The sequence below is a fragment of the Tahibacter aquaticus genome (assembly GCF_004363655.1).
Taxonomy (GTDB): domain Bacteria; phylum Pseudomonadota; class Gammaproteobacteria; order Xanthomonadales; family Rhodanobacteraceae; genus Tahibacter; species Tahibacter aquaticus.
In genome coordinates, this window is the sequence record NZ_SNZH01000018.1 from 1 (window position 1) to 55,640 (window position 55,640).

Annotated in this window: 54 protein-coding genes and 1 pseudogene (1 of these 55 running past the window's edge); 34 read left to right on the forward strand and 21 right to left on the reverse strand. The window is 65.8% G+C overall.

The features are described 5' to 3' along the window. The first annotated feature begins 219 nt into the window (after positions 1–219). Complete coding sequence (gene cyoE / locus DFR29_RS23490; RefSeq protein ID WP_279571535.1) at positions 220–1,146, forward strand: heme o synthase; 927 nt, start codon at positions 220–222, stop codon at positions 1,144–1,146. 93 nt (positions 1,147–1,239) lie between these two features. On the opposite strand, the gene DFR29_RS23495 is transcribed toward cyoE, so the two are convergent. The 4 genes from DFR29_RS23495 to DFR29_RS23510 all read right to left on the reverse strand — a co-directional run bounded on the left by DFR29_RS23495 (position 1,240) and on the right by DFR29_RS23510 (position 4,373). After that, positions 1,240–2,175, reverse strand: coding sequence for a carbohydrate kinase family protein (locus tag DFR29_RS23495; RefSeq protein WP_133821085.1), 936 nt, complete (start codon positions 2,173–2,175; stop codon positions 1,240–1,242). 246 nt (positions 2,176–2,421) lie between these two features. After that, a complete protein-coding gene (locus DFR29_RS23500) occupies positions 2,422–3,090 on the reverse strand; it encodes a DUF924 family protein (protein WP_243746160.1) in 669 nt (222 codons plus the stop codon). 50 nt (positions 3,091–3,140) lie between these two features. Beyond that, entirely contained in the window at positions 3,141–3,485 is a 345-nt protein-coding gene (locus DFR29_RS23505; protein ID WP_133821086.1) for a BON domain-containing protein, read from the reverse strand. Positions 3,486–3,662: 177 nt separating this feature from the next. Continuing rightward, positions 3,663–4,373, reverse strand: a complete 711-nt coding sequence (locus DFR29_RS23510; RefSeq protein ID WP_133821209.1) for a pseudouridine synthase — start codon at positions 4,371–4,373, stop codon at positions 3,663–3,665. Between the two features lie 184 nt (positions 4,374–4,557). On the opposite strand from DFR29_RS23510, the gene DFR29_RS23515 reads away from it, so the two are divergent. The 4 genes from DFR29_RS23515 (at position 4,558) to DFR29_RS23530 (ending at position 7,250) form a co-directional block, all read left to right on the forward strand. Further along, on the forward strand, positions 4,558–4,791 hold the full coding sequence (locus tag DFR29_RS23515; protein WP_133821087.1) for a hypothetical protein: 234 nt from the start codon (positions 4,558–4,560) through the stop codon (positions 4,789–4,791). Positions 4,792–4,795: 4 nt separating this feature from the next. Next, the gene (locus DFR29_RS23520; RefSeq protein ID WP_425598885.1) at positions 4,796–5,356 is read left to right on the forward strand and encodes a DNA-deoxyinosine glycosylase; all 561 of its coding nucleotides are present in this window, start codon (positions 4,796–4,798) and stop codon (positions 5,354–5,356) included. Between the two features lie 68 nt (positions 5,357–5,424). Beyond that, positions 5,425–6,153 (forward strand): hypothetical protein, encoded by a 729-nt coding sequence (locus DFR29_RS23525; RefSeq protein WP_133821089.1) that lies wholly within the window; start codon positions 5,425–5,427, stop codon positions 6,151–6,153. Next, positions 6,150–7,250 (forward strand): DegT/DnrJ/EryC1/StrS family aminotransferase, encoded by a 1,101-nt coding sequence (locus tag DFR29_RS23530; protein ID WP_243746162.1) that lies wholly within the window; start codon positions 6,150–6,152, stop codon positions 7,248–7,250. Before DFR29_RS23525 ends, DFR29_RS23530 begins: the two co-directional genes overlap by 4 nt. 19 nt (positions 7,251–7,269) lie before the next feature. Here DFR29_RS23530 and DFR29_RS23535 read toward each other — a convergent pair whose 3' ends face one another. Further along, positions 7,270–7,623 carry a glutaredoxin family protein gene (locus tag DFR29_RS23535; RefSeq protein WP_133821091.1) on the reverse strand — a complete coding sequence of 118 codons (354 nt, stop codon included), beginning with the start codon at positions 7,621–7,623 and terminating at the stop codon, positions 7,270–7,272. Positions 7,624–7,749: 126 nt separating this feature from the next. Next, positions 7,750–8,310, reverse strand: a complete 561-nt coding sequence (locus DFR29_RS23540; protein ID WP_279571536.1) for a glycine zipper 2TM domain-containing protein — start codon at positions 8,308–8,310, stop codon at positions 7,750–7,752. A gap of 374 nt (positions 8,311–8,684) precedes the next feature. Between DFR29_RS23540 and DFR29_RS23545 the strand changes: the two genes are divergently transcribed. Continuing rightward, positions 8,685–8,879 (forward strand): uS10 family ribosomal protein, encoded by a 195-nt coding sequence (locus DFR29_RS23545; protein ID WP_133821092.1) that lies wholly within the window; start codon positions 8,685–8,687, stop codon positions 8,877–8,879. A 16-nt stretch (positions 8,880–8,895) separates the two neighbouring features. Here the strand turns inward: DFR29_RS23545 and DFR29_RS23550 are convergent, their stop codons facing one another. Genes DFR29_RS23550 through DFR29_RS23560 form a run of 3 tightly spaced genes read right to left on the reverse strand, consistent with a single transcriptional unit; the run spans position 8,896 to position 10,650 of the window. Further along, positions 8,896–9,354 carry an OsmC family protein gene (locus DFR29_RS23550; protein WP_133821093.1) on the reverse strand — a complete coding sequence of 153 codons (459 nt, stop codon included), beginning with the start codon at positions 9,352–9,354 and terminating at the stop codon, positions 8,896–8,898. Next, complete coding sequence (locus DFR29_RS23555; protein ID WP_133821094.1) at positions 9,351–9,812, reverse strand: DUF2721 domain-containing protein; 462 nt, start codon at positions 9,810–9,812, stop codon at positions 9,351–9,353. Before DFR29_RS23555 ends, DFR29_RS23550 begins: the two co-directional genes overlap by 4 nt. A gap of 13 nt (positions 9,813–9,825) precedes the next feature. Continuing rightward, a complete protein-coding gene (locus tag DFR29_RS23560; RefSeq protein ID WP_133821095.1) occupies positions 9,826–10,650 on the reverse strand; it encodes a universal stress protein in 825 nt (274 codons plus the stop codon). A gap of 126 nt (positions 10,651–10,776) precedes the next feature. On the opposite strand from DFR29_RS23560, the gene DFR29_RS23565 reads away from it, so the two are divergent. The 4 genes from DFR29_RS23565 (at position 10,777) to DFR29_RS23580 (ending at position 14,945) form a co-directional block, all read left to right on the forward strand. Then, entirely contained in the window at positions 10,777–11,211 is a 435-nt protein-coding gene (locus tag DFR29_RS23565; protein ID WP_133821096.1) for a hypothetical protein, read from the forward strand. 137 nt (positions 11,212–11,348) lie between these two features. Further along, positions 11,349–12,683: a sensor histidine kinase gene (locus tag DFR29_RS23570; RefSeq protein WP_133821097.1), complete on the forward strand. Its 1,335-nt coding sequence runs from the start codon at positions 11,349–11,351 to the stop codon at positions 12,681–12,683. Further along, complete coding sequence (locus DFR29_RS23575; RefSeq protein WP_133821098.1) at positions 12,680–13,603, forward strand: response regulator; 924 nt, start codon at positions 12,680–12,682, stop codon at positions 13,601–13,603. The genes DFR29_RS23570 and DFR29_RS23575 overlap by 4 nt, the downstream gene beginning before the upstream one ends. 355 nt (positions 13,604–13,958) lie before the next feature. Continuing rightward, positions 13,959–14,945 (forward strand): zinc-dependent alcohol dehydrogenase family protein, encoded by a 987-nt coding sequence (locus DFR29_RS23580; RefSeq protein WP_133821099.1) that lies wholly within the window; start codon positions 13,959–13,961, stop codon positions 14,943–14,945. A gap of 50 nt (positions 14,946–14,995) precedes the next feature. On the opposite strand, the gene DFR29_RS23585 is transcribed toward DFR29_RS23580, so the two are convergent. Beyond that, on the reverse strand, positions 14,996–16,744 hold the full coding sequence (locus DFR29_RS23585; protein ID WP_133821100.1) for a DUF885 domain-containing protein: 1,749 nt from the start codon (positions 16,742–16,744) through the stop codon (positions 14,996–14,998). Between the two features lie 163 nt (positions 16,745–16,907). Here DFR29_RS23585 and DFR29_RS23590 point away from each other — a divergent pair, with 163 nt between their 5' ends. Then, positions 16,908–19,142 (forward strand): VIT domain-containing protein, encoded by a 2,235-nt coding sequence (locus tag DFR29_RS23590; RefSeq protein ID WP_133821101.1) that lies wholly within the window; start codon positions 16,908–16,910, stop codon positions 19,140–19,142. After that, the gene (locus DFR29_RS23595; protein WP_133821102.1) at positions 19,139–20,056 is read left to right on the forward strand and encodes a hypothetical protein; all 918 of its coding nucleotides are present in this window, start codon (positions 19,139–19,141) and stop codon (positions 20,054–20,056) included. The genes DFR29_RS23590 and DFR29_RS23595 overlap by 4 nt, the downstream gene beginning before the upstream one ends. Before the next feature lie 7 nt (positions 20,057–20,063). Here the strand turns inward: DFR29_RS23595 and DFR29_RS23600 are convergent, their stop codons facing one another. Next, positions 20,064–20,558 (reverse strand): DUF456 domain-containing protein, encoded by a 495-nt coding sequence (locus tag DFR29_RS23600; RefSeq protein WP_133821103.1) that lies wholly within the window; start codon positions 20,556–20,558, stop codon positions 20,064–20,066. Between the two features lie 50 nt (positions 20,559–20,608). On the opposite strand from DFR29_RS23600, the gene DFR29_RS23605 reads away from it, so the two are divergent. Continuing rightward, positions 20,609–21,283 (forward strand): protein kinase family protein, encoded by a 675-nt coding sequence (locus tag DFR29_RS23605; protein ID WP_133821104.1) that lies wholly within the window; start codon positions 20,609–20,611, stop codon positions 21,281–21,283. Positions 21,284–21,288: 5 nt separating this feature from the next. Here DFR29_RS23605 and DFR29_RS23610 read toward each other — a convergent pair whose 3' ends face one another. Beyond that, entirely contained in the window at positions 21,289–22,530 is a 1,242-nt protein-coding gene (locus tag DFR29_RS23610; RefSeq protein ID WP_133821105.1) for a CSLREA domain-containing protein, read from the reverse strand. Positions 22,531–22,657: 127 nt separating this feature from the next. Further along, positions 22,658–23,308, reverse strand: coding sequence for an energy transducer TonB (locus tag DFR29_RS23615; RefSeq protein ID WP_133821106.1), 651 nt, complete (start codon positions 23,306–23,308; stop codon positions 22,658–22,660). Positions 23,309–23,498: 190 nt separating this feature from the next. On the opposite strand from DFR29_RS23615, the gene DFR29_RS23620 reads away from it, so the two are divergent. From DFR29_RS23620 to DFR29_RS23635, 4 genes are read left to right on the forward strand one after another with little or no spacing between them, the layout of a single operon-like run. Further along, on the forward strand, positions 23,499–24,503 hold the full coding sequence (locus DFR29_RS23620) for a sulfate ABC transporter substrate-binding protein (protein WP_133821107.1): 1,005 nt from the start codon (positions 23,499–23,501) through the stop codon (positions 24,501–24,503). A gap of 6 nt (positions 24,504–24,509) precedes the next feature. Then, the gene (gene cysT, locus DFR29_RS23625; protein WP_133821108.1) at positions 24,510–25,328 is read left to right on the forward strand and encodes a sulfate ABC transporter permease subunit CysT; all 819 of its coding nucleotides are present in this window, start codon (positions 24,510–24,512) and stop codon (positions 25,326–25,328) included. A gap of 1 nt (position 25,329) precedes the next feature. Then, positions 25,330–26,196 carry a sulfate ABC transporter permease subunit CysW gene (gene cysW, locus DFR29_RS23630; protein WP_133821109.1) on the forward strand — a complete coding sequence of 289 codons (867 nt, stop codon included), beginning with the start codon at positions 25,330–25,332 and terminating at the stop codon, positions 26,194–26,196. Between the two features lies 1 nt (position 26,197). Then, entirely contained in the window at positions 26,198–27,337 is a 1,140-nt protein-coding gene (locus DFR29_RS23635; protein ID WP_133821110.1) for a sulfate/molybdate ABC transporter ATP-binding protein, read from the forward strand. Positions 27,338–28,055: 718 nt separating this feature from the next. Here DFR29_RS23635 and DFR29_RS23640 read toward each other — a convergent pair. Continuing rightward, positions 28,056–28,496 (reverse strand): hypothetical protein, encoded by a 441-nt coding sequence (locus tag DFR29_RS23640; protein WP_166654292.1) that lies wholly within the window; start codon positions 28,494–28,496, stop codon positions 28,056–28,058. A gap of 212 nt (positions 28,497–28,708) precedes the next feature. On the opposite strand from DFR29_RS23640, the gene DFR29_RS23645 reads away from it, so the two are divergent. The 6 genes from DFR29_RS23645 to DFR29_RS23665 all read left to right on the forward strand — a co-directional run bounded on the left by DFR29_RS23645 (position 28,709) and on the right by DFR29_RS23665 (position 33,501). Beyond that, positions 28,709–29,044: a hypothetical protein gene (locus tag DFR29_RS23645; RefSeq protein WP_133821112.1), complete on the forward strand. Its 336-nt coding sequence runs from the start codon at positions 28,709–28,711 to the stop codon at positions 29,042–29,044. A gap of 61 nt (positions 29,045–29,105) precedes the next feature. Further along, the gene (locus DFR29_RS29380) at positions 29,106–29,969 is read left to right on the forward strand and encodes a hypothetical protein (protein ID WP_166654293.1); all 864 of its coding nucleotides are present in this window, start codon (positions 29,106–29,108) and stop codon (positions 29,967–29,969) included. Next, positions 29,962–31,026 (forward strand): Fic family protein, encoded by a 1,065-nt coding sequence (locus tag DFR29_RS23650; protein WP_166654294.1) that lies wholly within the window; start codon positions 29,962–29,964, stop codon positions 31,024–31,026. Before DFR29_RS29380 ends, DFR29_RS23650 begins: the two co-directional genes overlap by 8 nt. Positions 31,027–31,039: 13 nt before the next feature. Then, complete coding sequence (locus tag DFR29_RS23655; protein WP_133821114.1) at positions 31,040–31,846, forward strand: hypothetical protein; 807 nt, start codon at positions 31,040–31,042, stop codon at positions 31,844–31,846. Between the two features lie 245 nt (positions 31,847–32,091). After that, complete coding sequence (locus DFR29_RS23660) at positions 32,092–33,051, forward strand: TolB-like translocation protein (protein WP_133821115.1); 960 nt, start codon at positions 32,092–32,094, stop codon at positions 33,049–33,051. Positions 33,052–33,069: 18 nt separating this feature from the next. After that, positions 33,070–33,501 carry an IPTL-CTERM sorting domain-containing protein gene (locus DFR29_RS23665; RefSeq protein WP_133821116.1) on the forward strand — a complete coding sequence of 144 codons (432 nt, stop codon included), beginning with the start codon at positions 33,070–33,072 and terminating at the stop codon, positions 33,499–33,501. A gap of 108 nt (positions 33,502–33,609) precedes the next feature. Here DFR29_RS23665 and DFR29_RS23670 read toward each other — a convergent pair whose 3' ends face one another. After that, positions 33,610–33,900 carry a hypothetical protein gene (locus DFR29_RS23670; protein ID WP_133821117.1) on the reverse strand — a complete coding sequence of 97 codons (291 nt, stop codon included), beginning with the start codon at positions 33,898–33,900 and terminating at the stop codon, positions 33,610–33,612. Here DFR29_RS23670 and DFR29_RS23675 point away from each other — a divergent pair. Then, a complete protein-coding gene (locus tag DFR29_RS23675) occupies positions 33,899–35,113 on the forward strand; it encodes a hypothetical protein (RefSeq protein WP_133821118.1) in 1,215 nt (404 codons plus the stop codon). The two genes, DFR29_RS23670 and DFR29_RS23675, sit on opposite strands and share 2 nt — an antisense overlap. Before the next feature lie 25 nt (positions 35,114–35,138). Here DFR29_RS23675 and DFR29_RS23680 read toward each other — a convergent pair whose 3' ends face one another. Next, the gene (locus DFR29_RS23680; RefSeq protein ID WP_133821119.1) at positions 35,139–35,543 is read right to left on the reverse strand and encodes a GFA family protein; all 405 of its coding nucleotides are present in this window, start codon (positions 35,541–35,543) and stop codon (positions 35,139–35,141) included. 235 nt (positions 35,544–35,778) lie between these two features. Between DFR29_RS23680 and DFR29_RS23685 the strand changes: the two genes are divergently transcribed. Both DFR29_RS23685 and DFR29_RS23690 read left to right on the forward strand, forming a co-directional pair. Next, positions 35,779–36,096, forward strand: a complete 318-nt coding sequence (locus DFR29_RS23685; RefSeq protein ID WP_133821120.1) for a hypothetical protein — start codon at positions 35,779–35,781, stop codon at positions 36,094–36,096. Beyond that, positions 36,096–37,016, forward strand: a complete 921-nt coding sequence (locus tag DFR29_RS23690; protein WP_133821121.1) for a hypothetical protein — start codon at positions 36,096–36,098, stop codon at positions 37,014–37,016. Before DFR29_RS23685 ends, DFR29_RS23690 begins: the two co-directional genes overlap by 1 nt. Positions 37,017–37,190: 174 nt before the next feature. On the opposite strand, the gene DFR29_RS30365 is transcribed toward DFR29_RS23690, so the two are convergent. Then, entirely contained in the window at positions 37,191–39,290 is a 2,100-nt protein-coding gene (locus DFR29_RS30365) for a choice-of-anchor Q domain-containing protein (RefSeq protein WP_166654295.1), read from the reverse strand. Between the two features lie 353 nt (positions 39,291–39,643). On the opposite strand from DFR29_RS30365, the gene DFR29_RS29385 reads away from it, so the two are divergent. Continuing rightward, positions 39,644–40,168 (forward strand): ECF-type sigma factor, encoded by a 525-nt coding sequence (locus DFR29_RS29385; protein WP_166654296.1) that lies wholly within the window; start codon positions 39,644–39,646, stop codon positions 40,166–40,168. Then, on the forward strand, positions 40,168–42,966 hold the full coding sequence (locus DFR29_RS23705; protein WP_133821124.1) for a serine/threonine-protein kinase: 2,799 nt from the start codon (positions 40,168–40,170) through the stop codon (positions 42,964–42,966). Before DFR29_RS29385 ends, DFR29_RS23705 begins: the two co-directional genes overlap by 1 nt. Positions 42,967–43,064: 98 nt before the next feature. Here the strand turns inward: DFR29_RS23705 and DFR29_RS23710 are convergent, their stop codons facing one another. Next, positions 43,065–44,000 carry an NUDIX hydrolase gene (locus DFR29_RS23710; RefSeq protein WP_133821125.1) on the reverse strand — a complete coding sequence of 312 codons (936 nt, stop codon included), beginning with the start codon at positions 43,998–44,000 and terminating at the stop codon, positions 43,065–43,067. Positions 44,001–44,037: 37 nt separating this feature from the next. Then, positions 44,038–44,625 (reverse strand): LolA family protein, encoded by a 588-nt coding sequence (locus DFR29_RS23715; protein ID WP_133821126.1) that lies wholly within the window; start codon positions 44,623–44,625, stop codon positions 44,038–44,040. A gap of 235 nt (positions 44,626–44,860) precedes the next feature. On the opposite strand from DFR29_RS23715, the gene DFR29_RS23720 reads away from it, so the two are divergent. Both DFR29_RS23720 and DFR29_RS23725 read left to right on the forward strand, forming a co-directional pair. Then, complete coding sequence (locus DFR29_RS23720) at positions 44,861–45,835, forward strand: helix-turn-helix transcriptional regulator (protein WP_133821127.1); 975 nt, start codon at positions 44,861–44,863, stop codon at positions 45,833–45,835. A gap of 1 nt (position 45,836) precedes the next feature. Continuing rightward, the gene (locus DFR29_RS23725; protein ID WP_133821128.1) at positions 45,837–46,799 is read left to right on the forward strand and encodes a patatin-like phospholipase family protein; all 963 of its coding nucleotides are present in this window, start codon (positions 45,837–45,839) and stop codon (positions 46,797–46,799) included. 231 nt (positions 46,800–47,030) lie between these two features. Here the strand turns inward: DFR29_RS23725 and rho are convergent, their stop codons facing one another. Then, positions 47,031–48,695, reverse strand: coding sequence for a transcription termination factor Rho (rho, locus tag DFR29_RS23730; protein WP_425598886.1), 1,665 nt, complete (start codon positions 48,693–48,695; stop codon positions 47,031–47,033). 571 nt (positions 48,696–49,266) lie between these two features. Next, on the reverse strand, positions 49,267–49,593 hold the full coding sequence (trxA, locus tag DFR29_RS23735; protein ID WP_133821129.1) for a thioredoxin TrxA: 327 nt from the start codon (positions 49,591–49,593) through the stop codon (positions 49,267–49,269). 219 nt (positions 49,594–49,812) lie between these two features. Here trxA and rhlB point away from each other — a divergent pair. The 4 genes and pseudogenes from rhlB to gspE all read left to right on the forward strand — a co-directional run. After that, positions 49,813–51,213 (forward strand): annotated as a pseudogene (rhlB, locus tag DFR29_RS30180) (ATP-dependent RNA helicase RhlB); the annotation flags it as partial. 67 nt (positions 51,214–51,280) lie between these two features. Further along, positions 51,281–52,231 (forward strand): type II secretion system protein GspC, encoded by a 951-nt coding sequence (gene gspC, locus DFR29_RS30185; RefSeq protein WP_166654297.1) that lies wholly within the window; start codon positions 51,281–51,283, stop codon positions 52,229–52,231. Further along, positions 52,228–54,330 carry a type II secretion system secretin GspD gene (gene gspD / locus DFR29_RS23750; protein ID WP_133821132.1) on the forward strand — a complete coding sequence of 701 codons (2,103 nt, stop codon included), beginning with the start codon at positions 52,228–52,230 and terminating at the stop codon, positions 54,328–54,330. Before gspC ends, gspD begins: the two co-directional genes overlap by 4 nt. Before the next feature lie 20 nt (positions 54,331–54,350). Beyond that, positions 54,351–55,640 carry the 5' portion of a type II secretion system ATPase GspE gene (gene gspE, locus DFR29_RS23755; RefSeq protein WP_133821211.1) on the forward strand. Its footprint extends 216 nt past the window's final position, so 1,290 of the gene's 1,506 nt are visible here — the first part of the coding sequence; its start codon is at positions 54,351–54,353; its stop codon lies beyond the right edge, outside the window.

The window sequence follows — 55,640 nt, forward strand, 5'->3', positions numbered from 1 at the left end:
GCGCCGATGGTAGTGTGCATCCGCATGCGAGAGTAGGTCACTGCCAGGGCCTTACACCTCAAAACGCCATCCCGATAGGGATGGCGTTTTGTTTTTCCGCGTTTGTTTTTCTTCAACTAGTTCGGTAGGGCAATTTGGCTGCGCCGACGCCGTCTGCGTCGTGTACTGATCGCCTATGCTTGCACCGCCAGGCCGGTGCACACGGCCGAATCCCAGCCTGTGTGTCGTAGCGAGCCCACGATGCAAACATCGATTTTCCGCCAGTATCTGGAACTGACCAAACCGCGAGTTGTTGCACTGATCGTATTCACAGCGGTGATCGGCATGTTTCTCGCTGTACCGGGTTGGCCGCCCTTGGTGCCGGCTTTGCTGGGCAGCGTTGGTATTTGGCTGGCAGCCGGATCTGCTGCCGCCATCAACCATTTGATCGACCAGCGCATCGACAGGCTGATGGCACGAACAGCGCATCGCCCCCTGGCCACAGGCGCGCTGACGCCGAACCAAGTACTGATTTTCGCGCTGGTGCTCGGCGCGGTATCGATGCTGATTTTGCTGGTCTGGGTGAACTGGCTTACCGCAGTGCTGACATTTGCGTCGTTGATCGGTTATGCGGTCGTCTATACGGCTTATCTGAAGCGAGCGACGCCGCAAAATATTGTAATCGGCGGTGCGGCCGGCGCTGCGCCACCGGTACTGGGCTGGGCCGCGGTGACGGGTGATGTGCACCCTTACGCATTGCTGCTATTCCTGATCATTTTCGTCTGGACGCCGCCGCATTTCTGGGCGTTGGCGATTTTTCGCCGCGACGACTACTCACGCGCTCAAGTACCCATGCTGCCGGTAACACACGGCGTGGAGTACACACGCTGGCACGTGCTGTACTACACCGTGCTTTTGCTAGTGGTGACGGTGCTGCCCTGGCTCACGGGCATGAGCGGCCTGTTCTATCTGGGCGGAGCATTGGTGCTGGGGGGCGTGTTCTTGTATTACGCCTTCGTACTGCTCAATCCACCGGACGAGTTCTTCGCAATGAAGGTGTTCAACTATTCCATCATCTATCTGATGGCGTTGTTCGCTTTTCTGCTCGCTGACCACTACCTGGCTGTGCCCACGCTGCCCCAGGGGATGCCTTTCGTTCCCGCGTAAGCGCAGGGAAAAAAATCGGGCGCCGAACAACGCCCGGGAATTTCAATAGCGAAGTACAGGAGGACAGGCTATGGCCTGTCCTCCGCCACGCAATCAATCCAGCGCGTAGCCGAACTGCTGGCGGAACTGGTCGGCGAATTCTTCGTAGGTGAAGCGCTGGTTCTGCGTACCTGGGTGCTCGACCTTGAGCGCGCCCATCAGCGAAGCCATGCGGCCTACTGTGGCGTAGTCCATGTCGCGCATCAGCCCGTAGATCAGGCCGGCGCGATACGCGTCGCCGCAGCCAGTCGGATCGGACACGCGGCGTTCGTGGGCCGGCGGGATCTCGATGGTTTCCTTGCCCGTGTGAATAAGCGAACCCTTGGGACCGCGCGTCACGATATAGGCTTTCACCCGATCGGCGATCTGCGCCTCGCTCCAGCCGGTATTGCGCTGCAGCAGCTGCGACTCGTAGTCGTTCACGGTTACATATTGGGCTTTGTCGATAAAAGCGCGGAACTCGTCGCCGCTGAACAGCGGCATGGCTTGGCCCGGATCGAAGATGAAAGGCGTCCCGCGTTCGGCAAATTCGTCCGCGTTCTGCAGCATTGCCTCGCGGCCGTCGGGACCGACGATACCGAAGGTAACGCCTTCCACGTCACGCACATGGTTTTCGTAGGACCGCATCATGGCCCCGGGATGGAATGCCGTGATCTGGTTGTCGTCCAGGTCGGTGGTGATGAACGCCTGCGCCGTATACAGGTCATCGATCACCTTGACCTGGTCCAGGCGGATACCACAACGCACGAAGTGCTCGTGGTAAGGGGCGAAATCCTGGCCTACCGTCGCCATCGGCACCGGATCTTCGCCGAGCAGCTTGAGGTTATAGGCGATGTTGCCGGCGACGCCGCCGAATTCCTTGCGCATACGCGGCACCAGGAAAGCCACATTCAGGATATGAACCTTGTCCGGCAGGATGTGGTTCTTGAACTGGTCCTGGAACACCATGATGGTGTCGTACGCGAGCGAGCCGCAGATCAATGCAGACATTGGAGCCGGAATCCTGGTTGGTCTTGGGAGAGTGCCGTTCGCGAACGCGAGCGGACGCCCATTGTCGCAGATTCCCGTGCTGATGCGGGCTGCGCCAAAAACTCTGCGGAGTCTGCGACGAATATCCGCAGACGGCACGGTGGCTGACGGCTGTCAGCTATGCCCCCGGTCCCGCGTTCAGTACCAACCTTTGGTTTCTAGCGGACTTAACGGTAAAACCTGCACCGAGAACGAGCTGCGTATGTCTCAGAAACCGCCGCCCTGATCCAGATAGACCTGCTCTTCCGCGGTGACTGCTCGTCCCAATACCGCATTGCGATGAGGAAAGCGGCCAAAGCGCGCGATCACGTCATGATGGGCTTTAGCGTATTCGACATACATCAGGAATTGCTCGGCCGGCTGCGCCTCTGGATCGGCAGCCAGACGCCGGAACAGATCAACGCTATGCCGCTGCAGAACAATCTCTTCGGCATGTTCCAGCGGCAGGTATGCAAACGCCCGGTAACGTGCAGGTAGTGCGAGATCGTCGCCACGGGCAATGCCGGCCAGCGCTGTAGCCTGGGCACGATGGTCGCCGGCAAAGGCCTGGGCCGAACCGCGGTACAGATTGCGCGGAAACTGGTCCAGCAGCAGCAGCAACGCCAGCCAGCTGCGAGGTTGCGCGCTCCAGGCAGACAGTTCGCCGGCCAATGCGGCGTCAACCAAGCTACCGAAGCGTCGGCGTATCTCGGCGTCGAATTGCGCATCGCCGCTGAACCAGCGTTGCGCAAGGCGTGCCTGTTCCTCCGATTCCAGGTTATCGGCCCCAAACCAGAATTCAAGAATGGTTTCAGTCATACGGGCACTCGTATCGGCCATATAAAAACGCCCGGACGCGCAAGCGTCCGGGCGTAGTAAAAGGCGATCCTGTGCCAAGCCAGCGTCCGTGGCAACAAGCCGTCCCGGCTTGCACGGGATAAGACGTTTTACTTGCGCAGCTTCAGCGCGCGGGTATCGACGCTCGTGACGCCCTTGATGCCCTTGGCAATCGTGATGGCCTTGTCGATCGCAGCCTGGTTGTCGAGCACGCCGGCCAGGGTGACCACGCCGTTCTCCGTCGAGACATTGATGTCCGTGCCCTTGACGGCGCTATCGGCCAGCAGCTCCGACTTCACCTTGGTGGTAATCCAGGTGTCGCCGACCGGCTGCTCGGACTCGTGCGAATTCGGCTTGTCATTCGCCGCCGCCACTGGCTGGGCCGCCCATGCAAAGCTCGCAGTCGCGCTCAGCAGCAGAACAGCGGCGGTTTTCTGGATAGTAGGAAAGCGCATGGTCAATCTCCTTATTGAGTGAATTCGGCCGGCAGCGGAAGCGTCCGGCGCTGAAGACACTGCTTCATGCTCCGTGCCAAGCAAAAAATCCAAAGAAAACAAGGGTTTCTATCGTCGCGTCGGCCGCAACTTGCACGGTCCTGCAAGGGCGTCATGCAAGCCGCAAGGTTTCGCGCTTCACCACTGCGTGCGGTTGGGGAGCAGTCCCTTCAGTTCCGCCGGAGTGAGGTTGCGCCACTGGCCCAGCTTCAGATTGCCGAGCTTGATGTTGACAATGCGCACACGGCACAACTGCTTCACGCGATAGCCGAACGCCGTGGCCATCAGACGGATCTGCCGGTTGAGGCCCTGTGTCAATATGATGCGGAATCCAAATTTCCCCAATTTATAAACCTTGCAGGGCTTGGTCATCTGCCCATGGATGCGCACGCCTCGGGCCATGCCGAGCAGGAACTCGTCGGTTATCGGCTTGTTCACCGCGACGAGGTATTCCTTCTCGTGGCGGTTCTCCGCCCGCAAGATCTCGTTGACGATATCGCCGTTGTTGGTCAGCAGGATCAGCCCTTCCGAATCCTTGTCCAGGCGGCCGATAGGAAAGATGCGTTCCTTGTGGTCGACGAAGTCGATCACGTTGTCCTTGACGTCCGTTTCAGTCGTGCAGGTAATGCCGACTGGCTTGTTCAAGGCGATATAGACAGATTTCGCACCACCGCGCTCGTTCCTCAGGCGCAGCCGGTTGCCGTCGACCAGTACTTCGGCACCGGCTTCGGTCACGCCGCCGACCTGGGCTTTCACGCCGTCGACGACGACCCGGCCCGCTTCGATCAGTTCGTCCGCTTCGCGTCGCGAACACAGGCCTGTATCGCTGATGTATTTGTTGAGACGCATGTACTTGCCGGCAGATTTCCAGCGCGAATGCTGGCACAGCAGCGCCCGCACGGCCAGTCGGGCTGGCGGCGGCTGCGGCGCAGCAAGCGCGAACCAGCGCATGAAACAGCCTGTTCGCTATTGCGGCCGCCTGCTCAGGTGATGATAGTCTTGGATCACTTTCCGCAGATTGCGCGAGCCGTTCATGGCGAATACCAACGTGGTCAATTCCGTCATTGCGCCCAGCCCGTCGCAGATCGCGCTTGAGCTGGCGGCGGCCATCATTGCGTCAGGACGCTACCCCATCGAGGGGGCCAGGCCCGACATGGCAGCGCAGGATGCGCTGACCCTCTACGAGATCATTCTCGGCCGTCTCAAGGACCGCGTTGCGCGCCGCCACGAAGCCGATGCCGCGCCCACGGAAATTCCCGTCGCCTGAGACTGTGGTCCCGGCCCCGCGCTCTGACTATGTCGAGAGTTTTTCGCCCAGTGTCGGCGGCAATTGCCGCGTGCTGATTCTGGGGTCGATGCCGGGCGTGCGCTCGCTTGCCGCCGAGCAGTACTACGCGCATCCGCAAAACCTGTTCTGGCCGCTGATGCAGGATGTTTTCGGTGTCGCGCGCGGTCTGCCCTATGCGCAGCGCCTGGCCGAACTGAATGCTGCCGGCGTCGGCCTGTGGGATGTTCTGCAGGGCTGCGAACGCCGCGGCAGTCTCGACAGCGATATCGCCAAGGCCAGCGAAATACCGAATGCGATTCCTGCGCTGTTGGCCCAGCAGCCTGAAATTCACGCGCTGGCTTTCAACGGCGCCAAGGCCTTGCAGGTGTTCCAGCGCCATGCGCTGAGGCATATTCCCAGCCTGCGATTGCAGCAGTTGCAACTCCTGCCGCTGCCTTCGACCAGCCCGGCCCATGCCAGCATGAGCCGGGCCGACAAGCTCGCGCAGTGGTCCGTACTGAAGGCGTTGACGAGTTCGCCGCGATCCCAGGCCCGTTCGCGCTGAACCGCTGCGTTCTGCGCCGCCGCTGCTTTGCGCTATCGTAGGCAGTCTTCTCTTGTGCGAGTTCTGCCATGTTTGGCCAGCGTTGGTCCGTCCTGTTGCTATCCACCGTCTTGCTCAGCGCCTGCGGCAGCCCGGCGCCACCGCCGCCGCCCGCACCGACGCCGGCCCAGCAGCAAGCAGGGCAGGCGGCCGAAAAGCTGCAGATGTACGAGCAGCTGCGTGCTGCCGGCAAAGGCGATCTCGCAGCGGAGATTGGCGCCGATATCGTGGCCAGGTTCCCCGGCACGCCGGCTGCCGTCGAAGTAGGCAAGACCTTGCCGGAGCTGCAGCAGCAGGCCAGGCAAGGTGCCGAGACGCGGCGCCTGGAGCGGCTGTGGACCTATCAGGAATCGCCCGTCGAGAAAGGCAAGCCGGCCAGGCAATTCCACGTATCGATCTATGCCAAGGGCTCGCCCACCAGCGAGGGTCCGCAGCGGGTGACTTTGTTCATCCGCCAGCATCCGGAGTGGGGTCAGAGCACCTACCTCATGCGCGACGAATCCGGCTTCCTGTGCGCCCGCGACTGCGCCCTCACCTTGCGTTTCGACGATGGCAAACCCGAACGCTGGGCCGCGACCATTCCGCCGACGGGCGAGCCGGCGATCTTCATCGACAAGAACGAGGCCCTGGTCGCGCGCCTGCTGAAGGCCAAGACCCTGAGCATAGACACCGAATGGAAAGACCAGGGCAAGAAGACGCTGGAATTCGAGCTGGCCGGGCTCAACCCGGCCAAGCTGCCGCCGGCGAAGAAAAAGTGAACAGCGTTACTATTCCCTTTCTGGATCTCAAGGCCGCCTACGTCGAACTCAAGGGCGAGATCGACGCAGCCGTAGCCCGCGTGCTCGACAGCGGCTGGTACATCCTGGGCACCGAAGTCGAGGCATTCGAGCAGGAGTTCGCCGGCTATTGCGCCGCCGGTCATTGCGTCGGCCTGGCCAATGGCCTGGATGCCCTGCACCTGGGCTTGCGTGCGCTGGATATCGGCGCTGGCGACGAAGTCATCGTGCCTTCCAACACCTATATTGCCAGCTGGCTTGCGATAAGCCAGTGCGGCGCCACGCCGGTGCCGGTCGAGCCCGATCCGCAGACCTACAACATCGATCCGGCGCGCATCGAAGCGGCGATCACCCACCGCACGCGCGCCATCATGCCGGTGCATCTGTACGGCCAGCCGGCAGACCTCGACGCCATTGTCGCTATTGCGCGACGCCACGGCTTGCGTGTGATCGAAGATGCGGCACAGGCGCACGGTGCGCGCTATCGTGGTCAACGCATCGGCGCGCACGGCGACCTGGTCGCCTGGAGCTTCTACCCGGGCAAGAACCTTGGCGCATTCGGCGATGCCGGCGCGGTAACGACGAACGACGCGGCGCTCGCCGCGCGTGTGCGGGTGCTGCGCAATTACGGTTCGCGGGTGAAATACATCAACGACGAAGCCGGCTGGAACAGCCGGCTCGATCCGCTGCAGGCAGCAGCGCTGCGCGTCAAGCTGATGCATCTGGACGACTGGAACGCGCGCCGCCGCACGCTGGCCAACGCCTATGCACAGCAGCTGGCCGGCCTGGATCTGCAGCTGCCGCAAGTGCCCGACTGGGCCGAACCCGCCTGGCATCTTTACGTCGTCCAAGCCACCGACCGAGAGTCGCTGCAGAAACGCCTGGCCGAGCACGGCATAGGCAGCCTGATCCACTATCCGATTCCGCCGCACCGGCAACAGGCTTATGCAGCTGCCGGCATTGCCGCCGGCACCCTGCCGATTGCCGAAGCGATGGCAGACCGTGTACTCAGCCTGCCGCTGGGGCCGCACTTGCCGACGGCCGCCATAGCGCAGATCGCCGCCGCCTTGCGCAGCTGAGGCAAGGCGCCGGTCTCGATCAGTTCTTTACCAGTCCATGGCTGCGCAGCAAGGCGTCCAGGCGTGCCGGATCGACGCCTTGCATCACCTCACCGCCGATCACCAGCAGCGGCGTGCCGCGGCCGCCATGTTTGTCGAACTCCTGCTTGGCCTGGGGCGAAGCGACAATATCCAGTTCGCTCCATGGCACGCCGCGCTGGGTCAGCAGGTCGCGAGCTTTTTCGCAATATCCACACTGGGGCATAACGTACATGGTGACCGCTTCGGCCTTTGTCGCAGCAGGCGCTGCCGGCGTTACCGGCGCCGCGCTGCCGTTGAAAGAAAAACCCAGGCCCAGCACCAGTATCGCCGCCGCTATCGACTTCGCCCGCATGACCGACTCTCCCTCACCGCTCCGACAGCCGGAGCGTCGCGACGGTCTCCGACTGCGGCGCACTGAGCGAGTTCCTCGGCTGCGCCTGGCTGCGGTTTTTCAGCGCCGAGTTGTTACGCGGCGGCTTCAGTAGGCATTGCGAACCGGCTGAACCGTGTTTTCCACCCGGATGCGGTCGCCCGGGTCCTGATCCATGCGGGTGGTGTAGTCGCGGCCCTTGTGGCTGTAGGTCACGTCGTAGCCGACGACCTTGTCGCTCACATCGGTGACGTCGCGGCAGCGGGTTTCGGTGCTGGTGGTAACGCGGCCGCCCTGGTGATTCTTGTCGATCTCGTGACCGACAACGCCACCGGCCACCGCACCGGCCACGGTCGCGGCCTTGCGGCCATTGCCGCGTCCTACCTGGTTGCCCAGGGCACCACCGACGATGGCACCGACGACGGTGCCGCCGACATTGCCGTCACGCTCGCGCTGGCGCTTGGTCACGCTGACCTGCTCGCAGTCCTTGCGCGGCGTGCTGACCTGTTCGATGACCGGACGCACGCGCGTCACCGTGGCGAACTCGTCTACCGGTGGAGCCGGCGCCTCCACAGTGGCACTGCCGCCCGCATAGCGTTGTGCTACCGCCATGCCGCCTATGGCGAGAATGACGCCGGCGGCCGCACCCAACATCAGCTTGCTGTCCATCGTTCTACCCCAGGAGTCGGATACGGGGCCGATTGGAATCCAAATCCGCTGAACCGCGGCTACTCCTCGCGCCGGAGTGGGACAGCCGTCACTGCCGCGGTTCAGTCGCCGGCGGGTGTGACTGCACGATCCCTGTCAAACCGGGGATGTGGCACTGACTGCGAACGCGCCCGGTCGCGAGCGCCTGTGCCGGCACGCTTCCGGCGTGGGCGCGCCGGCCGATGCCGGCACCGCATCGCGGCAGCTGCAGACGAGGAAAGACGCGGCGCCGGGCTCGGCTCACGGAGAAGTGGTCCCCATGAAGTACCTGGCCATCCTGTTCGGCCTGTTGCTCGGCATGCCCGTCGGGGCGCAAAGCGCACTTCGGTTCGCGCATGGTGTCGGTTGGCGATACGGTGGAACGCGTGCGCGCAGTCGCTGGCGCGCCGGAAAGCGTAGACAGCGAGGCCGGCGAGAGCGGTACGCGCGAACAATGGACTTACCGCCGCCGCGGCCGCCTGATCCAGCTGTGGCTGGCCGACGGCAAGGTCGTGCACGTGTCGGACCGCAAGGACGAAAAGGATAACTAGGTCGGCCGGCTGCGGCTCAGGCAGGTGTTTCGATGCGAATTGCGCAGCGCACCGAGTGGGCGATGAAACAGCGGTCGTGCGCCGCCTCGTGCAGCTCGTGCAGCCGCTCGCTGTCTGCCGCCCCGCCGCTGCAGACGATGCGCGGCCGCAACACCACCTCGGCAATGGCCATGCGGCCATCGACCTTGCGCATATGGCCTACGGCCTCGTCGACATAGCTGTCGATGCAGATACCGGCCGCCGCGGCCAGCGACAGGAACCACAGCATGTGGCAGCTGGAAATCGCTGCAACGAAGGCCTCTTCCGGATCGACCGCGCTCGCATCGGTCAGTGCCGCGGGCACCACGCCGGGCGATGCCGCCGCCGCGATGTCGGCACCGCCGTCGAACTGCCAGCGATGGGCGCGCGAGTACCGCTGATCGGTGAAGACCGCGCCATTGCGCTGCCAGTGGACGCGCGCTAGGTGTTCGCTCATCGGCGCGACTCCGGACTTTGCAGCGGCCCCAGGCGCAAATGGATGGTGGCCAGATAGATCTCGCGCAGGAATACCACCAGTCCGGCGATCAGGCAGATCAGGCCGAGTACGAACAAGGCCGCTGCCAGCAGCGAGACATCGATGCCGTACAGCGCGCCGGCAAACAGCACCACGATGACGCTGGCCACCAGCAGCGCACAGAAAGTGACCAGGCTGATGGACCAGTTCATCAGGCGCGCACGCCGCGACAGCTTGCGCAGCTCGTCCAGCAGTTCCGGATGACGTTCCAGCGACAGGTGTTCCAGCCGGTCTTCCTGGCGCCGGGCGCGGTCGACTACGCGGGCCAGGCGGCTGGTCAGCACGCCAAGCAGCGCGCCGACGCCGGTCAGCAGGAATACCGGCGCCACCGACAGCTGGATGACGTGTGAAATCTGGTCTATGGGTACCGGCTGGGCCATGGTCGTCGTATCGTCAGTGCGCCACGAACAGGGCGCGGTCGGCATGCTGGAACAGATGGCGGGTAACGCCGCCGACAATCAGCTCGGCCAGGCGCGAATGACCCCAGGCGCCCATCACGACCAGGTCGGCACCGGTCGCCCGCGCGGCGGCGAGCAGGCCCGCGCCGCGATCGGCCGGCGCGCTGTAACTCTGGAATTGTGCGGCGATGCCGTGCGTGGCCAAGTGCCGGCGCAGATCGAAGCCGGGCAGCTGCAACAGGCCGCCGCCGTTGCCGCGGGTTTCGCCGTCCAGCACCGTCACGCTGTCGGCCTTGTGCAATATCGGCAGCGCGCCATGCACGGCGCGTATCGCCTCGCGGCTGCCGTTCCACAGAATGACGACGTTCTTGCCCAGCTCGCCCACGTCGGCGCTCTCGGGCACGACCAGCAGCGGCACGCCGGCGGCGAACGCGCTGCGCGAAACCAGGCCCCAGCCCAGCGGCGCATCCGGCTGCTGCTGTGGGCGCTCGATCACGATCAGGTCGCACCAGCGTGCGGCATAGGCGATCGCGTCGAGCGCATCGGACTGGGCCACCAGCCAGTCGCCGCGCGCACCGGCCGCGTCCAGCTGTTGCTGCCACCAGGGCTCGGCCACGCTGGCTTCGCGATAGTGGCGGTCGGATTCGTGCACCAGCACCGCGACGGTCTCCGGCGACGTAAAAGCAGCGGGTGGAATCGGCGCCACGTAGAGGCCGTGCAGGCAGGCATCGATGCGGCGGTGCAGTGCCAGTGCCGCACGCAAGGCCGGCGGGTTGCCCTGGTAGTGGCGCATATGTACAAGAATGTCGAGGCAGCGCATCGGGATCACCTCTCCTGGACGTAGTGCGGAATAGCTTACAGCGCCGGGCGAGTTGGCCGCATGGCAGCGCGCTGCGGGCGGAATCGTTGCATGATAGTGGGACAGGGCCTAATCGGGAGTTCAGCCATGAAGAAATCGATCGGTGTACTGGGTCTGGGACTGTTGCTGGGCTTCATTGCGAATGGTGCCTCGGCTGCATCCATCGACTGCGAGCTCAGATTCAACATGTCCGGCTGGTCGGCCTTCTACAAGACCGCCAGCGGCAGCGGCACCATCAGCTGCAACAACGGCCACAGTCTGAAAGTCAACATCCGCGCCAAGGGCGGCGGCCTCACCTTCGGCAAGCAGCGCATCAACGACGGCCGCGGAAAATTTTCCGAAGTGCACAATATCAAGGATCTGCTCGGCACCTATGCCAGCGGCGGCGCGCATGCAGGTGCCATCAAGTCTTCCGCGGCGAGCGTGGTGACCAAGGGCGATGTATCGCTGGCCCTGGCAGGAACCGGCGAAGGCATCGACATCGGCATCGATTTCGGCAAGTTCGTCATCAGCCGGCGCTGACGTTTCCCGGCGTGCAGCGCGCGTTGCGGCGCTGCACGCCTTTGCTTATGCCGACCGGTCGGGTTTTGCGTCATCTGTGTGAAGCATGCACGGATTAGCCTCGCGGCGTTTCCCCGGCGTGTCGAGTAACGCAAGTCATGAGTACCGCAACGCCCGGCCTTACCCGCGTGCCCAGCGGCACGTCGCGCAGTGCACTGGCAGCGTTGTTGCTGCCCGTGAAGCCGCTGACGCCACACTGCAGCGTCACCCAGGCCGGCGAGCACTTTCTCGATCCGGCCAATACCGCACTACTGTCCCTGCCCATCGTCGACGCCGGCCGCGTGCTGGGCTGCATCACGCGCCACGAGCTGATGCTGCGCGTCTATATGCAGCCCTATGGGCGCGAACTGCACGGCCGCCGCGCGGTGACCACCATCATGGACGCGCGCCCGCTGACCTTGAGCCTGAACACGACCATCGAAGCCGCCGGCCAGCTGATCGGACAGAACCTGCGCCGGCCGATCACCGAAGATTTCGTCCTGCTCGACGACACCGGACGCTATGCCGGCATGGGCATCGTGCTGGACGTATTGAACGCGCTGGAGACCAAGGTCAGCCACAACACGCAGGAGCTGGAGCAAGCCTATCGCCGGCTCAAGGCGTCGCAGCATCGCCTGGTTCAATCGGAAAAGCTCGCCACGCTGGGCCAGCTGGTGGCCGGGCTGGCGCACGAAATCAACACGCCGCTGGGCTATGTGCAGAACAACCTCGGCATGACGCGCGACTTGCTCACGCCGGCGCTGAGCATGCTGCAGGCCGGTGCCCAGGTACTCGACGCGGCCCTGGCCGGTGATGCGGAAGAACTCGACCAGGGCCTGCAGCGCCTGGCCGACGCGCGCAACGACTGTGATCCCGACCAGTTTGCCGACCTGATTGCGCTGCTCGACGACAGCCTGCACGGCGTCGCCCAGATCGGCGACCTGGTCGGCAATCTGAAAGACTTCTCCCGTGTCGATTCGGCGCATAGCGAAGGCGTCGACCTGCACGGCCTGATCGATTCGGCCCTGCGCATCGGCGGACATTTGTTGAAAAAGCGCAATGTGCAAGTGCAGTGCCGCTATGGCGAAGTGCCGTCGCTGCGCTGCGCGCCAGCGCAGATCAACCAGGTACTGCTGAACCTGATCGGCAATGCCGCCCAGGCCATAGAACACGACCAGGGACTGCTCAGCATCCGCACGCAGAGCCTGGGCGGCTACGCCATGGTCGCAGTGCAGGACAACGGCCGCGGTATCGCGGCGGAAGTGCTGCCGCGCATCTTCGAGCCGTTCTTCACCACCAAGCCGGTAGGCCAGGGCACCGGACTGGGGCTGTCCATCTGCCAGCAGATCGTGCAGGCCCACGGCGGCCGCATTGCCGCCACGTCGACACCCGGCGTCGGCACGCGCTTTGTCGTTGCCTTGCCGATTGCGCGCGATACGGCGGTGGCGCGATGACGCCGGCCAAGCCCTGCGTCGTGCTGATCGACGACGAAGAACGCATCCTGCGCTCCCTGTCCATGCTGCTGCGCGGCCGCTACGACGTACTGGCCACGACCAATCCGGTCCAGGTACTGGACTGGGTGCGGCAGCGGCCGGTGCATGTCGTCGTCAGCGACCAGCGCATGCCGACCATCAGCGGTGTCGACCTGCTGCGCCAGATCCGCGAACACTCGCCGCGCAGCATGCGCCTGCTGCTGACGGGTTACGCCGACCTGGCCGCGGTCGAAGCAGCGGTGAACGACGGCGAGATTTTCCGCTTCCTGGAAAAGCCCTGGGATGCGGCCAAGCTGCAGGAAATCGTCGCGCTGGCGGCCCAGATCGCCCAGGCCGATTTCGAGCGCGCCGATGCGGCGCCGGCCGTGCCCATTGCCGCCGCGACGACGCATTTCGGCGGCGTGCTGGTACTCGACGAAGACCCCGGCAGTGCCGCGCTGGTGCGCAGCCTGCTGCCGGCAAGCTGTCCGGTGGCGACAGCCACCACCGTGGAAGCGGCAATGGCCCTGCTCGAAGCGCAGGAATACGCCGTGCTGGTGGCCGAATTGCGGCATAGCAGCGACGACGTGATCGCCGCGCTGAAACTGCTCAAGCAGGCCAGTCCGCGCACCCTGGCGGTGGCCTGTTCCAGCCTGCGCGACGGGCGCCTGCTGATCGACCTGATCAACCAGGGCCAGGTATTCCGCTTCCTGCCCAAGCCGCTGGGCAAGGAGCTGCTGCGCCGCGCCCTGCTGGCGGCGCTGGAACGGCATGGCGAGTTGCGCCACGAGCCGCATCGCCTGCGCCGGCACGTGGTCGAGGCGCCGCGCCAGGTCAGCCTGTCGGGCCGCGTGATGGACTATCTGCGGCGCATTCGCGACCAGGCCAAACTGCGCGCCTGAAAGCAGGCGTCCGCGCCGTTTTGCCGCTCCGCTTTGCGGTGCCATTCGCGGGCGCTCATCGCACCCTGCGGCGCCGCCAAGTGTCGGTAGGGCGCCACGAACGCAGTGAATTTCGCCGCGGCAACCGACAATAGCGGGCGCCGGGCCCCGTTTCGCCGCACTCAAACGAGCGTTGGGATTTTTGCCACGGCCTGCGCTAAGGTGGCCGGCGACGCGCGAGCCGGTGTGCAGACCGCCGCCCTGGCGAATTCCGCCCTGGCCGGCCTCGCGCCAATCGGTTTGTATGCCGCGTCCACCGCAGTCGTTCGGCTGGCCGCTGCCAAGGCCGACACCGTCCCCTTTCCGAGGAATCGCCATGAAGAAAGCCGAATACGCCGAGCGCGGCCCGGTGCCGCAGGACGTCATCGCCGCGGTCGCGATGGAATTGCCGCCGCTGGCCGCCGGCCAGGTATTACTGGAAGTGCTGGCCGCGCCGATCAATCCCTCTGACGTGCTGACCCTGACTGGCCTGTACGGCCTGTTGCCGCCGCTGCCCGCCATCGGCGGCAACGAAGGCGTGGGGCGCGTGGCGGAAACCGGCGAAGGCGTCGACGCGGGCTGGGTCGGCAAGACCGTGCTGCTGCCGCTGGGCTCCGGTACCTGGCGCACGCACCTGATTGCCGAGGCCAAGGGCCTGGTCGCGCTGCCCGATGGCGTGGACGTACAGCAGCTGGCCATGCTGTCGGTGAATCCGCCGACCGCGCTGCTGATGCTCAGCGAATTCGTCGATCTGCAGCCCGGCGACTGGGTGATCCAGAACGCGGCGAATTCCGCCGTCGGCAGTTACCTGATCGGCATTGCCAAGGCGCGCGGGCTCAACCTGGTGAATATCGTGCGGCGCGAGTCGGCGGTGGAATCGGTACGCAAGGCCGGTGGCGAGAACGTGCTGGTCGACGGCGAAAAACTCGCCAAGCGTGTGGCCGAGGCCAGCGGCGGTGCAGCGATCAAGCTCGGCATCGATTCGGTCGGCGGCCCCGCCACCGACAACCTGGCGCGCTGCCTGGCGCAGGGCGCCACCCTGGTCAACTACGGCGCGATGAGCGGCGAGCCCTGCCATATTTCGCCGGCGTCGTTCGTATTCCGCGACATCACCTTGCGCGGCTTCTGGCTATCGCCGTGGTACCGCAACGCCACGCCGCAGCGGCGCGCGGAAGTGTTCGGCGAAATCGGCCGGCTGATCGCCACGGGCCAGCTGCGTGCACCCGTGCAGGCGACCTATCGGCTGGAAGACATCAAACAGGCCGTTGCCGCCGCGGCCGCGGGCGAACGCGACGGCAAGATCCTTGTGCTGCCGAATGAATAAGGCAAAAAAGCCATGTCCCCAGCGCGCGGGGACATGGCGCCTGACAAGCGTTACTTACGCGACGGAATGAATTCCTTCTCCACCGCCTGGTCGAGCAGATCCGGCGGCAGCAGGCCCTGGCCGATGACAAAATCGTTGAAGGCCATGCGGTCGAACTTCGGCCCCAGCGTGATCTCGGTCTTGGCGCGCAATTCCATCAGGCGCGTATAGCCGTAGAAATAGCTGGTGGCCTGGCCTGGCGCGCGGAAGGTGTAGCGGTCGACTTCCTGCGAGGCCATGCCCTGAGACAGGCCAACCTCGTCGGTCAGCACCTGGTGCGCGCGCTGCTTGTCGATCAGGCCGAGGTTGAGCATGGGGTCGAGAATCGCCCGTGCCGCCCGCTGCAGGCGTGCCTGCAGCGCGAACAGCTGGCCTTCCAGCGGTTCGTACGGCTTGGTTTCGGCTTCTGCATACAACGCCCAGCCTTCCACATTCACACTATTGAACGCGAAGATGCTGCGCGCGACCGACACGCCGCGCTCCACCATGGCGGTGAACTGCAGTTCATGCCCCGGGCGGCCTTCGTGCGCGGTCAGGGTCCAGGTCGAGCCTTTGTGGCTGAAGTCGTCGTAGGCCTCGGCCTTGCCGCCGGCGCCGGGATTGCCGGCCGTCAGCACGAAGGTACCGCGCTCGCCCTTGTTGCCGATCAGCGGCGGCGGGTCCATGTGCGGCGCCGGCTGTGCTGCGGTTTCCGCCGGCGAGGCCACGCGCATCAGCATGGCGCGCTCGGGCAGGGTGATGATGCGTTCGCGGCGGATGATCTCCTCGATCTTGCCGATCACCTCGTGATAGGTCGCCTCGACCTGCTCCGGCGCGATCTGTTCCTGCTTCAGCACCTTCATCACGGCGCGGTAGTCGCTGTCGGGCAGTTTGCGCTGCGCGGCAATCAGGCTGGCGATGGCCTGCATCTCGTTGCGGATTTCCGCATACGACAGGCGCGCCTTCTGCATCAGCTGTTCCGGCGGAATATCCAGGCCGACGTTCTTCAGATTGTCGGCGTACAGGTCGCGCGGCAGGCGGAAGTCTTCGCGCGCGCGCGGCAGCACCGTGGCCTTGAGCCAGTCGTTGTAGTCGTTGAGCTGCGCTTCCAGCTTGTCCAGCGCCTTGTCCGCGTCCTTGATCTTGTACTTCGCATACAGGTCGCGCAGGCCCTTCACATATTGCGGTGTACTGGTAATGCCTTTTTCCACTTGTGCCTTGACCGGGCCGAGCAGGCCCGGCTTGTCGGCGACCTCGGCGAAGCGCGCCTTGGCCAGTTCGGTCACCGGCGTGTAGCCCGCTTCCAGGCCGACGTAGCGCTTGAGGCGGACCAGTGCGGCAGCGCGGCGCTTGGCCGGTACCTCGTCGTCGAGCAGGCCGAATTCACCCTGGAAAATGGCCTGGCCGACGTCGATGTACGGCAGCAGGTATTTTTCGTTGATCTGGCTGGAATCGATCTGCTGCTGCGCGGCTTCGATCATGATGTCCAGGTCTTGCAGTACACGCGCGTCCTGTTCGCCGCTGCGCTTGCCCTGCAATTGGCTTTTGGCAGCGGCGGCGGCGGCGCGGAAACGCTCGTTGGTGCCGGGTTTCAGGTCGAACACGCCCTCGTCGTAGCCGGGCACGCCCAGGCTGCTGGCAGATTCGGGACTGAAATCGGCCAGCACTTTCAGCAGCGGCTGGGCATTGGCATTGCTGCGCGCCACCCAATCCTCGGCGGCGACAGCGGGCAGGGCGAGCGCGAACAGGCAAGCGGCGGCGATTCGGCGCAGACGTGACATGGACTTCCTCCGGTAAGAGCACGCAGTGTCGCGCGCTGCTGCCTTGGATAAATGTGCCGGAGGTCGCGACGATGTTGAGCGCTGCCCACGTCTACTAGCCCGATAGTCATGCCGGCGCATTCGCAGCCGGCCATTGCTGAGCCAAACCGATGGGGGAAAGGTCATGCACGTCAACGCGTGGGGTCGGGTCGTGGGCGGTTTCTGGATGCTGGCGCTGCTGCTGGTGGGATTGCCGCCGTCGCTGCAGGCGAGCGAAACGCCGTATTTCCAGGTGATTTCCGCCGACGCCGGCAAGGTCGAGCGGTTGCCATTGCTACAGACGCAGGCGGATGTACAGATCGCCGGCACGATTGCCGCCGTGCAGCTGCGCCAGCGCTTCGAGAACCGCGGCCAGGTGCCGATCGAAGCGGTCTATGTCTTTCCCGCCTCCATCCATGCGGCCGTCACCGGGCTATCCCTGCGCATCGGCGAGCGGGAAGTACGCGGCGTGATCCGCGAAAAGCAGAAAGCCGCGGCGGAATACACCGCAGCCAAGGAATCCGGCCGCAATACCGCGCTGCTGGAACAGCAGTCCGAAGGCATTTTCCGCATGCGCCTGGCGAACATCCTGCCGGGTGACCGCATCGACGTGGTGCTCAGCTACAGCGAGCTGCTGCTGCCGCGGGAAGGCGTATACGAATTCTTTTTGCCGACTACTTTCGCCAGCGAAGGCGGTCACTACGACGTACGCGCCCAGGGCCAGCGCAGTTCGGCCGAGGCCGAAGTCACCGACTACAGCTTCGCCCTCCGTGCTGCGCTGAGCGGCCCGCTGCCGTTCGCACGCATCGACAGTCCGTCGCACAGGCTGGCCGTACAGCGCAGCGATGCACAGCACGCACACCTGCAGTTTGCCGACGAAGAGGTCAAGGCCTCGACGCGCGATTTCGTGCTGCGTTTCTCCTATGCGGGCAACGAGGTCGCCAGCGGCCTGCTGCTGTATCCCGGTGCCGACGAGAATTTCTTCCTGCTCACGCTGCAGCCGCCGGCGACGGTAGTGCCCGACCAGGTGCCACCGCGGGAATACCTGTTCGTCGTCGACGTTTCCGGTTCCATGCACGGCGCGCCGCTGGACCTGGCCAAAGTGGTGATGCGCGAACTGCTCGCCGGCCTGCGCGCGCAGGACCGCTTCAACGTCGTGCTGTTCGCCGGCGGCAGCACCGTGCTCGACGAGCGCGGTTCGCTGCCAGGTACGGCGGACAACCGGCAGCGCGCCTTCGGCATGATCGACCGCAGCGAAGGCGGTGGCTCCACCGATCTGCAGCAGGCCTTGCTCAAGGCTTACGCCGTGCCACGCCCGGCCGGCATGGCGCGTTCGGTAGTCGTAGTCACCGACGGCGGCATCATGGCTTCCGACGACGTCTCGCGCCTGATCCGCGCCAACCTCGGCCAGGCCAGCGTGTTTGCCTTCGGCGTCGGCGCTTCGGTGGACAAAGGCGTGATCCAGCGCCTGGCCCGTGCCGGCACCGGCGAAGCGGTGATGATCGAGAACATGGACGAAGGCCGCGCCCAGGCCCAGGCCTTCCGCCGCTATATCGAACAGCCGCTGCTGACCCAGGTCGAGGCCAGCTTCGAAGGCTTCGATGCTTACGACGTCACGCCGACACCGATCCCCGACCTGTTTGCCCAGCGGCCGGTGGTGCTGATCGGCAAGTACCGCGGCGCGGCGCAAGGGCAGATCCGCCTGCGCGGCATCGGTGGCCGTGGACCGTATGCGGCCAGCATCGCCGTCGCCGGCGGCAATGCGACAGCCGCCAATGCGCCGCTGCGCGCGCTATGGGCGCGCCAGGCGCTGGCCGACCGGCTCGATTTCGCCGCCACCTCGGCTGCGGCCGAACCTGCCGCGGCGGAGGAACAAAAGGCATTCGTCACAAAGATAGGTCTGGATTATTCCCTGCTGACGCCGTTCACCGCCTTCGTCGCCGTCGACACGGCCGTGCGCACCGACCAGCCAGCCGTCGGCGTGAACCAGCCCACGCCACAGCGCGCCTCGGCCGTCGCCAGCTACGGTGCCGGCAGCGGCAATGCGCTGCTGCTGGCGGCGCAGGCACAGCCGCTGCTCGCCCAGGCCGTCGCCGGTGTGGCACAGCCGGTGCGTGATGTATCTGGCCGGCGGTTTGCCGAGCAGGGCGGGGCGCTGGTCGACCTGAGCTATCGCAGCGGCCAGCCGCTGCTGCGCATTCGCCGCGACAGCGCAGCCTATCGGCGCCTGCTGGAACTGCGGCCGGACCTGCGCCAGTGGCTGGAGCTGGGCGAGCGCGTGCTGCTCAATCTCGGCCGCTATGCGGTGCTGATCGACGCGCGCGGCTTCAGCGACTATCCCGAGCGCAGCCTGCGCCAGGCACTGGCGCCGACGCCATGAACCCGTCCGCGCCGCTGCGCTGGTTGCTGCTGCTGGCACTGGCGCTGTTTTCCCATCTCGCCCGGCCGGCACGCCAGGATGTGACCTTCATCCTGGCCAGCGACAATCCCGGCCATCAGTTCTTCGCCGCCGCACGCGACTACTACGCCACGCGGCCGGCACTGGCCGGCACCCTGGTCACCTCGGCGCGTTCGCTGGCCGAGGTGCGCGAATTCCTGCTGCGTTCGCCCTTGCGCGGCAACGCACCCTGGGGCCGCGTGCGCCTTGTCGCCCATGGTTCGCAATGGCAGGGACTGCGCGTGCCGGTGTTCGCCGAAGGCGCGCTGGCCACCGCCGAGACACTGGATACCGCGCTGGTCCGGCAGGAGTTTCCGCCGCTGCCGGCGGAGCTGCTCGACCGCGACAGCGTGCTGCGGGTGGAAAGCTGCGGGCTGGGGCGCCGCCCTGCCTTTTTGCGCCAGCTCGGCCGCCTGTTCAGTGCCGGCGGCAGGCTGCGGGTCGAGGCCAACGAAGGCTATGTCTGGTTTCGCCAGGTGCAGCGCGACGACGGCCATAGCGACAGCGTGCGCGAAGAATTGCCCTACCGCGCCCAGGTGGTCGCTGGCGCGGCCGAGCTGGACGACGGCCTGCGCGAGCGGCTGCGCCGGCAATGGCAGGGCGAGCTGTCCGCACCGCTAGCGTTCGTTGCCGTGCCCCTGCGCATCGACGTGCCGCTGCCCCTGCACGGCGAGGCCGGCTGGCGCCAGCTGCCCCAGCCGCCCGAGGCGCTGGCGGCGCTGCGCAACTACGGCCTGCGCTGGTCGCAACTGCGCTGGCAGGTGCACGACGGCCGCCTGCAGGGCCTGGCCCTGATCGTGGTGGCCGCCGCCGATGCGGCGGCACTGGACCGGCAGCAGCTCGGCCTGTCGCTGTGAACCGGCTTCAGCTCACGCTGGCTGGCACCAGCAAGGCCAGCGCAAACACGCCGATCATGGCAAAGGCCAGCGCCACCTTGACCAGGGTGCCGACCAGCAGGCCGACCCAGGTGCCGACGCCGACATGCGCTGCGCGCTTGAGTGTGCTGCCGGCAATCAGCTCGCCGGCCAGCGCACCGAGGAAGGGGCCGAGAATGAGCCCGGGCAGGCTGAAGAAGAAACCGACCAGGGTGCCCACGGCGGCGCCGAACAAGGCCCAGGCACTGGCCCCGACGCGTTTTGCCCCGAGCAGGCTGGCGGCGATGTCGGCGGCGATGGCCAGTGCGCAGAGAATGCCGAGTACGCCCAGCGTCCACGGGCCGACATGCACGAAATTGTCGTTCCAGGCGGCGAGGAACATGCCGGCAAACATCAGCGGAATGCCGGGCAGCGCCGGCAGCACCGTGCCGAACAGGCCGACGACGATCATGACGGCAGCCAGCAGATAAAGCGCGATGGTCATCAGGTTCCCTGTAGGCAGGAGGCCGCGGCAGCGCATGCTACGCTGCCGCGATGGAGCATAGTCCCGCAGAAACCCGCGAACTACTCAAGGCCGATACGTTTGGGCATATCGAGCGAGTGCAATGCGGTGAGGAAATTTTCGTCCGCCGCGACACGCGCAGTGCGCACTGGCTGCTGCGCGGCCTGGCGCGCTGGGCCGCAGGGCATGAAGCCCGCGGGCTGGAACGCCTGCACGGCCTCGACGGCGTACCGCAGCTGCGCCGCTGGGACGGCCACGTACTGGAGCGCAGCTATATCGCCGGCGAACCCATGCAGGTGGCACAGCCGCGCGAGCCGAACTGGTATCGCGATGCGCACCGCCTGATCAAGCAGCTGCGTGCCCGCGGACTGGCCCACAACGACACCGCCAAAGAGCCGAACTGGCTGGTGCGCAGCGACGGTTCGCCGGCCTTGCTCGACCTGCAGATCTGCTGGATCAGCCGCCGCCGCGGCGCCTGGTTCCGCATGCTGGCGCGGGAAGACCTGCGTCACCTGCTCAAGCACAAGCGCAGCTATTGCCCGCAGGCCGTGACGCCGGTGGAATGGCGCCTGCTCAAGCGCCGCTCCTGGCTGGCGCGTACCTGGAAAGCCACCGGCAAGCGCGTATACAAGTACATTGCGCGGCGCTGGTTCGGCTACTGGGACGACGACGGCGGCGCGCTGTCGTCGCGGCGCCGGCCGCAGTAGCTACGTCAGGCCGCGTCGAAGCCGTTGGCGAAGATGCGGTCGTCCGATTCCACCGCACCGATGTCGCAGGCCGCGCCCAGCGGCCGGGCCACGCCGCGCTGGTCGCTGCTTTCGCAGGGCAGGGCGGCACCGGTTGCGGCGCCGCGGTCCACGGCAGAGCTGTTGGCCGCCGGCATCTGCGTTTCGGTAGGCCCGCCGTTGGGGGCCAGCGGCAGCAGGCGCGGGTTCAGCGGCTGCGCTGCGCTGCCGATCTGGTCGCCGGCCTGGGCCAGCAGCAGGCAGAGCGAAGCGGGATTGCCGATCAGGTTATGCCCCAGCGACAGCAGGTTGGCCGAACTGCCGACGCAATCGGGATTGTTGCTGCCGCCGACGATGAGGCTGAAATCGATATTCGCCGCGAGCAGGCTGTTGGCCAGTTCGACCGGTGCCTGCGCCACGATGGCGCCGTCGCCGCTGTCGTCGGCATCGGCATCGGCCGTATTGCCGGCGGCGGTCACGTTGTTGAGCCGCGCCGGTCCGGCAAACAGGGCAGCGCTGCCGTCGGTCAAACTTTGATTGGCATTGAAGGTGGTATTGCGGATCTGCGCCGTCGTGCTGCCGCTGTAGTACAGCGCACCGCCGCCCTGGCCGCCCGCTGCCGTCGTCGAATTGCCGTGGAAGGTGCTGGCGTCGATGCTCAGCGGACCCTGCGCCGCGATACCGCCGGCAAAGCCCGCGCTGTTGTTGGCGATGGCGCAGGCCTCGATGCGCAGCGGCCAGCCCGGTGCTGTGCGTACCGCGCCGCCGCTGCTGTCGCCACCGTTGCGCACGGTCACGCCGCGCAGCAGCACGCCGGCACTGCCCGCCGCCGGTGCCGCCAGCCCGGCGGCAATATCGAAGACGCGTTCGTTGCGGTCGCCACGGACGATGGTGCTGTCGGCACCGGCGCCGACGATCTCGATACCGTTGCGGCGCACGTCCAGGTCGCCGGATACATTGCCGTCTTCCGGCGTGCCGGTGCGTTCCAGCCGGTACGTGCCCAGGGGCAGGTCGATGCGATCGAACGGCGGCGGCTGGCCGCGGCCGCATTCCCCGGCGGCGCTGCCCGAGGCCAGGTTGCTGTTGGCGGCGCTGATGGCTTCGCGCAGGCTGCATTGGCCGTCGTTGGCCACGCTATCGTCCTGCGTGGTGACGAGCAGGGCTGCCTGGGCTTGGCCACAGGCAGCGGAAAAGAGCAGTACCAGGCAGGCAACGCGGTCGATGGTCATGCGCCGATAGTCCAGCTACGGCGACAGCCAGACAAGCGGGCAGAACGGCTCCGTCTGTCCGTTTGCGGGATACCGGGCAGCCGGCGCTCCCCGGCGCCGGCTGCCCTCGGCCTGTTCAAGGATGGGCTCAAAGCTCGGTCAGCTTGAACGCAATCGGCACCAGGCCGTAGGCGGCGATGGGCTGGCCATTGCGTGTGCCAGGTTCGAAGCGCCATTTCATGACAGCGGCCTTGGCGGCACGGTCCAGTCTCACGAACCCGGAGGATCTCTCGATCTCGATCTCCTGCGGCACGCCGTCGACGCCGACGAGCACGCGCAACATCACGGTGCCTTGTTCCTTGTCCCTGGTTGATTCACGCGGATAGACCACGGGACGGGTTGACGAGTAGCTGAGCGCACTGGGCTTGGTCTCCGCCACGGCCACCTCGACTGGTCCCGGCGCCACGGTGACGTTATCTGCCGGGGTGGACATGGGCGTGATCTGCTCAGTGATTAGCGGGACCACTTTCTCAGGCTGTGGCGGCAGCTTGACCGCTTGCGGGCGGACCTGCGGCTTGGGTTTGTCCTCGATCTTGAGTTCCGGCGGCGGCGGAGGCGGCGGCGGTTCTTCTTTCTTCACCGAAACGGTGAGGACGGGGGTTGCGGCGGGCTTTTCCAGCGGCACGAAGGCCGGTGGCGCCAATATGGCCAGCAGGGCCAGCGCGTGCAGCGCCAGCGTCACGCTGATGGCCGAGCTGCGCTTCCACTGGAAGCGCGGGTCCAAGGTCATGCTTGCCATGGTGTTTCCCCTGAGTCGGCGGGCTGCCGTCGAAGGGCTGCAACGCCGCCATTTCCGCGCCGGGGTTAGCACCTGCGCAGTTTTGCAACAGGGCACATGGCATAAGGTGATAACGGCGCGTCAATTCCGGCTTAACCGGGGGCGGATTAGTCTCGCCACCAGCCTCTACTAACCGATCGGTGCCACTGCCATGTCGATGTCCTTGCGCCAAACTCTGCTGGGTTCGCTGCTGTGGCTGGGTGCCATCGGCGCCCAGGCGGCCGACGTCTCCCTGCTCAACGTCTCCTACGACCCCACGCGGGAACTGTACAAAGACATCAATGCCGCCTTCGCCGAACAGTACAAAAAGGACAAGGGCGACAGCGTCACCGTCAACGCTTCGCACGGCGGCTCGGGCAAGCAGGCGCGTTCCGTCATCGACGGCCTGGAAGCCGATGTGGTCACCCTGGCCCTGGCCTACGACATCGATGCCATCGCCGAGAAAGGCCTGGTCGCCGCCGATTGGCAGAAGCGCCTGCCGCACAACTCCACGCCGTACACCTCGACCATCGTCTTCCTCGTGCGCAAGGGCAACCCCAAGGGCATCAAGGACTGGAACGACCTGATCAAGCCCGGCGTCGAGGTGATCACGCCGAACCCGAAGACCTCCGGCGGCGCGCGCTGGAACTACCTCGCCGCCTGGGGCTATGCCCTGCGCCAGCCCGGCGGCAACGACGCCAAGGCCAAGGAATTCGTCGCCGCGCTGTTCAAGAACGTGCCGGTGCTGGATACCGGCGCGCGCGGCTCCACCACCACCTTCGTGCAGCGTGGCATCGGCGATGTGCTGCTGGCCTGGGAAAACGAAGCGCTGCTCGCGCGGCAGGAACTGGGCAAGGACGAATTCGAGATCGTCGCGCCGTCCATCTCCATCCTGGCCGAACCGCCCATCGCGCTGGTCGACAAAGTCGCCGACAAGCACGGCACCCGTGCAGTGGCCGAGGCCTACCTGAAATTCCTCTACACCCCGGCCGCGCAGGACATCGCCGGCAAGCACTACTACCGCCCCTACGACGAAAAGGCCGCGGCCAAGTACGCCTCCGTGTTTCCCAAAGTGAACACCTTCACCATCGACGCGGAATTCGGCGGCTGGAAGAAAGCCCAGGCCACCCATTTCGCCGACGGCGGCGTGTTCGACCAGCTCAACGTCGGCAAGTAGGACTTCATGGCGCGCCGCGTACTACCCGGATTCGGCCTCAGCCTGGGCTTCGTGCTGACCTGGCTGGGCCTGATCGTCCTGCTGCCGCTGGCGGCACTCGCGCTGAAGGCCTCGGGCATCGGCTTCGGCGGGCTCTGGACCATGGTCACGACGCCGGCGGTGCTGGCCGCGCTGAAGCTGTCCTTCGGCGCGGCCGTCTTGTCGGCGGTGATCAACGCGATCGCTGGTTTGCTGGTGGCCTGGGTGCTGGTGCGCTATTCGTTCCCGGGCCGGCGTTTCTTCGATGCCCTGGTCGACCTGCCGTTCGCCCTGCCCACCGCCGTCGCCGGCATCGCGCTGACGGCGCTGTACGCACCGAAAGGCTGGATCGGCGCCCTGCTGGCGCCGCTGGGCATCAAGGTCGCCTTCACCCCGCTGGGCGTGCTGATTGCGATGGTGTTCGTCGGCTTTCCCTTCGTCGTGCGCACCTTGCAGCCGGTCCTGGAATCGCTCGACCGCGATATCGAGGAAGCCGCCACCAGCCTCGGCGCCAGCCGCTGGCAGACCTTCACCCGCGTGCTGTTCCCGTTGCTGCTGCCGGCGCTGCTGACCGGTTTCGCCCTGGCCCTGGCGCGCGCCGTCGGCGAATACGGCTCGGTCATCTTCATTGCCGGCAATATCCCGATGAAATCCGAAATCCTGCCCCTGGTCATCGTGAAACAATTGGAACAATTCAAATATGCCGATGCCGCCGCGGTCGGCATCGTGATGCTGGCGCTGTCGTTCCTGCTGCTGCTGGCCATCAGCCTGCTGCAGCGCTGGAGCCGGCGCTGGGCGGAGCGCTGAGATGGAAGCCGCCCTGCCGCTGCAGCGTTCCCGTTTCACCGCGCGCCGCCTGGTGCATGCGCTGCTGATCCTTGCCGCGCTGGCCTTCCTGGCCGTCTTCCTGCTGTTGCCGCTGGCTGCCGTGTTCGTCGAAGCCCTGCGCAAGGGCCTGGGCACCTACGTCGCCGCCGTCGTGCACCCGGAAGCGATCGCCGCGATCAAGCTGACCCTGCTCGTCGCCGCCATCGCCGTGCCGCTCAACACCGTGTTCGGCGTGGCCGCGGCCTGGGCCATGACGCGCTTCGACTTCCGCGGCAAGGCCGTGCTCGGCGCCATCATCGACCTGCCGTTCTCCGTGTCGCCCGTGGTCTCGGGCCTGATCTACGTGCTGCTGTTCGGCGCGCAGGGCTGGTTCGGCCCCTGGCTGCAGGAACACGACATCAAGCTGATCTTCGCCGTGCCCGGCCTGGTGCTGGCGACCATCTTCGTCACCCTGCCGTTCGTCGCGCGCGAGCTGATACCGCTGATGCAATCCCAGGGCAGCGACGAAGAAGAAGCCGCGCGCGTACTCGGCGCCAGCGGCTGGCAGATCTTCTTCCGCGTCACCCTGCCGAATATCCGCTGGGCGCTGCTGTACGGCGTACTGCTGTGCAATGCGCGCGCGATGGGCGAGTTCGGCGCGGTTTCCGTGGTGTCCGGCCATATCCGCGGCCTCACCAACACGCTGCCGCTGCATGTGGAAATTCTCTACAACGACTACAACTACGCCGGCGCCTTCGCGGTTGCCTCGCTGCTGGCGTTCCTGGCCCTGGTCACCCTGGGGCTGAAGACCTTCCTGGAATGGCGCTACGGCACCGAACTTGCCGCCCGTGCGGGCCGCGGACACTGACATGACCCTTGCCATCAACCGACTGTCGCGCCGCTTCGCCGACTTCCGTGCCCTCGACGACGTCAGCCTGAGCATCGCGCCCGGCGAATTCATCGCCTTGCTCGGCCCGTCCGGCTCGGGCAAGACCACCTTGCTGCGCATCCTGGCCGGGCTGGACTTCCCCGATGCAGGCGCGCTCGACCAGGACGGCCGCGACCTGCTGCGCGTCAGCGCGCGCGATCGCGGCGTCGGCCTGGTGTTCCAGCACTACGCCCTGTTCCGCCACATGACCGTGTTCGAAAACGTCGCCTTCGGCCTGCGCGTGCGCAAGCGCGCGCGCCGGCCGAGCAAAGCCGAAATCGCCGACCGCGTCGACAAACTGCTCAAGCGCGTGCAGCTCGACGGCATGGCCCAGCGCTATCCCTCGCAACTGTCCGGCGGCCAGCGCCAGCGCGTTGCCCTGGCCCGCGCCCTGGCCATCGAACCCGAACTGCTGCTGCTCGACGAACCCTTCGGCGCGCTCGATGCGCAAGTGCGCGTCGCCCTGCGGCGCTGGCTGCGCCACCTGCACGAAGAAATGGGCCTGACTACGGTATTCGTCACCCACGACCAGGAAGAAGCGCTGGAACTGGCCGACCGCGTTGTCGTGATGAACCGCGGCCGCATCGAACAGGTCGGCACCCCCGACGAGATCTACCAGCAGCCAGCCACGCCCTTCGTGTTCGAATTCATCGGCAAATCCAACAAAGTGCCCGTACGCATCCACGGCGGCCGCCTGCAGGCCGGCGACCAGCGCTTCGAGGCCGACGCGCTGGAAGGCCTGGCCGACGGCAGCGCCGTCGCCTACGTGCGCCCCGAACACCTGGCCCTGAGCACCACGCCACTGGAAAACGGCTGGAAAGCGACATTGCGCCATGTATACCTTTCCGGCAGCGTGGCGCATCTGGAACTGGAAGTGCCCGGCCTGGGCCAGACCCTGGAAGCCGAACTCGGCGGCGAAGAGGCGCAGCGCCGCTCGCTGCAGTCCGGCATGCACGTAACCGTGCAGCCGCGGCACCTGACCGTATTCCCCCTCGACGGCAAAAGCGGCGAGCCCGACCTGGCGCGGCGCCGGGTAGTGCATCCCCGCTACGGCCAGGCAGCGCTGGCGCGCTGGCGCTGAAATCGCATCGCCACCGGGCGGCCGGCCGCCAGCCACTCGCCGTTCGCAACGGCCTGATTTCGATCCTGCGTTGACGGGTTTTTAGTCACCGCAGGATCGGCGAGACCCTACGCAGAGTCGCCGGCACCCAGCACAGCGTCGGCGAGACCCAACACAGGGACGTCAGGGCCCTAAGCAGGGACGCCAGGACCCTATGCAGGGACGCCAGGACCCTACGCAGGGACGCCGGGACCCAACGCATGGTCGGCGAGTCCCTATGCAGGGTCGCCGGGACCCAACGCAGGGTCGGCGAGTCCCTATGCAGGGACGCCAGGACCCAACGCAGGGTCGGCGAGTCCCTACGCAGGGTCGCCGGGACCCAACGCAGGGTCGGTGGGTTCCTACGCAGGGTCCGCGAGACCCAACGACGAGTACCGCGCTGCCCCGGGTCCCCCCAAGGAGCAGAGCCGCGCCTACGCTGCCCTATGTGAAGTTGCCCAGCGCGATAGGCAGACACGCCAAGCTGCGCCTGACAGGGGACGCGGCATTCCTGCGTAGTACGGAAGTCCACAACCGCACTTGGCTAAACCGGTCCGCCAAGGCAGGTGTGGTCGATGCCGCGCGCCCGTCACGCGGGGGGCAGCGTGCATTCGGGCGTGCAGATCCGCGGTGTCTGCATTGCAGCCCATGCACTGCCCAGAAATCTCAATCAGGCAAAAAGCGCGATGCGAGCCAACGGCTACGACTTCTCGCAACCGCCAAACCGCATGGCATTCGCCGGCGCCTTTGGCGGCTCGGAAAGCGCGTGATCAGGCACCTCAGTATCCCAACGCATGAATCGCGCGATATCGATCCTTTCCCGCTGCATTGTGGATAATGCTGCTAAAAGCTGACCTATAGTTCTTGCCGAATCTTTGACGAAAGGCTGCTGAAGCAAATCCGCCAACGATACTGGCTGCACAGCCGCGATATGCAGGGCCACATCCTTCGCAAGCTGTGTGAATGGCAAAGCTTTCGCCGAAAACTCGGTTTCCAGGCGAAATTCGACCAGCACGCCAATCCGGCCATTGTGACCATAAGTTTCGATGTGGCGAACATATTGGCCCATGTGCTTTAACAACAGTGGCGCCGCTACCTGCAGCTTCCGACGAAGCTTTTCAGGCCTTGCAGGCGTCGTCAACAAGTCCCCCGAGGCCATCGCCCGCGGCGGCCCGCCGATGGCCTGAGAGGATGCCGTGCGACATGACCGCTTGAACGCAGGAAATGACGTGTGCCCGGCCAGCGAACGGGGCGCACCTGGCCAACCCGTTGAGTTGGCGTGTCGTTTGCCGGGCCGGACTGTCCGGGGCGTCGCTGGCCATTCGTACCGAAGCACGATCAATGGGGAAAACCATGGCAAATATTCCGAAGCGCGTTGCCGAGCGGCTGGTCGCCACGATCAAACGCTACCAGCCTATTCTCGGCGACGCCCGCAAGCGGGATGTCGGCGAAGCCGATATCGTCACCATCGTGAAAGACATGCTGGCCGACGTATTCGGCTACGACAAATACACCGAAGTCACATCGGAATATGCAATTCGCGGCACCTATTGCGACTTGGCCACTTGTATCGACGGCGTGCTGCAAGCACTCATCGAAGTCAAGGCGATTGGCCTGGACCTGAAAGACGCGCACTCCAAACAGGCCGTCGACACACATGTCAGCATTTACCAAACTTGCGCGTATTGATGTGATATCCATCTGTGGATGGTTACTATGTTGGTGGGTTCATGCCCTTCAAAGGAAAAGAATGCGTCGCTTAATATTGATCTGCTTGGTACTAGCAGTACTGGCCACGAGCACCTACTTTCTCGTCAGCTCGCGCAAGGACAACATCAGGGGCGTCGAGCAGGGGACTCTTTCTTCAATGGCACCGCCTTCTGCGTCGGCACAAGGGGGCCGCCTGGGGGCTTCGCCACATCACTTGCCGAATACACCGGCGATTGTCGACGAAAAGCTACCACCGAACGCGTACCGGCCGCCGGTATTCCAAGCTATTCCGGAGGGACTGAATGGCCGCCAGTTGCGCGAGATACACGATAGTCTCGTCAAGGCCGCAGAAAGCGGTGATGCCGCAGTTGCCTACAAGCTTGCCGCACTCATGAACGAGTGCACAACCGGCCTTCGCCAAGCCGAGGAGATTAAACAGAAGAATGTCACCACCATTCTTCCAGCGGATCCCGTCGCCAACATCTGGCTCAAAGAAAAATTTTCGGTGATCAGTGTTCAATGCCCGCAGTTGACGAAAGGCGAACTTGATGCAGCCGGCCACTGGATGCTGCTTGCCGCCAAGGGCGGAGACAGACAAGCTTTGCTTAGTCTTACCGCTTTCCCGCCCGAAACTCAGGATCCGGACTACGAGGCCAAAAAAATCGCCTGGCAAGAAACGCTAACGACGGGCCTAGATGCCCTGGCTCAAGCAAGGGACACCGAAGCCGCAATTGAACTTGCTCGTTACTTCTTCAAACAACGAGGCCTCGCCAATCTCAAAGTTGCATACAAATACTTTGACATTGCTAGCAAGGGGAACGGCTCGGCCAGCAAGATCGAGTTTGCGGTCAAGATGCGTGATCAAACGGCCGCCGAAATTGCGCGCGAGGAACGCGGTGGCTGACTTTGTGCGACTGACCTCGGCATCGACCGGTCGTCGCCGAATCGCCGTAGGGAACATCCGAAAACTGTTCGATGATCGGCGCGCGAAAGATATCGAAAGCGTGGCAGAGAAGTCGATAGTCAAAGTCCATCCCATTTTTCACGCGCCCTTTCACTACTACCTAGCGCCGTTTGCACTTTCGTCAAAGCTTTGGCAAACCCGTATCGATACACCGGCGACTCTGACAACGCCGGATTCGCCTGCACCGAATGTCACTCCTGTATTTGGACTGGCTTGTGCGTTGAATCGTGCATATCGCCCTATCAGAACAAGCAATTGGCTTTTCGGCAAGGCGATCAATCGAATACATGCCGCCATGATCGAGGCGACTGGCGGGCCCGAAGTTAGCAAAGCGCGACGGCAAGGCGAGTTGATGTTTTCCGTCGGAGCTGCACAGGTGCTATCACCCGCCGCAAGCGATGTGCCCGTGTTGCTGCGCGAACTAACGGCAGCGTTACGGCACGGACAGTCGACGCTACCGCTGACTCACCGGCTATATGCCGCATTTGAAATTTCGCTTATCCATCCGTTCGTTGACGGCAACGGGCGGCTAATGCGCGCTGTGGCTGCATCTCACGATAGGACGGCCTGTCGTACTGGCGCGCTGTGTCGCGCAATAGCCGTTTTTTTGCAAGGGCGGCAAAAGTTATGGAATTTCACTCTGCCCTTAGCGCTGCGGGGCGATGCAGTTGCGTTGTGGGATCACTTCGCTCGCTGTGTTTATGCGTCATCGCGCCTGCTCCATTCTGTCGATGACGCCGCACAGCGCTACCAGCTGCGATGGGGGGTTGGGCGCAGCGACATACGCAGTTCAGCAGATGCATTGCTGATTGCTAGCGCCGTACTAAGTGATCGGCAGTTTTCCAGGTTGAGGCAAGGCAGTTCCTCTCACATTCGCCGGACGGCCGAGCAGCTTTTCCAGCCAGTCCTTCTCAACGACAAAAAGTTCAAATGGATTAATTCAGGGGCGCAACAATTCGTAGGCGAAACTGCGGGTTTTCTAATAGCGCAATTCTAGGGAGAGAGTGTAGATGTTTGTATTGAAGCGATCGATTGCCGGGCTTTTGGCTGGTGCAGCGACACTCGTTGCGTTCACCGCGCAAGCCAGTCCGCACGAGATGGGATGGATTGTTGTCCAGGCCAACGTGTGGGACCGTGAACCTATTTATCTCGGCACATCAAACCGCTATGAAGAATGGAACAATGATGTAACGCCGGACGAAGGTTGGTCCAACAATCCGTATGCAAATGACGTGTGTGACGTACTCGCGGCGCAAGGCAGGCCACAAGACTGTAATCGTGCAGTTGCTAGTGGACTCTTGAGCCCGCCCGAAATGCCTCCCCTGCCTTCATTTATTGCCTACAACTTTCAACTAGCGCCGTCGACGTCGGCCACATATCTTCTCGGGCCGATTTATAGCTCAAATAATTTTACACTCGTAAACTGCTACCAGAACCCGAGCACGGATCCAGACACTTGCGAATCACAGTACGTAGACAGTTTCCGTGCGGCATGTAACAACGTCCCGACTCGCGATCCTCTGACCTGGGAGTCACTGTACAACCCGCGCGAAGCCTGTTTCGCTGCTGTAGAACTTACTGAATCGAGGGTCTCCAATGCAGGTTTCGACCGGACTCTTGCGGACTGGTTTGGTATCAAATTGGGTTACCAACTTGGACCATTCGCAGTTGAGCTCAATCGAAACCTTCTAACGGATATGCTGACAGTGAATTCGTACAATCGCGCGTTGATCTACTCACGTCAGTACCAGGCATGCTCTAGCTGGTATCGTGTGTTTGACGCACGTAACTGCGGTGCTCAATACAGCAGCTTCTAGACGGTAGCATCGCCGGCAGCGGCGTAAGTGGCTGCTGGCGATTGACGTGAGGGACGGCGACTATCCAACTGCCGGCGACAATCGAGGCGTGTCAAAATTTCACTGATCTAGCGCCAGCCGCTCGCTTCCATGGCGGCAAATTATCATGCTCGCAGCGATATCCTCTTTTCGACACCCCCAAGACCCGCAATGCGTTTTGGCTTTCGGGTCTTCTTCTTGCGGCCACTGCGCTGCCCTGCTGGGCTTTGACGGCTTCGCTTTCGCAGCTTGTCAGCAAGAATGTGCAAGGGGGCGCGGCCGGTGGACCTTGCTTTCGGCCACTCTTCTCCTCGAATGGCCGATTTCTGGCCTTTGCCTGTTGGTCGGGCGACATCGTTGTTGGCGATGACAATGATCGCTATGACACGTTTTTGCTGGACCGCAGTACCCAGCAAATCCGTCGTGTGAGCCTGAACGCGAACAATCAGGAACAGCGCAATCACAGTGCCGAGGGGTATCCCTCGGCCGATGGCCGTTTCGTGGTGTTCGCTGGCGAAGGCGTTTTTCATCCGGACGTCGGGGTTTTGCCGCCACAGCCGGCCGATCATGAGCAGGAGAACGTGTTCCTGCGTACCTTCGATCCGCCGCAGACGGAGCTGCTGGGGCGCGCGGCCAACGGTCAGGGAAATCCCGGAACGAGGGGTGCCAATATGCAGGATGCGCTGCCCGAGCGGCACGAAGTGCTTTTTTCCAGCGATGGCGATTATCTGGGCGATGCGAGTGGAGGGGGCTCACGGTCACTGTTCTTGCGAAACTGGCAGAGCGGCGCCGTTGAAAGGATTACTGCACGTCCCGACGGCGGGATCAGCCAGTTCTCTGCCGGTGGCCAGCTGTCCCCGGACGGTCGTTTCGTCGTGATGAGCAGCATTGCCGCCGACCTGACGAGCGATAATCCGCAGGGATATCGGCAGCTGTTCCTGCGTGATCGCCTGCTGCAGAACACTCGCCGGCTGACCTTTCCGTGGAGCGGGGGGGAGTTCAGCGCTGCCGCCGGCTTGGGTACGTTTTTCGATAGTTTGAAACTGTCCCAGAATGCCCAGCGGTTGATGTTTGTCGCTGGCTTCAACGACGAATTCACCGCGGACGACAACCCCGGTTTCAGCGACGTCTATGTGCAGGACGTCGCATCGGGAAAGGTCGAACTCGTCAGCCGCCGGCAGGACTGAACCCCGACCGATGGTTCGGTGTTCTTCGCGGCGATGAGCAGCAATGGGCGAATTGTTGCTTATTACACTGTGGCAACGCGTATGCTGGCGACGCCCAGCGTTGATCCGGCGATCTACGTCAAGGACATGGTGACCGGCGACGTTATCAACGTGACGGCCAGCCTGGGGCGGATGGCACCATTCCAGGCGCCCATGATGGACCTGTCGGCGGATGGCAGCGTGCTGGCGTTTACCTGGTACACGTCCGACCCGTCGGATCCCGCCGTGTTCAATCGGGCGTTGGTCTACACGGTAGAACTGCGCGGTATCCAGCCGACGGCGCCGACGCCCGTTCCCGGGCTTTCACGCGTTGCGGTGGCGTTGCTGGCTGCCGGTGTTGCACTGGGCGCCTGGATGGGATTCAGGCGCGACCGGCGAAAGCGCGCCCAGGCTCGAATGGCGCTGGCTTAGCGCCCCCCCTGACCCGGAAAGCGAGGCCGGTTCGCCCTGCCGCTGCGGCGCGCAGATTTTCGGTGTCGGGAACGAACAACGCCAAAACCGTATCGGGTAGTCGCTGCTTCATAAGCTTTCCCAAGAAACCTTATAAAGCTCGCCACGCTTTATAAGGTTTCGTCCCCTTCGGTGGCGGACGCGGCTGCCGTGCCCGATTGCGCCGAAGCCTTGCCAGGCTTCCGCGGCTTTCAGCGGCGTCTCAAGAAAGCGTCTCGATTGCGACAGCCTTGCCGCGATTTCGTCAGCCAGCGGTGGCTGCACCCGGCGCGGAACGGTCATTGCCCCGGCCATCGGCGCAGGGTGCGCAGCGCCGGACCCATCGCTTACGATCCCGGCGCCACCCAAAGGAATGACCATGAAGATCGCCCGCCTGCTCCCCCTGCTGGCCCTGTTTTCCTGTCCGCTGCTGGCTGCCGAACCGTCAGGTGCGGAGCAGCTCGGCAAGCTGCTGGCCAATCGCGACAAGGACGCCTGTACCTCGCTGACTACCGAAGCGGAACTCTGGCGCGATGCCACGGCGGCCGATTACGGCAGCAGTGGCTGGGCGGCCTGGCGCAAGTACACCCAGGGCGACACGCCCTGGCGGGCCACGGGTGATTTCGATGGCGACGGCTTGCAGGATGTCGCCAAGGTCATCGTCGACAAGGCCGGCAAGCGCTGGATGATGGGGGTGATGTTCGGCCACGCGGACGGTGCGCCCTGTCATCGCTACCAGATTTCCGGCAGAGACCTGGCCACGCTGCCCATCGCCGGCGTGCTCACCTTGCCCAAGGGCAAGAACAGCCTCACCTGCCACCATATGGGCGAACAGGGGCCGGTCACCTGCACGGTGGAGAACGCAGCGTTTGCCGCGCGTACCACCGACGCCCTGCTGACGTTCGACGACGTGCCGAGCTATTCCTCCGCCTATTTGTGGCAGCCGGGGGCCGAGGGCCGAAATCGCGGGAAGTTCGAACAGGCCGATGTGGCCTTGGCGGCCGACTATGCCGGCATGGCGGCGCATAGCCAGGCCGATGCGCAGAACAGCAAGGCGGGTGACGGCGTCAGCGCCGCCGAGCGCAAGGCGCTGGTGCAGGAGTTCGAGCAGGCCTGGTCGCGTCTGCAGGGTACGAAGAACTACCGTTCCATCCAGACTGCGCAGGTGTCGAGCGGGCAGGCGGGCGACGCGGTGACCCGCACGATCACGGAATACGCCGACGCCACGCACACCCGCACCACGCTGGAGAGCGGTGCTGCCTCGGTGGTTTTTCTGCGCAGTGGGGCGAAGGTCTGGACCCGTGCGGACGGCACGCACTGGACTGCCCTGCCCGACGAGGGCGCGCCGATGCCGATGGTCTCGCCCATCGGCGATGCCACCATCACTGCTGTACGCCATGAAACGCGCGACGGCCGTGCGGTGAAAGTGCTGCAGCTGTCGGGCCAGAGCGAGACGACCCTGGTGCTGGATGTGGCGCGCAAGCTGCCGCTGCAGCGTATCGACAGCCTGAAGATCGGGCCCGCCACCAGCGTCACGCGTACCGACTACGACTATGACGTCAAGGTCGAGATCGTGCCGCCGGCGGTGCCGTGAACGCAGCGGGCCGGTTCATTTTTTGTCACGCCGGATCGCGCGTATGCCGCACGATCGCGTCGGGCAGCTGTACCCAGGCATGGCGGCGAATCTCGTAGACGGAATGCTGCGGCGGCGGAAACGCCGCATCGCCGAAGGCGCCGACCGCGACGGAGACGCGGCCGCCCACGCCTTCTTCGGTATGAAATACGGTCGATCCGCACCGCGGGCAGAAACGGAAGCGGAACTGCGCGCCTTGCTCGCCGGTGCGCAGGTATTCGGTTGCATGGCCGCTGACCGCGAACGGCGCGGCAAACGCTGCCAGCGCGGCGAACACGCTGCCGGTGCGGCGCTGGCAGGCCAGGCAATGGCATACGCCGGTGCCCAGCGGTTCGCCGTGTACGGTGATGGACAGCTGGCCGCAGCAGCAGTGGGCGGTTCGGGTAGGCATGCCAGCCTCGCGAGAATTCTGTGCAGTGTAGCGGCGCGCGCCGTGCACGCGTGATCGCCGGTCTGGCGATGGCGTACCCGATTCGTGCCCTCTGCCCGCTGCGCCAGCCGACGTGCCGTTGGCGCGAATAGCGGACTCGTGTGGCACCGGTCACAGTACGCGCAACGTGCTGTTCGTTCGGTCTCCGTCGTGCGTTTGCCTCGATGACACCGTATCGGTATCGGGAGGTTGTTCCATGCGCACCGCATCGACAGATCGGCCGCCGTTCCCCCCACTGCGCGCCCTGCTGCCTTGCCTCGGGCTGTTTCTGCTCGCCGGCACGGCGTTATGCGGTACGGCGCTGGCGCAACAGGTCACCAGTCATCTCATCGCCGCCGGTGGCGGCACCAGCCGTTCACCGGGAGGTTGCCGCGTGCTGGAAGGCAGCGTGGGCCAGCCTGCGCTTGGCGCGGCCAGCGGCGGCGCATTCACGCTGCGCGCGGGCTACTGGGCCGGCCCGGGCAGCCAGCGCCGCGACAGTGTCTTCTCCGGCGATTTCGAGGAGTGCAATTGATGAATACCCGTCCTTCTTTCCGCACCGCGTGGTATCGCGCCGCTGCCTTGCTGCTTTGCCTGGCCTGCATCGGCCCGGCTATCGCGCAGCCTTCTCCACAATTGCCGGATTTCACTTACCAGGGGCGGCTGCAGCAAAGTGGCGCGCCGGCCAACGGCAGCTTCGATCTCGCATTTGCGCTGTACGACCAGCCGACCGGCGGCAGCCAGGTCGGCACGACGGTGACCGAAGCGGATTTCCCCGTCGTCGACGGCATTTTCGATGTGTCGCTGAGTTTCCCGGGCGCGTTTACCGGTACGCAGTTGTATCTGCAGGTCAGCGTGGAGGGCACGCCGCTGTTGCCGCGCCAGGCGGTGGCGACGGCGCCGGTATCGCAGTTCACGCTGAGCGGCAGCATCGGCGGTGCGGCGGGCGGTGTGCTGGCGGGTACTTATCCGAATCCTACCCTGGCGGCGGGGGCCGTCGGCAATTCCGCGATCGCCACCGGTGCCGTGAGCAATTCCAAACTGGCGGCGGATTCGGTGACGGCATCGAAGATTTTCACCGGCTCCGTCGGCACTACCGAGCTGGCCAGCGACGCGGTCACGGCAGAGAAGATCGCCAACGGCGCGGTGGTCACGGCGGCCATCGCCAATGACAGCGTCACCCGCGGCAAATTCGCCGGCGGCTACAGCAATGGCGCGATCGCCGCCACGGTGGCGGCGAACGATTGCAACGACTACAACCTGGCTATCTCCGGCGCCGAGGTGAACGACATGCTGCTGTTCAATCTGCAGTCGTCGGTCAGCCTACCGGCGAACATGCTGATACAGCCGCTGCGGGTGGTCAGTGCCGATACCGTGCAGGTGCGGATATGCAATTTCGGCAGTACGACGCAGAGCACGGGAACGATCGGCATCTATCTGCTGACCCTGCGCTGACAGGACTGCCTGCGGTGCGGCGCGGCCATGGGGGCTTTGTCAGGGGGAATCGTGTTCGGGTCGGTCGGGGGCGCGACGTTCGCCAGCTCGCGTAGCGGCCGGCGGAGCCCGGGCGATGCTGCCGATCGCCCGGGTTTTCCCGGCATGTTTCGGCCTGCCCGATCCGTGTCGGCATCAGGGACAGCCGGCGGGCGCCGCGTCGAAGCCGTCGGCAAAAACGCTGTCGAACGCCACCGCGTCGAATTCGTAGGCGCCGAGGTCGGGCGCGCTGCCGGCCACGCGCCCAAAGCCGCGCTGGTCGACCAGCGGCAGCGGTCCGGCACACGCCGCGCCGGCGTCGATGGCTGGGCTGCCCGGGCTCAGTGCCATCGTGGCGCTGGGGCCGCCGTTGTCGTTCAACAGGCCGAGCAGCGGGTCGGCAGCGATGGGGAATACCGGCAAGGCGGGGGCGCCGTTCGCCGCGGTCGAGGTCATGACCAGCGTGGTGCCGGCCGCTGTTGTCGCCGCCGCCGCTGCGTTGCCTAGTCCGCCGGCCACGCCGGCCGGCTGGTCGACGACCAGGTCGGCGCCGCCCGTGCTGTTGGACAGGATGCTGTTGTGCAGGGTCAGTGCCGCGGTTGTGCTGCCGCTGCTGGCGGCTGCGTTGTAGGCCAGCGAGTAGATCGCGCCGCCCGCCGCGGCGCCGTTGCCGCGGCGGCCGGTGCCGCCCACGACGGTATTTCCGGCCAGGGTGGAAAAGCGCACGGTGAGCCTGCCGTTGAGATTGAACACGGCGCCGCCCAGGCCGCTGCCGCCGTTGCCTTCGAGGTCGGGCCGCGAGCCATCGCCAGAGGGGCCGCCGGTCGCCGTGTTGTTGGCGAGGGTGCTGTTGATCAGGGTGACGTTGCCGGCGTGGTTGAAGAGGGCGCCGCCCAAGCCGGCGCCGCCGCCGCCGTTGGCCGCGGGGTGGGGAAAGCTGGCGCCGCCGCCGAAGCCACCGGTGCCCTCGCTACCGGCACCGGCGCCACCGCCGAAGCCGCCTTTGCCGCCGCGATTGGCACTGCCGCCGCCGCCGCCGAAACCGCCGCCGCCGGCCGCCAGCGACTGGCCTGAGTCGGCGCCGCCGCTCCCCACGCCGCCACCGCCGCCGCTGCCGCCGATGGCGCCATTGGCGAAGCTGCCGGCGCCGGGGCTGGGGGAAGCGCCAAAGCGTTCGGTCAATCCGCCGGGGCCGCCGCCGAAACCGCCGCCGCCGCCGGCGTTGTTGTAGACGCTGTTGATTCCGCTGCCCCCACCGCCGCCGCCGCCGTTGCCGCCCGGGCCGCCGGTACCGGTGTTGTTGTGGCTGCCCGCGCCAGCCAGGCCGCTGGGCACGCCGCCGCCGGCGCCGCCGCGCCCGCCCGCGCCGTTGCCGTTGAGTCCTGCGTCGCTGGTGCCTTTGGGTACGACACCGCCCATGGCGCCGCCGCCACCGCTGCCGTCGCTGGCCATGCCGCCGCCGGAGGAGGCGCCGCCGATCGTGGTGCCGCCGCCGAAGGCCTGGTTGTTGCTCAGGGTGACGCCGCTCAGGGTCAGCGTGCCCTGGTTGAAGAGGGCGCCGCCCATGCCGGCACCGCCGCCGCCGTTGGTGCTGCGGCCGCCGCGCTGCACGCCGCCGTGCAGGGTGAGGTTGCGCAGGGTCAGGTCGCCGCGCCCCGGGGTGTTGTAGCCCGGCGTGGCGCTGCTTTCGGCATCGGCGCCGATGAAGAAGAAGCGCAGGTGCGGTGACGTGCCGACAACGGCGTTCAGCGTCGCGCCGTTGCCGTCGATGGTGAGGGGGCTGGCGATGGGCGGCAGGGCGTTGGGTCCGTACCAGAAGTTGTCCGGGCTGTCGCTGTGCAGGTCGATCGTGGCGGCCGGCGGCAGCTGGATGGTGTTGGCGCCCGCCGCGGCGCCGGAACAGGTGCCGCTGCCGATGGCGGTCGTGGCGGATTCCGACAGCGGGGCTATCGTGGTCGCGCCTGCCGGCGTGGCGTTGGCCGGGTTGTTCGCGCGGTTTGCCGCGTAGATGGCTTGTGCCAGCGTGCAGGTGCTGGCCGACGAGGCGCCGGTGTCGGTGACGAGGATCGCGGCCTGTGCCGCCGATGCGGTCAGCAGGCCAAGCAGCGTACCGGCGACCAGGCCGGCCCCCACGCGCGGCAGGCCATGCCGGGTCCGGCGGCCGGCTGTTCCTGTCGCGCCATGCCCACTCGGCAGGCTGCAGGCAGGCACGCCATCGGAGATGCCGCGGCGCGGCGGACGGAGCGGGAAATTCATGCAGGTTTCCTTTATGGGTTTGTGCCGTCGGGCGCGGGTCTGGTGGCGGACCTCGGCCGGTCGAACGGTGGGCAAGGGTTTTCGGTCGGCGCGATGCCCGCGGTGGGTGGTCTGAACGACGCAGCGCCGGGAATTGCGCCATGGGGATGCGTTTTTCCTGGCACAGGCGCTGCGGGGTGCAAGCGGGCGCTGCCAGGGCGCTGGGCCGGCCGGGAGTGGGGTTGGTGCCACGGTTTGTCGAGCGCACGGACGGCGGCGACGGTCGTGCTGGCATGCGGCGCCGTCGCCGGCTTTATGCGCGCGACGCAGGACGCCGGTATGCTGGTTTCCTACCGCGAATCGATTGGCAGTTCATGGGCGAAGACAGTTCCAGCAGTGGCGTCGACGAGCTGGCCGCGCGCCTGTATCAGCAGCTGCGTGTGCTGGCGCGCAGCGAGCGCCGGCGCAGCGGCGGGCCCGATACGCTGCACACCACGGCGCTGGTCAACGAGGTCTATCTCAAGCTGGCCGATGCCGAGCGGCTGCGCTTTGGCGAACCGCGCCAGTTCTTTGCCTACGCGGCGCAGGCCATGCGGCATATCTTGCTGGACCGCGCCAAGCTGCAGACGCGCCTCAAGCGCGCGGACAGCCGCCTGCGGGTTTCGCTGACCGATCCGGACGTGGAAGCCATCAGCGTCGACCCGAACGATGCCGTTGTGCTCGATGCGGCATTGACCGAGCTGGCCAAGCTCGATACGCGCGCGGCGCAGGTGGTCGATCTGCATTTCTTCGCGGGGCTGGGCCTGCAGCGGATCGCCGATCTGCTCGGTGTGCATCGGCGCACCGTCGATCGCGACTGGCGCTTCGCGTCGGCGTTCCTGAAAAGTCACCTGGTCTGATGCCGCCGCCGCTGGGTCTGCGGGACTGCTTCGACAGGCTGGTCGACTTGCCGGTGTCGGAGCGTGCGGCCTGGCTGGATGCGCACGATATCGACGCAGCGCTGCGCGAGCAGGTGCGCAAGATGCTGGCCGCGGACGGCGTGGAAAACGACGCGGTGCCGCTGTTCAGGGCGGGTGCCGCGGCCTTGGCGGCGGAGTTCACGCCGGAGTCCGACGAGGGCGCCGGGCTGATCGGCACGACGATGGGCCCGTATCGGCTGAGCGGCGTTCTGGGCCAGGGCGGCACCTCGCTGGTGTTTCGCGCCGAGCGTCCGATGGGCGAGGGCATCCAGGTCGTGGCATTGAAGGTGCTGCGTACCGGCCTGTTTTCCGCCGACAGCCAGCGCCGTTTCCGGCGCGAACAAGGGATGTTGAGCCAGTTGTCGCATCCGAACATCGCCGGGCTTGTCGACGGTGGCATCGGTGCCGGCGGTATTCCGTATATCGCCATGGAATTCGTCGACGGCCTGGCGATCACCGATTACGCCACGGCGAACGCGCTTGATCTGCCGGCGCGCCTGCGCCTGCTGGTCACGGTCTGCCGCGCGGTGAACAGCGCGCATCGCGCGCTGGTGGTGCACAGGGACCTGAAGCCGTCGAACGTGCTGGTCAGCCGCGAAGGCGTGGTCAAGGTGCTGGATTTCGGCATCGCCCAGCTGCTCGACGACGGCAGCGGGAACAGTGCACAGACGCAAGTGGTGTCGCTGACGCCGGGCTATGCGGCGCCGGAGCAATACCAGCCTGGCCCGGTGACGACCGCGACCGATATCTACGCGCTGGGCGTGCTGCTGGCGGAATTGCTGATCGGCCGGCCGGTGGCACCGGCGTCGTTTTCGGTGTTGTCGCGCGCGTGCGTCGAGGCGCCGCCCGAGGTGTCGGCTGGCTTGCCGGCCCCCGCGGCGCTGCGGCGCCTGCTGCGCGGCGATCTCGATGCGATTTACAGCACGGCCTGCGCCGCAGAGCCCGACCGGCGCTACGGCTCGGTCGCGCTGCTGGCCGAGGATCTGGAACGCTATCTGCAGAACCTGCCGGTCAGCGCGCGCGCGCCGTCGGTGATGTATCGCTTGCGCAAATACGTGCGGCGCCATTGGATCGGCGCGAGTGCGGCACTGCTGGGCGGGCTTGCCGTTGTGATCGGCATGTCCACGACGCTGTGGCAGGCACGGCTGGCGCACGAGGAAAGCCAGCGCGCCACCGCGGTGAGCAATTTCCTGATGGGGCTGTTCGAAGCCTCGAAACCCGGGCAATTGCCGGAACAGCGCCTGACGCTGGAGCAACTGGTGCACCGCGCCAGCGCGCGGCTGCAGAAAGAAACCGACCTGCCCACGGCGACACGCATCGACATGCTGCGCCTGCTCGGCGAGGTGAGCATGGATGCCAGCGATTTCGCCGAGGCGGAACGTCTGCTGCAACAGGCGCTGGATCTCGGGCGCAGCGCGTATGCGGCAGATGCACCGGCGCTGCTGCGCATCCGCCTGTTGCTGGCGCAGCTGCTGCTGCGGCAGAACCGCTACGCCGATGCTGCTGACGCGTACGAGGCGATGCTTCCACCGCTGCGCACGTCGACGGACGCGACGAGTATCCGCGCGCTGCAGAACTACGCCTTTGCGCTGATGTATTCCGCGCGCGCGGAACAGGCGCTGGCGGTTTCCACCGACGCTACCCAGGCAGCTACTGCTTTCTACGGCAGCGGTTCGCAGGGCGCGGTTCTGGCGTCGCTGGAGCACGGTACCCTGCTGTCCGGCGCGGGGCAGCCAGCGCGGGCGGTTGCGGTGATCGAACCGGCCCTGCAGCACTGGCGCGATGCCGGCTGGCCGCCGGATCGGGATTTCCTGCGCGGGTTGTCCAACCAGGCCGGCGCACGCGTGTCGCTGGGTGAAATGCGCGCGGCCGAGCAGCTCGCGCGGGAAAGCCTGGCGACGGGCGAACTGATCTATCCGTCGCCGCACGAGCAGATTGCCGCGGCGTTGCTCAACCTGGGCGATGTGCTGCTGCAGACGGAGCACCTGGACGAAGCCGATGCGGTGCTGGCGCGCGCGTTGGCGATGTACCGGGCGATCTACGGCGCCGGTCATATGCGCGAAGCCAACACGCTGACGCGCATCGGCCAGCTGCAATGGCGCCGGCGCGATCTGGCCGCGGCAGCGCAATCCCTACTGCAGGCACAGCCGTGGTGTGCCAGGCCCGGCCTGCATGCGACGCGGACCTGTATCAACATCGACACGGAAGACGCCCGTATTGCGCTGGCGCAGGGCAACCTGGCGCAGGCCGATGCCCGCAGCGCGCGCGGCCTGGCGATGGCGCGCGAGCTGTTTCGCAACGACAACGTCGCCACGGCCGAACTGCTGGAGCTGCGCGCCGGCGTGCACCTGGGCAACGGCGATGCCGCTGCAGCCCTGGCCGCCTGCGACGACGCGCAGGCGATGCTGCGCCGCCTGGGCGAAACCCAGGGGCCGAGCGCCGTCGCGGTAGCCGTGCGGCGTGCAGCGGTGCTCGACGATCTGCGCCGGTATCCGGAAGCGCTGACAGACATTCAGCAGGCAGTGGCGCTCTGGCAGCGCCTTGCGCCCGACGGCTATCGGCGTCGCGCCGAGATGCTCGCGCAACTCGCACAGCTGCAGTCGAAGTCAGGAGATCTGCCGGCCGCACGGGCCACGGCGCAGTCGGCGCTGGCGCTGGTCGGGCACAGCGAACAGATCGATCCGGCGCGGCTGGCAACGCTGCAGTCGCTGGCCGCTGCGTCGTCACGCCGGCATTGATGCGTGGCGTCGGCGTGCGGCGCTGCGTGTCTGGCGGCAGTGCAGAAATCCGTTGTGGAGAATTGCGCATTCCGCGCATGTGCGCGGCGGCCGCGTTGCTACCGGCTCCACCACGCCCCGGGGAAATAGACGCCCGGGTCCGGCCGCTCGCGGTAGACGTCATGGCGGAAGCGGAACAGTTCCGCCGGCCGCCCGCCCGTGCCCGTCGCCAGGCGTCCGGTGCCTTCGACCAGCCCGGCGCTTTCGACCAGGCGGCGGAAATTCTGCTTGTGCAGGCGGTTGCCGCTGAGTGCCTCGACCACTTGTTGCAATTGCAGCAAGGTGAATTCGGCGGGCAATAATTCGAAGACCACCGGCCGGTATTTGAGTTTGCCGCGCACGCGGCCCAGCGCGGTGGCGAGGATGCGGCGGTGGTCCAGCGCCATGGCGGCGCCGCTGCCAGGCACCGAGGCGGCGCTGCCGGCGCGGTCGCGGCAGGCTTCGGCAACCAGGCCGGCTTCCCACAGCAGTTCGTAGCGTTCCAGGGTGCGTTCCGGATCCCAGGGCGCGGTGTCCAGGCCGAAGGTGAGGTCGACGCGTTCGTGCTTGCGGGTGTCGGCGGCGGCCCAGGCATGCAGGCGCGGCGCGAGTTCGCGGGCGATCAGTTCGGGCCGGCCGCGGCGCCAGTCTTCCCAGGGCAGGAAGGCGTAGCAGTCGCGCCAGTGCGCGCCCAGGCCGGCGGGCAGGGCCTGTTCGCGCATCAGCGCCAGATAGGTCATGGAAATGACGCGGGCGCCGCCGGCGCGTTCGCGCGGATCGCGGAAGCGGTCGCCAAAGGTATACAACTGCTCGACGTAGCCCAGCGCCAGGCCGGTCTGCTGGGTTACCCAGTCGCGCACGCCGCGTTCCAGGGTGGGATGGGTTTCCAGGTCGAGCGGGCCGGAGGGCAGGGCATCGTCGGCACCGTCGCCACGCACGATCAGCACGCGCGGCGCCTCGGCGGTCACTGCAACGATGACGGCATCGAGACCGAGGTGGATGGCGGGGGCGGGCATGCGGCGAGGATAGCGGAGTTGACGCGGCGGCTGCGCCTCAGTCGGCCGGCGCCTGTACGCGGATCCGCGCGTCGTCGAAATCGTAATAGCGAATTCGCGTGGTCGATTTCAGGCGCAGGAAGCGGCCGCTGGATTCCAGCTGCAGCGGCAGGCCAGTGGCGCTGTTGACCCAGACCTTGACCTCGGACCTGGCCGGCTCGGTCTGCGTATACGCATAGACCTGGGTGGCGATGCCGTCGACCGTCTCTGCGCCCAGGGCGGTGACTTCCAGGCCCTGGGCCAATTGGTCCAGGGCGGCCTGATTGCGGTATTGGCCGACAATGCGGTCGACCTGGATCGGCATGGGCAGCTTGATGCGGCGGCCATCGATCAGGGTATAGGCGTCGCCGCCGATCAGGATCTGCTCCATCTGGCCCTGGCCGTTCTCGATGCGGTAGCGATCCGGCGCGACGAATTCCAGGGTCGACAGCTGCTGGCCTTTCTTCACGTCGGTGACGCTGGCGCGGAAGCTCTTGGCGGCGAGGAAGCGGCTGAAGGCCTGGTGCAGCTCGTCCCGCGGCGAAGCCGCCGCAAGGCCGGTGCACAGGACCAGGGCTAGCGCCAGCAGGGACCGGGGCAAGGACATGGGAATCTCCGGAGCAGGGGCGGCGGCATGCTAATACGGATTTCGCTGCACCGGCGCGACAATTCGCGCTGTCGCAATCTGCATTAGTGATTCTTGCGCAGCCATGCGGCAGGCCGGGGCCGGCGGCCGTCGAGCGGCAGTGCACGCCGCTGCGCGCAGGTCTCATCTGCTGCGCCGCCAACCTGTTCCAATACCCCACTAGCGCCGGTAACCGACCAGCCGCCACAATCGGACCATGGACCGATACGAACGTATACTTAGCCTGCACCGCCTGCTGAAGAGTTCGCGCTATCCGGTAAGCCTGCAGCGTCTCAAGGACGAACTGGGCTGTTCCCGCGCCACCCTTTACCGCGACATCGCCTTCCTGCGCGATGCGCTGGGCGCACCGATCGAAAGCGGCGAGGGCGACCAGGCCGCCTTCCGCTACGACGCGGCCGAAGCCGAACGCTTCGAGCTGCCCGGCCTGTGGCTGACCAGCGACGAGCTGTCGGCGCTGATGGCGCTGAACGAACTCGTCGCGCGCAGCGGCCCCGGCATCCTGGCCGATGCGCTGGCGCCGTTCGAAAAGCGCATGCAAACCCTGCTGTCCGACCATGCCAGCGGCGCGCGCCTGCCGATGGAGCGCATCCGCGTGATTGGCAGCGGCATGCGCAAGCTCGACCAGATCAGTTTCCGCGTGGTCGCCGGCGCGGTGATGGCGCGGCGCCAGCTGCGCTTCCGCTACCGCGCGCGCTCTACCGGAAGTACCACCGAGCGCCTGGTGTCGCCGCAGCGCATCGCCCATTACCGCGACAACTGGTACCTGGATGCCTGGGACCACGAACGCGAAGGCCTGCGCAGCTTCGCCGTCGACCGCATCAACGCACCGCTGATGCTCGATGCGCCGGCACTGGACCGCGACGAAGGCGAGTTGAACCAGCACCTGGCCGCCAGCTACGGCATTTTTTCCGGCCCGCCCCGGGCCTGGGCGACGATCCGCTTCTCGCCGCATGCGGCGCGCTGGGTTGCCGACGAACACTGGCATTCGCAGCAGGAGGGTCATTTCCTCACCGACGGCCGCTACGAACTGAAGGTGCCCTACAGCAACTCCAAGGAGCTGCTGATGGACGTGCTCAAGTACGGCCCCGACGCCGAGGTGATGTCGCCGCTGAGCCTGCGCGAGGAAATGAAGATCCTGCTGCAACTGTCCATCGGCGCGTACCAGAACTGACATGCCTTCCACTCCGCTGGTACAGGAACCGCAGCGCCGCGGCTCGATTTCGCTGGTGCTGGGTTCCGGCGGCGCGCGCGGCTACGCCCATGTCGGCGTGATCGAGGAATTGCGCGCGCACGGCTACGAAATCCGCTCGGTCGCCGGCAGTTCCATGGGCGCCCTGGTCGGCGGCGTGTATGCCGCGGGCAAGCTCAGCGAATACCGCGAATGGGCCTGCGGCCTGCGCACTTTCGACGTGCTGCGCCTGGTCGACTGGAGCTGGCGTGGCGGTGGCCTGATCAAGGGCCAGCGCGTCATCGGCGCGCTGAAGGATCTGGTTGGCGAAACCAATATCGAAGACCTGCCGATCAGCTATACCGCGGTCGCGGTCGATATCGACGCCCAGCGCGAGGTGTGGTTCTCGCGCGGTTCGCTGTTCGACGCGATCCGTGCGTCCATTTCCATTCCTACCGTTTTTCGTCCGCATCACTACCAGGGTCGGCGCCTGGTCGACGGCGGCCTGCTCAATCCGGTGCCGGTGACGCCGACCCTGCGCGATCTCACCGACGCGACCATCGCCGTCGACGTGAACGCCGAGGCGGAAGGCGTGGCCGAGCGCGAGACGCCGGTGACGCGTCCCGAGATGCAGCCGCCGGATCCGTCCGACGCGCAGACACCGACCGGCTTCGGCCGCCTCGGTGCGCTGTGGGAACGCTTTGTGGAAAACCGCAGCAAGCGCGTGGTGATCAATGAGCCGGGCATGCTCGACCTGTTCGCCCGCTCGCTCGACGTGGTGCAGGAAACCCTGACCCGCTACAAGCTCGCCGCCCAGCCGCCCGACCTGGTCATCTCGATTCCGCGCAATGTCTGTGCCTTCTACGAATTCCAGCGCGCCGAGGAAGTGATCGAGATCGGCCGCCAGCGTACGCGCGAGGCGCTGGCGCGCTGGCAGAAGGTGAAGCGGACGCAGGTCTGGCCGTGATGGTACGCGGCAGGCCCGTGTAGGGCGCGATGAGCGGATGCGAATGGCGCCGCAAGGTGCCCGGGTGCGCGGTTCGAGCGAGCGGTGCGACCGGTGCAATTCGCTGGCGCTCATCGCACCCTGCGGTTGCAGCAAAGCGCGGTCACGGTATCGCTGCCGGATCCGACCGCGGCGCCCACAAAAAAACGCAGCCTAGGCTGCGTTTTTTTGTGGTGACGTTGCAGCGCTGTATCAGCTGCGCTTCATCGTCGCGAAGAACTCGTCGTTGGACTTGGTGTTCTTCATCTTGTCGAGCATGAATTCCATCGCACTCAGCTCATCCATGGGATGCAGCAATTTACGCAGAATCCAGATTTTCTGCAGCATGTCCGGGTCGATCAGCAGCTCTTCGCGGCGCGTGCCGGAGCGGTTGATGTTGATGGCCGGGTAGACGCGCTTTTCGGTGATGCGGCGGTCCAGGTGCACTTCCATGTTGCCGGTGCCCTTGAACTCTTCGTAGATCACTTCGTCCATCTTTGAGCCGGTATCGACCAGCGCGGTGGCGAGGATGGTCAGCGAGCCGCCTTCTTCCACATTGCGCGCGGCGCCGAAGAAGCGCTTGGGGCGCTGCAGGGCGTTGGCGTCGACACCGCCGGTCAGCACCTTGCCCGAGCTGGGCACGACGGTGTTGTAGGCGCGGGCGAGGCGGGTGATGGAGTCGAGCAGGATGACCACGTCGCGCTTGTGTTCGACCAGGCGCTTGGCCCGCTCGATCACCATGTCAGCCACCTGTACGTGGCGCGCGGCCGGTTCGTCGAAGGTGGAGCTGATCACTTCGGCGGCGCGTACGCCGCGCACCATTTCCGTCACTTCTTCCGGGCGTTCGTCGATCAGCAGGATGATCAGGTGCACTTCCGGGTGGTTGTGCACGATGGCCTGGGCCACGTTCTGCAGCATCATGGTCTTGCCGGCCTTGGGCGGCGACACGATGATGCCGCGCTGGCCCTTGCCCACCGGCGACATCAGGTCGAGGATGCGGCCGCTGATGTCTTCCGAGGAGCCGTTGCCGCGTTCCAGGCGGAATGCCTTGCGCGGGAACAGCGGCGTGAGGTTTTCGAACAGCACCTTGTTCTTCGACGCTTCCGGCGGCTCGCTGTTGATGTCGTCGACTTTGAGCAGTGCGAAATAGCGTTCGCCGTCTTTTGGAGGGCGGATGCGTCCGGTGATGTAGTCGCCGGTGCGCAGGTTGAAGCGGCGGATCTGGCTGGGGCTGACGTAGATGTCGTCGGGGCCGGCCAGGTAGGACTCGTCGCCCGAGCGCAGGAAGCCAAAGCCGTCCTGCAGTATTTCCAGCACGCCTTCGCCCCAGATACCGCCGCCGGCGCGGGCATGCGCCTTGAGGATATTGAAGATGACGTCCTGCTTGCGCGCGCGGGCGACGCCTTCCTGGATGCCCAGGCTTTCGGCCACTTCCAGCACGGCTGCCGCGGGCTTGCGCTTGAGTTCGGTCAGGTTGATCAGCGGGCCGTTGCCGCCGCCGTTGCGATCGTCCGGGATGTCGTCTTCGTAGTTGCCGCCGCGCATCTGCTGCTGCGGCTGGCGGTTCTGCCGGTTGCGATTGCGGTTGCGGCCTTCGCGCCGGTTCTGGCCCTGGCCGCCCTGCGGGTTGAAGCCGCCCTGGCCACCCTGCTGCGGATTGCCGCCCTGGCCGCCGTCGCCATTGCCGTCGCCGCCATTGTTGCCGTCGCCGCCGCTATTGCCGTTGTTGCCGTCGGCGGAATGGCCGCCCTGGCCTTGGCCGGCGTTGTTGCCGTTGCCGTTGCCATAGGACTGCTGCGGGTTGTTGTTGCCGCCGCCGTAATTCTGCTGCGGATGGTTATTGCCCCCGCCGTAGTTCTGCTGCGGATTGGCCTGCACGTTGCCGTGCGGTTCGCCGCCGCTGCTGGGGTTGGCGAAAAGATCGTTGTTGCCACCGCTTTCGACGTTGCCGCCGCGGGACTGGCGTTCGTTGCGTTCGCGTTCTTCGCGACGTTCCTGGCGCTCCTGGCGTTCTTGCCGGTCCGGGCGTGCGGCGCGCTCTTCGCGGGCCGGCGGCGGAGCGGCTTCGCCGTGACTGGGCGGCGCTGCCGCAGCGGGAGCGGCGGCTTCGGCGCTCGCGGCGGCCTCGGGTTTTGGTGTGCGGGGCGTACGCCGTGCCCGCGGCTCTGCCGCAGGAGTGGTTTCGGGACGTGCATCAGCCGTTGCGGCCGAGCCGTTTTCCTTGTTCTCGATATCAGACACGGGCAAACCTCGCATGGGCGCCGTTGGCCAGCATGAGTCACGCTGGCGGGATGGAATCAGGGGATGAACCGGAAGGGGATGGGGCGCTGCGCCCCGTACAACAGGGATTAACTTAGCACTGTGAAAGTGCAGCGTAAAGCCATGGACGGATTGGCGCCTGTGCCAACCGTCCGGGCCTGCCCGCGGCGGGCGCCGCGGTGCGTGTGTTTCAGATGGTGCGGTCGATCAGCTGGGTCAGCTTGGTGCGCGACACGGCGCCCATTTCGGTCGCCTCGACCTTGCCGTTCTTGAAGATCATCAGGGTCGGAATGCCGCGGACGGCGTAGTTGCGCGCGGTCTTCTGGTTGTGGTCTACATTGACCTTCACGATTTTCATGCGACCCTGGTAGCTGGTTGCCAGCTCGTCGAGCATGGGGGCGATCATTTTGCAGGGGCCGCACCATTCAGCCCAGAAATCGACCAGGACCGGCTCGGCCGAGTTCAGTACGTCGGTTTCGAAGGAATCGTCGCTGGTATGGGCGATCAGCTGGCTCAATGGAATTCTCCGTCTTAAGAATTTCCGCCAAGCTGCGGAAATGTTTGGGTTTAGGCTACACTCGGGCCGTTGCTGGGCAAGGCGGAGCGTGGCAGGAGCGGGGGAAGGGCGGCATTTCAGCCCAACTGCCCGCGCGTTTCAAGTTGGGTCTGTGGAATCATCCTCAAGTCCCCCGGGTATGGCCTGCGTGAAGGCAACCCGGTCTATCTGGCCAGTTGAATGTCCGAGCAAGTATTAACCGATTGTTTCTTCGATAGTTTCGACCTGCATCCCAGCCTGCTGGCGGGCTTGCACGAGTCCGGCTTCACGCGTTGCACGCCGATCCAGGCGCTGACCTTGCCGGTCGCCCTGGCCGGGCGCGACGTCGCCGGCCAGGCCCAGACCGGCACCGGCAAGACCGGCGCCTTCCTCGTCGCGGCCATGCAGCGCCTGTTGACACTGCCGGCGTTGAGCGAGCGCAAGGAAGCCGATCCGCGCTGCCTGATCCTCGCTCCTACGCGCGAGCTGGCCATCCAGATCGACAAGGATTTCCGCAACCTCGGCCGCGCCACCGGGCTGAAATCGGCCCTGATCTACGGCGGCGTCGACTACGACAAGCAGCGCGAACAGCTGCGCGGCGGCGTCGACATCATCATCGCCACGCCGGGCCGGCTGATCGACTACTTCAAGCAGCATGTCTTCAGCCTGCGCGCCGTCGACGTGATGGTCATCGACGAAGCCGACCGCATGTTCGACCTGGGCTTCATCAAGGACGTGCGCTTCCTCATGCGCAAGCTGCCGCCACGCGACAAGCGCCTGGGGCTGCTGTTCTCCGCCACCTTGAGCTACCGCGTGCTCGAGCTGGCCTACGAACACATGAACAACCCGGAAAAGCTCTCCGCCGAGACCGAGTCGGTGACCGCGTCGCGCGTGCGCCAGAGCGTGTATTTCCCGGCGACCGAAGAAAAGATGCCGCTGCTGCTGAACCTGATGGCTTCCGCCGACGTGCAGCGCAGCATCGTATTCGTCAATACCAAGGTGGCTGCCGAGCGCGTCACCACGCGGCTGGAGCGCAACGGATTCCGCGTCGGCGCGCTGTCCGGCGACGTGCCGCAGAAGAAGCGGCAGAAACTGCTGGAGCGTTTCCAGCGCGGCGAAGTCGACGTGCTGGTGGCGACCGACGTGGCCGCGCGCGGCCTGCATATTCCAGCCGTCAGCCATGTCTTCAACTACGACCTGCCGCACGATCCGGAAGACTACGTGCACCGCATCGGCCGCACCGCGCGCCTGGGTGCCGAAGGCGATGCGGTGAGCTTCGCCTGCGATCTGTACGCCATGGGCCTGCCGGATATCGAGCGCTTCATCCAGCAGAAGATTCCCGTCGCCACGGTGACGCGCGAACTGCTGGTGCCGCCGCCGCGGCGCGAGCGCGCCGTGCACGAGGCCGATGCGCAGAACGCCATCGACGATGCCAGCGACGCGGCCGAAAGCTCGGCGATCGAAGTCGCGCAGGCCGACAAGCCCAAGCGCCGGCGCCGCCGTTCCGGTGGTGGCGGAGGAGGCGGTGGTGGTGGCGGTGGTGGTGGTGGCGGTGGTGGCGGTGGCGGTGGACGCGGCAGAAGCAGCGGCAAACCGGCGCCGGCGGCACCGGACGGTTCCTGAGGCAACAGCGACTAGGGCAGGGGGAAGGGCAATGGCGGCGATGGCCATGCGGCAACTGAGCAGCAGCGAGGTCGAGCGGGTTTCCCTGCTCGGCGGCATGCTGCTCTGCGGCCTGCTGCTGCTGACCTGCCTGTGGCTGGCGGTGAAGCTGGTCTGGCTTTCCCTGCCGGGCAGCAGCAGCGTGGAACTCGCGCCGCTGCCGGCCACCGCGTCGGCGGAGGCGGGCAAGGCGCATGCGGCAGTCAGCGTGTCGAAATGGCATCTGTTCGGCAATCCCGGCCTGACCACGGCGCAGCTCGCCCGCAGTGCGCCGGCCACGCAGCTGCAACTGCAGTTGCGCGGCACCCTGGCCGAGGCCGATCCGCGCGCCGGCCTGGCGGTGATCTCCGATCCGGTTTCCGGCGAACGTGCCTATCGCGTCGGCGACGGCCTGCCCGGCGGCGCCACGCTCGACGGTGTCTATCCCGACCGCGTCGTGCTGCTGCACGAGGGGGCGCAGGAGACCCTGGGCCTGCCTTACGACCAGCCGTCCGGCGGCAGTGCCGCTCCGGCAACGGCTGCCACGGCGCCAGCGGGCGGCGTCAATGTGCTCAATCCCGGCGCGCAGCATGCGTCCAGTTCGGCGCCGTCGCCACAGCAGATTCCCACGCCGGTGTTCGTGCCGCCGCAGATGGCCCAGGGCGCAGTGGATTTTTCCAAGATTCAACAACAGCTGGGCGTGGCCGATCCGGCCGACCTGATGCGTCAGGTCAGCGCAATGCCGGTGATGGAAAACGGCCGCATGACCGGCGTGCGCCTGTCCGGCGGGCCGAATGCGGCGCTGATCGGGCAGCTCGGCCTGCAGCCATCCGATATCGTCACTTCGATCAACAACGTGCCGCTGGATTCGATGGCACGGGCGACCCAGGTCGTCGATACGCTCAAGAACGCCAATCGCGTCACCGTGACGGTGATGCGCGATGGCAAGCCCGTCACTCTGAACGTGAACGTCAAATGATGCGCAATCCCACTGCCAAACTGCGCGCCTGTCTGCTGACCACGGTATTGATGCTCGCCAGCGCAGCTACGCTGGCCCAGCCGCCGCAGTCGGCGGCGGGCAATCCGCCGGGTACGCATACGCTGAACCTCAAGGATGCAGACATCCAGGCGCTGATCGCGACGGTATCGGAAATCACCGGACGCAATTTCATCGTCGGCCCGAATGTGCAGGGCAAGGTCAGCGTGATCTCGGCGCGGCCGATGCAGCCTGATGAAATCTACGATGTATTCCTCTCGGTGCTGCGCGTGCATGGCTATGCGGCGGTGTCCGCCGGCAGCATGATCAAGATCGTGCCCGAGGCCATGGCCCAGGCCGAAGGTGGCAACAGCGTAGCCACGGCCGAATCCGGCGATGCCATCGTCACCCAGATCGTGCCCTTGCGCCATGTGGCCGCCGCCGAACTGGTACCCATCCTGCGTCCGCTGCTGCCCCAGGGCGCGCAGCTGATCGCGCACCAGACCAGCAACTCGCTGGTGATCTCCGACCGCGCCAGCAACGTGCAGCGCGTCGCCGGTATCATCACGCGCATCGACACGGTGTCCGATGCCGAAGTGGAAGTGTTGCCTTTGCAGCACGCCAATGCGTCGGAGATGGCGCGTACCCTGACCATCCTCGCCGACGACAAGGCCACCCAGGCGTCCGGCGAAGTACCGCGCATCCTTGCCGACGAACGCACCAATTCCATCCTGATCGCCGGCGCCAAGAGCGGCCGCCTGCGCATGCGCACCCTGGTCACCCACCTCGACACGCCGCTGTCCAGCGGCGGCGGCACCAACGTGGTCTATCTGCGCTACGCCAAGGCCAAGGAGCTGGTGCCCATCCTGACCGGTGTGGCCGCCACGCTGAACAACGAAGTCAGTTCCAGCGGCGCGGCTGTCGTCACGCCGGGTGCTGCCGCGGGCAGCAGTGCCGCGGCCAGCGGCGGCAGCGCGACGATCCAGGCGCACGAGGAAACCAATGCGCTGATCATCAGCGCCTCGCCGGCGGTATTCCGTTCCCTCGAAGGCGTGATCCGCCAGCTCGACGTGCGCCGCGCGCAGGTGCTGATCGAGGCCATCATTGCCGAAGTCGCCGACGAGACCGCGAGCGAGATCGGCGTGCAATGGCAGGCACCGGTGAACGGGCTGGACGACAACACCTTCATCGGCGGCACCAATTTCAACGGTCCTGGCGGCACCGGCAGCATCGTCTCCACCGCGCAGAACCCGCTGGCGCTCGGCGCCGGCCTGTCGCTGGGCTATATCACCGGCACCACCAAGGTGCCCGGCGTCGGCGACATCCTCAATCTCGGCTTCCTGCTGCGCATGCTCAAGGGCGACGGCAAGTCCAACGTGCTGTCCACGCCGTCGGTACTGACCCTGGACAATACCGAGGCCACCATCAAGGTCGCCCAGGAAGTGCCGTTCAAGACCGGCCAGTACACCAACGCCTCGGGCACCGGCGGCACCGGCAGCCAGCCGCTGAATCCGTTCCAGACCATCGAGCGCAAGGACGTAGGCATCACCCTGAAAGTGACGCCGCACATCAACGAAGGTGATTCGGTACGCCTGGACCTGCATCAGGAAGTATCGTCGCTGGCGCCGAGCGTCGACGGCGCGGTCGACCTGGTCACCAACAAGCGCGAGCTGTCGACCAGCGTGCTGGTTGCCGACGACGCCACCCTGGTGCTTGGCGGCCTGAGCGACCAGAACGCCAGCGACAGCAACCAGAAGGTGCCCGGCCTGGGCAGCATTCCGGTACTGGGCAACCTGTTCCGCTACCGCAGCAACAAGGTGAGCAAGCGCGACCTGATGATCTTCCTGCACCCGAAGATCCTGCGCGACGCGGCCACCGAGCAGGCCGTATCCAGCGAAAAGTATAATTATATTCGTACCGAACAATTGCAGATGCGCGGCAACCACGAGGCATTGACCCCGCAGGCGCGCCAGCCGGTGGTGAAGGAAATGCACGATTTCATGTCCGACCCGAACGGCCCGGCCATGCCGGCGGCAGCACCCCGGCCTGCGGCCAAGGGTGGCGCAGCGCCGAAAAAGCCGGCCGCCCGGGGCGACAAGTGAGTGAAGGCAGTACGCCGCCAATGCAGGGCAGCGAAGGCACAGGCAATTCCAGGACGGCGCGGCCGGCGCGGCCGAATTTCGGCTTCGCCCGGCGTAATGGCGCGACCCTCGTCGCCTGGCACGACGACCACGCCGAAGTAGCCTGCCGCGAAGGCGTCAAACCCGAAGTGCTGGCCGAATTGCGCCGCTACCTGGGCGCGCCGCTGAAGCTGACGCGCCACAGCGCGGCCGATTTCGAACAGTTGCTGCGCCGCCTGTACGAACAGGGCGACGACGCCCGCGGCGTGGTGTCGGACATGGACGAGTCCATGGACCTGCGCTCGATCGCCGACGACCTGCCCGAGCCGGAAGACCTGCTCGAAAGCGACGACGACGCGCCCATCATCCGCCTGATCAATGCGCTGCTGACGGAAGCCGTCAAGGAAGGCGCCTCGGATATCCATATCGAGCCGTACGAGAACCGCCTGGTCGTGCGTTTCCGTATCGACGGCGTGCTGCGCGAAATCCTCTCGCCGCAGAAAGCCGTGGCGAATGCGGTGGTCAGCCGCATCAAGGTCATGGCCAAGCTCGACATCGCCGAGAAACGCCTGCCGCAGGACGGCCGCATCGGCCTGAAGATCGCCGGGCGCCCGGTCGATGTGCGCGTCTCGACCATTCCCGCCGGCCACGGCGAGCGCGTGGTGCTGCGCCTGCTGGACAAGCAGGCCGGACGGCTGGACCTGATCCAGCTGGGCATGGCCGCTGACGACCGTTCGCGCCTGGAAAACATCATTGCGCGGCCGCACGGCATCTTCCTCGTCACCGGGCCTACCGGTTCGGGCAAGACCACCACGCTGTACGCGGCCCTGCTCAAGCTTAACGACGCCAGCCGCAACATCATGACCGTGGAAGACCCGATCGAGTACTACATCGACGGCGTCGGCCAGACCCAGGTCAATACCAAGGTGGAAATGACCTTCGCCCGCGGCCTGCGCGCGATCCTGCGCCAGGATCCGGACGTCGTCATGGTTGGCGAAATCCGCGACCTGGAAACCGCGCAGATCGCGGTGCAGGCATCGCTGACGGGACATCTGGTCTTGTCCACTTTGCATACCAATTCCGCCGTCGGCGCGGTGACGCGCCTGCGCGACATGGGCGTAGAGCCGTTCCTGCTGTCGTCGTCGCTGATCGGTGTACTGGCGCAGCGTTTGGTGCGTGTACTCGATCCGGCCACGCGCGAAGCCTATGCGGCCACGCCGCGGGAGCTGTCGGCCTTCGGCCAGCCCATCGACCTGCAGGCCACGCTGTACCGGCCCGTCGAGGGACTGGTC

What these genes read in the sequence shown, in the direction of transcription:
- DFR29_RS23725 (WP_133821128.1), top strand. Translation starts at nt 45,837, where the DNA reads ATGCCTTCCACTCCGCTGGTACAGGAACCGCAGCGCCGCGGCTCGATT.
- DFR29_RS29380 (WP_166654293.1), top strand. Translation starts at nt 29,106, where the DNA reads ATGCGTCGCTTAATATTGATCTGCTTGGTACTAGCAGTACTGGCCACG.
- DFR29_RS23545 (WP_133821092.1), top strand. Translation starts at nt 8,685, where the DNA reads ATGGTGTCGGTTGGCGATACGGTGGAACGCGTGCGCGCAGTCGCTGGC.
- DFR29_RS23495 (WP_133821085.1), bottom strand. Translation starts at nt 2,175, where the DNA reads ATGTCTGCATTGATCTGCGGCTCGCTCGCGTACGACACCATCATGGTG.
- DFR29_RS23525 (WP_133821089.1), top strand. Translation starts at nt 5,425, where the DNA reads ATGTTTGGCCAGCGTTGGTCCGTCCTGTTGCTATCCACCGTCTTGCTC.
- DFR29_RS23595 (WP_133821102.1), top strand. Translation starts at nt 19,139, where the DNA reads ATGAACCCGTCCGCGCCGCTGCGCTGGTTGCTGCTGCTGGCACTGGCG.
- DFR29_RS23690 (WP_133821121.1), top strand. Translation starts at nt 36,096, where the DNA reads ATGAATACCCGTCCTTCTTTCCGCACCGCGTGGTATCGCGCCGCTGCC.
- DFR29_RS23550 (WP_133821093.1), bottom strand. Translation starts at nt 9,354, where the DNA reads ATGAGCGAACACCTAGCGCGCGTCCACTGGCAGCGCAATGGCGCGGTC.
- DFR29_RS23645 (WP_133821112.1), top strand. Translation starts at nt 28,709, where the DNA reads ATGGCAAATATTCCGAAGCGCGTTGCCGAGCGGCTGGTCGCCACGATC.
- DFR29_RS23605 (WP_133821104.1), top strand. Translation starts at nt 20,609, where the DNA reads ATGGAGCATAGTCCCGCAGAAACCCGCGAACTACTCAAGGCCGATACG.
- DFR29_RS23615 (WP_133821106.1), bottom strand. Translation starts at nt 23,308, where the DNA reads ATGGCAAGCATGACCTTGGACCCGCGCTTCCAGTGGAAGCGCAGCTCG.
- DFR29_RS23715 (WP_133821126.1), bottom strand. Translation starts at nt 44,625, where the DNA reads ATGTCCTTGCCCCGGTCCCTGCTGGCGCTAGCCCTGGTCCTGTGCACC.
- DFR29_RS23670 (WP_133821117.1), bottom strand. Translation starts at nt 33,900, where the DNA reads ATGGTCATTCCTTTGGGTGGCGCCGGGATCGTAAGCGATGGGTCCGGC.
- DFR29_RS23710 (WP_133821125.1), bottom strand. Translation starts at nt 44,000, where the DNA reads ATGCCCGCCCCCGCCATCCACCTCGGTCTCGATGCCGTCATCGTTGCA.
- DFR29_RS23720 (WP_133821127.1), top strand. Translation starts at nt 44,861, where the DNA reads ATGGACCGATACGAACGTATACTTAGCCTGCACCGCCTGCTGAAGAGT.
- gspC (WP_166654297.1), top strand. Translation starts at nt 51,281, where the DNA reads ATGCGGCAACTGAGCAGCAGCGAGGTCGAGCGGGTTTCCCTGCTCGGC.
- DFR29_RS23555 (WP_133821094.1), bottom strand. Translation starts at nt 9,812, where the DNA reads ATGGCCCAGCCGGTACCCATAGACCAGATTTCACACGTCATCCAGCTG.
- DFR29_RS30365 (WP_166654295.1), bottom strand. Translation starts at nt 39,290, where the DNA reads ATGAATTTCCCGCTCCGTCCGCCGCGCCGCGGCATCTCCGATGGCGTG.
- DFR29_RS23540 (WP_279571536.1), bottom strand. Translation starts at nt 8,310, where the DNA reads ATGGACAGCAAGCTGATGTTGGGTGCGGCCGCCGGCGTCATTCTCGCC.
- DFR29_RS23535 (WP_133821091.1), bottom strand. Translation starts at nt 7,623, where the DNA reads ATGCGGGCGAAGTCGATAGCGGCGGCGATACTGGTGCTGGGCCTGGGT.
- DFR29_RS29385 (WP_166654296.1), top strand. Translation starts at nt 39,644, where the DNA reads ATGGGCGAAGACAGTTCCAGCAGTGGCGTCGACGAGCTGGCCGCGCGC.
- DFR29_RS23600 (WP_133821103.1), bottom strand. Translation starts at nt 20,558, where the DNA reads ATGACCATCGCGCTTTATCTGCTGGCTGCCGTCATGATCGTCGTCGGC.
- DFR29_RS23685 (WP_133821120.1), top strand. Translation starts at nt 35,779, where the DNA reads ATGCGCACCGCATCGACAGATCGGCCGCCGTTCCCCCCACTGCGCGCC.
- DFR29_RS23575 (WP_133821098.1), top strand. Translation starts at nt 12,680, where the DNA reads ATGACGCCGGCCAAGCCCTGCGTCGTGCTGATCGACGACGAAGAACGC.
- DFR29_RS23580 (WP_133821099.1), top strand. Translation starts at nt 13,959, where the DNA reads ATGAAGAAAGCCGAATACGCCGAGCGCGGCCCGGTGCCGCAGGACGTC.
- DFR29_RS23680 (WP_133821119.1), bottom strand. Translation starts at nt 35,543, where the DNA reads ATGCCTACCCGAACCGCCCACTGCTGCTGCGGCCAGCTGTCCATCACC.
- cysT (WP_133821108.1), top strand. Translation starts at nt 24,510, where the DNA reads ATGGCGCGCCGCGTACTACCCGGATTCGGCCTCAGCCTGGGCTTCGTG.
- DFR29_RS23675 (WP_133821118.1), top strand. Translation starts at nt 33,899, where the DNA reads ATGAAGATCGCCCGCCTGCTCCCCCTGCTGGCCCTGTTTTCCTGTCCG.
- DFR29_RS23620 (WP_133821107.1), top strand. Translation starts at nt 23,499, where the DNA reads ATGTCGATGTCCTTGCGCCAAACTCTGCTGGGTTCGCTGCTGTGGCTG.
- DFR29_RS23610 (WP_133821105.1), bottom strand. Translation starts at nt 22,530, where the DNA reads ATGACCATCGACCGCGTTGCCTGCCTGGTACTGCTCTTTTCCGCTGCC.
- cysW (WP_133821109.1), top strand. Translation starts at nt 25,330, where the DNA reads ATGGAAGCCGCCCTGCCGCTGCAGCGTTCCCGTTTCACCGCGCGCCGC.
- gspD (WP_133821132.1), top strand. Translation starts at nt 52,228, where the DNA reads ATGATGCGCAATCCCACTGCCAAACTGCGCGCCTGTCTGCTGACCACG.
- DFR29_RS23565 (WP_133821096.1), top strand. Translation starts at nt 10,777, where the DNA reads ATGAAGAAATCGATCGGTGTACTGGGTCTGGGACTGTTGCTGGGCTTC.
- DFR29_RS23635 (WP_133821110.1), top strand. Translation starts at nt 26,198, where the DNA reads ATGACCCTTGCCATCAACCGACTGTCGCGCCGCTTCGCCGACTTCCGT.
- DFR29_RS23560 (WP_133821095.1), bottom strand. Translation starts at nt 10,650, where the DNA reads ATGCGCTGCCTCGACATTCTTGTACATATGCGCCACTACCAGGGCAAC.
- DFR29_RS23510 (WP_133821209.1), bottom strand. Translation starts at nt 4,373, where the DNA reads ATGCGTCTCAACAAATACATCAGCGATACAGGCCTGTGTTCGCGACGC.
- DFR29_RS23505 (WP_133821086.1), bottom strand. Translation starts at nt 3,485, where the DNA reads ATGCGCTTTCCTACTATCCAGAAAACCGCCGCTGTTCTGCTGCTGAGC.
- DFR29_RS23515 (WP_133821087.1), top strand. Translation starts at nt 4,558, where the DNA reads ATGGCGAATACCAACGTGGTCAATTCCGTCATTGCGCCCAGCCCGTCG.
- DFR29_RS23590 (WP_133821101.1), top strand. Translation starts at nt 16,908, where the DNA reads ATGCACGTCAACGCGTGGGGTCGGGTCGTGGGCGGTTTCTGGATGCTG.
- DFR29_RS23705 (WP_133821124.1), top strand. Translation starts at nt 40,168, where the DNA reads ATGCCGCCGCCGCTGGGTCTGCGGGACTGCTTCGACAGGCTGGTCGAC.
- DFR29_RS23655 (WP_133821114.1), top strand. Translation starts at nt 31,040, where the DNA reads ATGTTTGTATTGAAGCGATCGATTGCCGGGCTTTTGGCTGGTGCAGCG.
- DFR29_RS23585 (WP_133821100.1), bottom strand. Translation starts at nt 16,744, where the DNA reads ATGTCACGTCTGCGCCGAATCGCCGCCGCTTGCCTGTTCGCGCTCGCC.
- DFR29_RS23570 (WP_133821097.1), top strand. Translation starts at nt 11,349, where the DNA reads ATGAGTACCGCAACGCCCGGCCTTACCCGCGTGCCCAGCGGCACGTCG.